The 42,445-nt window shown below is 68.5% G+C and carries 31 protein-coding genes; 13 read left to right on the top strand and 18 right to left on the bottom strand.

What is annotated here, in order from left to right; all coding sequences use genetic code 11:
* Window positions 1-72: 72 nt before the first annotated feature.
* Window positions 73-3,486 (bottom strand): bifunctional lysylphosphatidylglycerol synthetase/lysine--tRNA ligase LysX, encoded by a 3,414-nt coding sequence (gene lysX, locus OK17_RS12930; protein ID WP_461417679.1) that lies wholly within the window; start codon window positions 3,484-3,486, stop codon window positions 73-75.
* Window positions 3,487-3,613: 127 nt separating this feature from the next.
* Here lysX and OK17_RS12935 point away from each other — a divergent pair, with 127 nt between their 5' ends.
* Both OK17_RS12935 and OK17_RS12940 read left to right on the top strand, forming a co-directional pair.
* Window positions 3,614-3,844 carry an RNA-binding S4 domain-containing protein gene (locus tag OK17_RS12935; RefSeq protein ID WP_232718347.1) on the top strand — a complete coding sequence of 77 codons (231 nt, stop codon included), beginning with the start codon at window positions 3,614-3,616 and terminating at the stop codon, window positions 3,842-3,844.
* Window positions 3,845-4,468: 624 nt separating this feature from the next.
* Complete coding sequence (locus OK17_RS12940; protein ID WP_461417680.1) at window positions 4,469-5,080, top strand: DUF937 domain-containing protein; 612 nt, start codon at window positions 4,469-4,471, stop codon at window positions 5,078-5,080.
* Between the two features lies 1 nt (window position 5,081).
* On the opposite strand, the gene OK17_RS12945 is transcribed toward OK17_RS12940, so the two are convergent.
* The 3 genes from OK17_RS12945 to gltB all read right to left on the bottom strand — a co-directional run bounded on the left by OK17_RS12945 (window position 5,082) and on the right by gltB (window position 12,133).
* Window positions 5,082-5,969 carry a cutinase family protein gene (locus OK17_RS12945; RefSeq protein ID WP_461417681.1) on the bottom strand — a complete coding sequence of 296 codons (888 nt, stop codon included), beginning with the start codon at window positions 5,967-5,969 and terminating at the stop codon, window positions 5,082-5,084.
* 133 nt (window positions 5,970-6,102) lie between these two features.
* Window positions 6,103-7,557, bottom strand: coding sequence for a glutamate synthase subunit beta (locus OK17_RS12950; protein ID WP_232718344.1), 1,455 nt, complete (start codon window positions 7,555-7,557; stop codon window positions 6,103-6,105).
* Entirely contained in the window at window positions 7,550-12,133 is a 4,584-nt protein-coding gene (gltB, locus tag OK17_RS12955) for a glutamate synthase large subunit (protein ID WP_232718343.1), read from the bottom strand. Before gltB ends, OK17_RS12950 begins: the two co-directional genes overlap by 8 nt.
* A gap of 563 nt (window positions 12,134-12,696) precedes the next feature.
* On the opposite strand from gltB, the gene OK17_RS12960 reads away from it, so the two are divergent.
* Window positions 12,697-13,758 (top strand): alpha/beta hydrolase, encoded by a 1,062-nt coding sequence (locus OK17_RS12960; protein WP_232718342.1) that lies wholly within the window; start codon window positions 12,697-12,699, stop codon window positions 13,756-13,758.
* Between the two features lie 231 nt (window positions 13,759-13,989).
* Here the strand turns inward: OK17_RS12960 and OK17_RS12965 are convergent, their stop codons facing one another.
* Genes OK17_RS12965 through OK17_RS12985 form a run of 5 tightly spaced genes read right to left on the bottom strand, consistent with a single transcriptional unit; the run spans window position 13,990 to window position 19,228 of the window.
* Window positions 13,990-14,652: an isochorismatase family protein gene (locus tag OK17_RS12965; protein ID WP_232718341.1), complete on the bottom strand. Its 663-nt coding sequence runs from the start codon at window positions 14,650-14,652 to the stop codon at window positions 13,990-13,992.
* On the bottom strand, window positions 14,649-16,223 hold the full coding sequence (locus OK17_RS12970) for a sugar ABC transporter ATP-binding protein (RefSeq protein ID WP_232718340.1): 1,575 nt from the start codon (window positions 16,221-16,223) through the stop codon (window positions 14,649-14,651). Before OK17_RS12970 ends, OK17_RS12965 begins: the two co-directional genes overlap by 4 nt.
* Complete coding sequence (locus tag OK17_RS12975) at window positions 16,223-17,260, bottom strand: ABC transporter permease (protein ID WP_006868010.1); 1,038 nt, start codon at window positions 17,258-17,260, stop codon at window positions 16,223-16,225. The genes OK17_RS12970 and OK17_RS12975 overlap by 1 nt, the downstream gene beginning before the upstream one ends.
* Before the next feature lie 46 nt (window positions 17,261-17,306).
* Window positions 17,307-18,434, bottom strand: a complete 1,128-nt coding sequence (locus OK17_RS12980; RefSeq protein WP_269785140.1) for a substrate-binding domain-containing protein — start codon at window positions 18,432-18,434, stop codon at window positions 17,307-17,309.
* 50 nt (window positions 18,435-18,484) lie between these two features.
* Window positions 18,485-19,228, bottom strand: a complete 744-nt coding sequence (locus tag OK17_RS12985; protein ID WP_006868008.1) for a maleate cis-trans isomerase family protein — start codon at window positions 19,226-19,228, stop codon at window positions 18,485-18,487.
* Window positions 19,229-19,581: 353 nt separating this feature from the next.
* Here OK17_RS12985 and OK17_RS12990 point away from each other — a divergent pair, with 353 nt between their 5' ends.
* Window positions 19,582-19,998: a GlcG/HbpS family heme-binding protein gene (locus OK17_RS12990; RefSeq protein ID WP_232718339.1), complete on the top strand. Its 417-nt coding sequence runs from the start codon at window positions 19,582-19,584 to the stop codon at window positions 19,996-19,998.
* A gap of 52 nt (window positions 19,999-20,050) precedes the next feature.
* On the top strand, window positions 20,051-20,887 hold the full coding sequence (locus OK17_RS12995) for a mycofactocin-coupled SDR family oxidoreductase (protein ID WP_232718338.1): 837 nt from the start codon (window positions 20,051-20,053) through the stop codon (window positions 20,885-20,887).
* A 216-nt stretch (window positions 20,888-21,103) separates the two neighbouring features.
* Here OK17_RS12995 and OK17_RS13000 read toward each other — a convergent pair whose 3' ends face one another.
* From OK17_RS13000 to OK17_RS13015, 4 genes are all read right to left on the bottom strand, one after another.
* Complete coding sequence (locus OK17_RS13000; RefSeq protein ID WP_005200781.1) at window positions 21,104-21,541, bottom strand: cupin domain-containing protein; 438 nt, start codon at window positions 21,539-21,541, stop codon at window positions 21,104-21,106.
* A 62-nt stretch (window positions 21,542-21,603) separates the two neighbouring features.
* A complete protein-coding gene (locus OK17_RS13005; RefSeq protein ID WP_232718337.1) occupies window positions 21,604-22,386 on the bottom strand; it encodes a 2OG-Fe(II)-dependent halogenase WelO5 family protein in 783 nt (260 codons plus the stop codon).
* A gap of 130 nt (window positions 22,387-22,516) precedes the next feature.
* Entirely contained in the window at window positions 22,517-23,749 is a 1,233-nt protein-coding gene (locus tag OK17_RS13010) for a CaiB/BaiF CoA transferase family protein (RefSeq protein ID WP_461417682.1), read from the bottom strand.
* 224 nt (window positions 23,750-23,973) lie between these two features.
* A complete protein-coding gene (locus tag OK17_RS13015) occupies window positions 23,974-24,669 on the bottom strand; it encodes a GntR family transcriptional regulator (RefSeq protein WP_006868002.1) in 696 nt (231 codons plus the stop codon).
* 183 nt (window positions 24,670-24,852) lie between these two features.
* On the opposite strand from OK17_RS13015, the gene OK17_RS13020 reads away from it, so the two are divergent.
* The 5 genes from OK17_RS13020 (at window position 24,853) to OK17_RS13040 (ending at window position 28,904) form a co-directional block, all read left to right on the top strand.
* Entirely contained in the window at window positions 24,853-25,803 is a 951-nt protein-coding gene (locus tag OK17_RS13020) for a hydroxymethylglutaryl-CoA lyase (RefSeq protein ID WP_461417693.1), read from the top strand.
* A 31-nt stretch (window positions 25,804-25,834) separates the two neighbouring features.
* Entirely contained in the window at window positions 25,835-26,155 is a 321-nt protein-coding gene (locus tag OK17_RS13025) for a DUF4286 family protein (RefSeq protein ID WP_461417683.1), read from the top strand.
* Window positions 26,156-26,212: 57 nt separating this feature from the next.
* On the top strand, window positions 26,213-26,851 hold the full coding sequence (locus OK17_RS13030; protein ID WP_461417684.1) for a response regulator: 639 nt from the start codon (window positions 26,213-26,215) through the stop codon (window positions 26,849-26,851).
* Between the two features lie 10 nt (window positions 26,852-26,861).
* Entirely contained in the window at window positions 26,862-28,151 is a 1,290-nt protein-coding gene (locus OK17_RS13035; RefSeq protein WP_461417694.1) for a sensor histidine kinase, read from the top strand.
* A 288-nt stretch (window positions 28,152-28,439) separates the two neighbouring features.
* Window positions 28,440-28,904, top strand: a complete 465-nt coding sequence (locus OK17_RS13040; RefSeq protein WP_461417685.1) for a hypothetical protein — start codon at window positions 28,440-28,442, stop codon at window positions 28,902-28,904.
* Window positions 28,905-29,143: 239 nt separating this feature from the next.
* Here OK17_RS13040 and OK17_RS13045 read toward each other — a convergent pair whose 3' ends face one another.
* The 3 genes from OK17_RS13045 to OK17_RS13055 form a co-directional block, all read right to left on the bottom strand.
* Window positions 29,144-29,839: a hypothetical protein gene (locus tag OK17_RS13045; protein ID WP_461417686.1), complete on the bottom strand. Its 696-nt coding sequence runs from the start codon at window positions 29,837-29,839 to the stop codon at window positions 29,144-29,146.
* A 247-nt stretch (window positions 29,840-30,086) separates the two neighbouring features.
* A complete protein-coding gene (locus OK17_RS13050) occupies window positions 30,087-32,516 on the bottom strand; it encodes a LuxR C-terminal-related transcriptional regulator (RefSeq protein ID WP_461417687.1) in 2,430 nt (809 codons plus the stop codon).
* Between the two features lie 55 nt (window positions 32,517-32,571).
* Complete coding sequence (locus tag OK17_RS13055) at window positions 32,572-34,296, bottom strand: Hsp70 family protein (RefSeq protein WP_461417688.1); 1,725 nt, start codon at window positions 34,294-34,296, stop codon at window positions 32,572-32,574.
* A 343-nt stretch (window positions 34,297-34,639) separates the two neighbouring features.
* Between OK17_RS13055 and OK17_RS13060 the strand changes: the two genes are divergently transcribed.
* The 3 genes from OK17_RS13060 (at window position 34,640) to OK17_RS13070 (ending at window position 41,352) form a co-directional block, all read left to right on the top strand.
* Window positions 34,640-37,729 carry an IniB N-terminal domain-containing protein gene (locus OK17_RS13060; protein WP_461417689.1) on the top strand — a complete coding sequence of 1,030 codons (3,090 nt, stop codon included), beginning with the start codon at window positions 34,640-34,642 and terminating at the stop codon, window positions 37,727-37,729.
* Window positions 37,730-37,882: 153 nt separating this feature from the next.
* On the top strand, window positions 37,883-39,820 hold the full coding sequence (locus OK17_RS13065) for a dynamin family protein (protein ID WP_461417690.1): 1,938 nt from the start codon (window positions 37,883-37,885) through the stop codon (window positions 39,818-39,820).
* Entirely contained in the window at window positions 39,820-41,352 is a 1,533-nt protein-coding gene (locus OK17_RS13070) for a dynamin family protein (RefSeq protein ID WP_461417691.1), read from the top strand. Before OK17_RS13065 ends, OK17_RS13070 begins: the two co-directional genes overlap by 1 nt.
* On the opposite strand, the gene OK17_RS13075 is transcribed toward OK17_RS13070, so the two are convergent.
* Both OK17_RS13075 and OK17_RS13080 read right to left on the bottom strand, forming a co-directional pair.
* Window positions 41,321-41,863 (bottom strand): hypothetical protein, encoded by a 543-nt coding sequence (locus OK17_RS13075; RefSeq protein ID WP_461417692.1) that lies wholly within the window; start codon window positions 41,861-41,863, stop codon window positions 41,321-41,323. The genes OK17_RS13070 and OK17_RS13075 overlap by 32 nt on opposite strands.
* A 102-nt stretch (window positions 41,864-41,965) precedes the next feature.
* Window positions 41,966-42,391 carry a DUF779 domain-containing protein gene (locus OK17_RS13080; RefSeq protein WP_232718479.1) on the bottom strand — a complete coding sequence of 142 codons (426 nt, stop codon included), beginning with the start codon at window positions 42,389-42,391 and terminating at the stop codon, window positions 41,966-41,968.
* Between the last annotated feature and the right edge of the window lie 54 nt (window positions 42,392-42,445).

A 42,445-nucleotide genomic window follows, 5' to 3' on the forward strand; every position in this document is an offset into this window, starting at 1 on the left:
CGCCGATTCGTGACCGACGGTGACGAAGTCGCCCGGCGCTGCGGGTCCGTCGCCGTCGGTGGGAGCCATGCGTCAGGCGTCCTGCGGTTTGGCCAGCGGGAACGCCAGCGATTCGCGGATCGACTGACCGGTGATGAGCATGACCACTCGGTCGACGCCCACACCCAGACCACCCGTGGGTGGCATCGCGTACTCGAGTGCCTGCAGGAAGTCCTCGTCGAGCTCCATCGCCTCCGGGTCGCCGCCGGCGGCCAGGATCGACTGCTCGGTCAGACGCTTGCGCTGCTCCACCGGGTCGGTGAGCTCGGTGTAGGCGGTACCGAGCTCCACACCCCACGCCACGAGGTCCCAGCGCTCGGCGACGCCGGGCTTGCTGCGATGCGCGCGGGTCAGCGGCGACGTCGACGTCGGGAAGTCGGTGTAGAACGTCGGGAAGGTCGTGCGGTCCTCGCCGAGGTGTTCGTAGAGTTCCAGCACGATCTGGCCGGCATCCCAGTCCGGGCGGTGGTTGATCTCGAGACGATCGCAGACCGCGCGGAGCTGCTCGACGGAGGTCTCGGGGGTGATCTCCTCCCCCGCACCCTCGGACACCACCTCGTGGACGGTCTTGACCGGCCACTCGCCCGAGATGTCCACGCGCACTTCGTTTCCGTCGGCGTCGGTCCGGATGATCACCGGTTCGCCGTAGGCCGCTGTCGCCGCGTGCTGGATCATCTCGCGGGTGAGGTCCAGCATCTTGAGGTAATCGCTGTGCGCCTCATAGGCTTCCAGGCTCGTGAACTCCGGGTTGTGACTGAAGTCGACACCCTCGTTGCGGAAGTTGCGGCCGATCTCGAAGACCTTCTCCACGCCGCCGACGCACAGGCGCTTCAGGTAGAGCTCCGGCGCGATCCGCAGGTAGAGGTCGAGGTTGTAGGCGTTGATGTGCGTCTGGAACGGTGTCGCGTTGGCGCCGCCGTGGATCTGCTGCAGGATCGGAGTCTCGACCTCCAGGAAGCCGCGCGCGGCGAGGAAGTCGCGCAACGACTTCACCACCAGGCTGCGGATCGCGAGGTTCTTCCGGCTCTCCTCGTTGATCGCGAGGTCGACGTAGCGCTGGCGCACCCGGGCCTCGGGATCGGTGAGGCCCGCCCACTTGTCCGGCAGGGGGCGCAGGCACTTGCCGTTGATCCGCCAGGCGTCGATCAGGATCGACAGTTCACCCTTGCGGCTGGTGCCGACGACACCGCGCGCCTGGATGAGGTCGCCGAGGTCGACGTCGGTACCGAAGTCGGGAGTGCCCGGGATGACCCGCGAGTCCTCGACGAGGATCTGCACCTCACCCGACCAGTCGTGCATGTCGGCGAACACCACCTTGCCGAAGTCACGCAGACGCGTGACGCGGCCGGCGACGGTGACGACGGTGCCCTCCGGTTCGGACCGTGCCTGCGCGATGGTGTGGGTCGGCTGGTCGGCGGGCGGATACGGATCGAAGCCACGCTCGACGAGCCGGTCCATCTTGTCCAGACGGACTCGCACCTGCTCGGGACGGTGCACGACGGCCACCTCGGGAGTCGCTGCCTCCGCTTCGAGTTCGGCGATCAGCGCCGGCGCGTCGACGCCGGCCGGGATCGACGGCTGGCCCTCGGAGTAGTGCCTGGCCCGCCCGAACGTGGGCAGGGTGATGAACCCTTCGGTGACGATCGCGGCAAGGCCGACGCGCGGCAGGATGCGGTTGTCCTCGAAGCACAGGTAGCGCGACTGCCAGTCCGGCAGGTACTTCGCGTTCGACTTGTACAGCGACTCCATCTGGAAGAACCGCGAGCCGAACATCAGGACGGAGTAGCCGGCGCGCATGACCGGGCCGGCACCGATCTGCGGCCCCTGCTCGAAGAAGGCGCGGAAGGCGGCGAAGTTGAGGGAGACCTCGGTGATGCCGAACTGTTCGGAGTTGCGGCACAATTCGGCGACCATCGTCTCGACGACGCCGTTCGGTCCCTGGCGATCGCGTCGCATCAGGTCCAGGGAGGCGCCGCGACGGCCCCACGGGACGAAGGAGAGCATGCCGACGACCTTCTCGTCGGGGCTGCCCTCGCCGACGACGGCCTCGACCAGCAGGCAGTCGTCGTCGGCGCGATCGCCGATGCGCGACAACGCCATCGCGAAACCGCGTTCCTCGTCGGTGTCGCGCCAGTCGTCGGCGCGCGCGACGACCTTGGCCATCTCGGCGTCACCGATCTCCCGATGACGCCGGATACGCACTGTCACACCGGCTCGTCGGGTGCGGGTGACGGCCTGGCGCACGGCCTTCATCGCCGGGCCGCTGAGGCTGAACTCACGGGTGTGCAGGATGGCCTCGTCGCCGATGTTCAGCGAGATGAAACCGGCGGCGTCGTAGGCCGCGGCGCCGCGTGCGCTCGACCCGATCGAGGCCGGGTGCCAGCCGTACTTCTCACAGAGCGTGAGGAATTCGGCGATCGCGTCGGGCCAGGATTCCGGATCGCCGATGGGGTCACCGCCGGCCATGCCGACGCCGACCTCGACCCGGTAGGTGATGGCGGCGCGGCCGTCCGGCGAGAACACGACCGCCTTGTCCCGGCGGGTGGAGAAGTAGGCGAGCGAATCGTCGTCGTTGAAGCGGGTGATGAGCGCGCGGATCAGCGACTCGTCCTCCGCGGTGATCAGCCAGCGCAGGCGCTGCGACCGGAACAGCACGACCGCCGCGGCGATCAGCGCCAGCGCGCCGAACAGACCGAGCAGACCGTTGACGAAGACGTGCGTGTGGCGGCCGTCGAAGGAGGCGTCCTGGTCGATCGCGCCGAAGGCGACCACGCGGTTGAACGCGTACGGCAACCGATCTGCGCGGGTCAGCGTGTGGGGGAAGGCCCAGACGAGCGCCCAGCCGAGCAGCGTCGCGATGCCGAGACCGACGACGAGAGTGGCGAACGACGCGGGGATCGCCCCGCGCCGGACCCGGGTGTGGAACTGCCGATAGGTGGCCAGCAGGAAGATCAGCGCGGCGAGGTCGATGACCAGGCCGATGTAGATGTTGGTGCGGTCCCAGGCCGTGACGTCGAGGTCGTCCTCGAGCGACGGGATCAGGTACAGCACGTTGCCGACCATGAACAGCACGAGGTAGATCACGCTGATCCACCAGGCGATCCGCTTGCGTGCCGACAGCGCGACGGCGATCAGCGCCAGGACGAACGCCCACGCGAAGCTCGTGTCGGGCAGGGTGATGATGTAGTCGTCGACGTAGCGCCGCGGGTCGTGGATCAGCCGCCGGAATGCCGGGATGAGGCTGGACAGCAACGCGATCGTCGCCAGGACGCCGACGACGGTGCCCGCGACGTGCGGGGCGTTGCGACCGAATCCGGTAGGGCGCCTGATCTTGTCGAGGAGGACGAGCGAGCGTCGATCAGCCGCGGTGGGAGTCCGCCGGAGTGCCTCGGGATGTTCGTCGGGGCTGGACGGGTCGACCGGCGCAAGGGGTGTGTCGGTGGCCATGCGTCGACGGTAGTCGTCCGCGGAGGCGCGCTCCGGCACTCCACGCTGATTCGAGCATGCGGCGGCACATATCTGCGTCGATACCGGTGCGCTCGTGCCGGTGTGGCCGACTCCGCGGACACGGGGCATGATCGGGACCGTGTACGACGTGACGATCCGCGACGACTCCATCCGCCTCGGCCAGTTCTTGAAACTGGCCAACCTCATCGAATCCGGCGCCGAGGCCAAAGAGGTCATCGCCGACGGTCTGGTGACAGTCAACGGTGAGGTCGAGACCAGGCGGGGTCGTCAGCTCACGCTCGGCGATGTGGTCGAGGTGGGCGGAATGAGTGTGCGGGTCGCCCGCGAAGAGGCGTGAGCCCCCCGGACACCCGAAACCCCCGGTGTTGATCCCCCGTGTTTGATCCCCCCGGATCAGGAACGGACGCCGAGTCGCCTGAGTTCGGCGGGCGTGATGAGGCGTTCTGCTTCCGCGGGGAACGGCGATGAACTGATTCGACGGACGCCGAGTCGCCCCCCGGTGAGCGAATTCAGCAATGAGCCCCGGCGGGGCGAGTGAAATGTGTCAGCCAACTTCATGACCAATCACTTCCTGGTGCATTCACATTCGTTACAACGGACTCTGACTTTGACCTACTGTAGCGACACTACTCATCGCTGTCTCCAGGAATTCTCGTGGTTTGCACCACTCACCCCGAGCCCCGTCGACATGTGAGATCCACGTCCCCCGGTGTCCCGGAATCGTGGCTGTCGCATCTGCCGACTAGATCGATCATGGCATGCAGAGCGTTACGGTCCGGGTAGCGACGCGGCATCTACCAGCACCAATGCTACGCAGCGAACCCGGCGGCGTATGCCATCCATCCGGACGAATTCGCCCATCGCGTCGGGACCCGCCGGGACATCGGGCTCTGGTGGGTGGAAGCCGGATCCAGTAGGTTCACGTGGACCTTCACTGTTCTTGACCGAAAGTAGCGCCGACATGTCCGATATCGACGACCTCCTGTCCTGCCTCCCCTACGACTCACTGGCCCAACAGCTCGGCGTCGACGAGGACTCCGCTCGCGCTGCTGCCGGACAGGCGATCCCTGCTCTGCTCGCCGGTCTGCAGGCGCAGACCGCGAACGAGGCGTCGGCACAAAAACTCGTCGGCGCGCTCGCACAACACGACAACGACCTCGCGGCCGGGGAGATCCGCGTCGACGACGTCGACACCGCCGACGGCTCGAAGATCGTCGCCCACATCTTCGGCGACAAGACCCCGGAAGTCGCGGGCGCCGTCAGCAACCAGGTACCGGCCGCCGCCGTCGACCAGGGCCTGGTCCAGAAACTGCTCCCGATCCTCGCCCCGATCGTGTTGAGCTACATCACCAAGAAGGTGCTGGGCGGAGGTGGCGGTGCCCAGGCCGGCACCGGTGGCCTGGGCGATCTGATCGGCAGTGTGCTCGGTGGCGGCAACAGCGGCGGTGCTGCCGGAGGACTCGGCGACCTGCTCGGCGGGATGCTCGGTGGCGCAGCCGGCGGCAGTGCCAAGCAGGGCGGCGGCGATCTCCTCGGCGGCATCCTCGGATCGATCCTGGGCGGCCGGAAGTAGATCAGGCCAGGCCGGCGAGGAACCGGTTGGCCCAGGTGACGGCGCTGACGCCGGGCTTGACCTGGAAGTCGCCGTAGGTGCCGTGCGATCCCGACTGCAGGAACCGGTTGAACGAGATGATCTGCTCGCGCGCCCGCTTGTTGCCGAGTTCCTGAACGATCGCGCCGGGGCCACCGAGCGTCAACAGCTCGCGCACGATCACCGCCGCCTCCGCCTGGTACTGGAGGATCTGGCTCGGCGTCGGGTCGCTGGTCTCGGCCAGGTAGCCGGCGATGCGGGTGATGTAGAAGTCGCGCGGCGTGTTGCAGTACATGTCCGACGGCTCGCAGAGAGTGAACGCGCGGGGCAGGACCCAGCCCATGCCGTCGAGGCGGGGCCCGCCGCTGCCCTCACCGCGCAGGGCCGGGCCCACGACGTTGTCCTTGCGGGAACGTCGGGGATCGGAGATCAGCACGACGCCGGCGACCTGACCGGGGCGGATCATGGCGCGGCCGGTGCCGGTCTCCGACGCGAGGTCGCCCGCGGCGTCGGCGCCCTGGCTGTACCCGACCAGAGCGATCCGGGTGCCCGGGCATCGCGCCAGCATCTGCAGGGCGAGGCCGCGGGTGTTGGCGACGGCCTGCGCCTTCGACTTCCCGTAGATCGCCTTCTCCCACGGGAACGCGGTCGCGTCGTAGCCGACGTACTGGACCTTGGTCTCCGGCCCCAGACCGGAGGTGACCGCACCCAGGACGCCCGGGCTGACGCCGTTGGACCAGGTTCCCGGAACGGCGAGGACGTAGATCTTCGGGCAACCGGCCGGCGCCGCGTCCGCACGCGGCGTGCTCAACCCGAACCCTCCCAAGACCGCACACAGCAGAGTGCACATGATGGCGAGGATTCGACGCATGGGCTGCCCCTTCGATGGATGGATTGCGATAGCCCGAGTGTATGGCCGCGCCCCCCGGGCGTGTAGCCGAGAGAACGAAACTCCCGCCCACCTTTTCGGTGAGCGGGAGTTCTCGTTCGTGGTGGCCGTCAGGTCAGCGCTGGGCGACCTGGGTCGGCACGATCGGGGCCGGCAGATCCGACGCACCGGTGAGGTACGCGTCGGCGGCCGCGGCGGCCGAACGACCCTCGGCGATCGCCCAGACGATCAGCGACTGGCCACGACCGGCGTCACCGGCGACGAACACGCCCGGCTGGCCGACTGCGGCGAAGTTGTTGTCGCGCTTGACGTTGCCGCGGGCGTCGTAGTCGACACCCATCTTGTCGAGGAGATCCTCGCGCTCCGGGCCGACGAAGCCCATCGCCAGCAGGACCAGATCGGCCTCGAGCTCGAAGTCCGAGCCCTCGACCTTCTCGAAGCGTCCGTCACGCATGACGACCTCGTGGGCCTTCAGGCCGGTGACCTTGCCGTTCTCACCGAGGAACTGCTCGGTGTTGACCGAGAAGACGCGCTCGCCGCCCTCTTCGTGCGCCGACGACACGCGGTACATCAGCGGGTAGGTCGGCCACGGGGTCGACTCGGCCCGCTCGATCGGCGGCTTCGGCATGATCTCGAACTGGTGGACGATCTCGGCGCCCTGACGCAGCGAGGTGCCCAGGCAGTCGGCGCCGGTGTCGCCACCGCCGATGATGATGACCTTCTTGCCCTTGGCCGTGATCTGGCCCTCGACGGTGTCGCCGAGCTGAACCCGGTTGGCCTGGGGCAGGAACTCCATCGCCTGGTGGATGCCGTCGAGCTCGCGGCCCGGGATCGGCAGGTCGCGACCGATGGTCGAACCGTTGGCGAGGATGACCGCGTCGAAGTCGGCACGCAGCTGCTCGACGGTGATGTCGACGCCCACGTTGACGCCGGTGCGGAAGACGGTGCCCTCGGCCTCCATCTGCGCCAGACGGCGGTCGATGTGGCGCTTCTCCATCTTGAACTCGGGGATGCCGTAGCGCAGCAGACCGCCGATGCGGTCGGCCCGCTCGAACAGCGTCACGTCGTGTCCGGCACGCGTGAGCTGCTGTGCGGCAGCGAGTCCGGCCGGGCCCGAGCCGACGACGGCCACCGACTTGCCGGTCTTCTCCGACGGCAGGACCGGGGTGACCCAGCCGTTGTCGAAGGCGTTGTCGATGATCTCGACCTCGACCTGCTTGATGGTCACCGGCGGCTGGTTGATGCCGAGCACGCACGACGCCTCACAGGGTGCCGGGCACAGGCGACCGGTGAACTCCGGGAAGTTGTTGGTCGCGTGCAGACGCTCGATGCCGTCGCGCCACTGGTCCTTGTAGACCAGGTCGTTCCACTCGGGGATCAGGTTCCCCAGCGGGCAACCGTTGTGGCAGAACGGGATACCGCAGTCCATGCAGCGGCTCGCCTGCGTCTTCAGGTGATCCTTGTCGAAGTCGGTGTAGACCTCTTTCCAGTCGAGCAGTCGCAGCTCGACCGGACGACGGTCGGGCAGCTCCCGCTCGGGGTGCTTGAGGAATCCTCTGGGGTCAGCCACGTGCGGCCTCCATGATCGCTTCGTTCACGTCTCGCCCGGTCTTCTCCGCTTCGGAGATGGCCAGCAGCACGCGCTTGTAGTCCCGCGGCATGACCTTGGCGAACTTGGTCTGGGCAGTGTCCCAATCGGCGAGCAGCGCTGCGGCGACCGGGGATTCGGTCTCGGCGCGGTGTTCGTCGATGATGGCGGCGAGGAACTCGATGTCCTCGGCCTCGAGCGGCTCGAGGTCGACGAGCTCGGTGTTGAGGTTGTCGGCCAGCTTGGCGTCCGGGTCGTAGACGAACGCCATACCGCCCGACATACCCGCCGCGAAGTTGCGGCCGGTCTCGCCGAGCACCACGACGCGTCCACCGGTCATGTACTCACAGCCGTGGTCGCCCACACCCTCGACGACCGCTGTCGCACCCGAGTTACGGACGCAGAAGCGCTCGCCGACGATGCCGCGCAGGAAGATCTTGCCCGCGGTGGCACCGAAGCCGATCACGTTGCCGGCGATGATGTTGTCCTCGGCGACGAAGTCGGCCGGCGCGTTGCGCGCCGGACGGACCACCAGGCGGCCGCCCGAGAGGCCCTTGCCGACGAAGTCGTTGGCGTCGCCCTCGAGGCGCAGCGTGATGCCCTTGGGGACGAAGGCACCGAAGCTGTTGCCCGCGGAACCGGTGAAGTCGACGATGATCGTGCCGTCCGGCAGACCCTGTGCACCATAGGTCTTGGTGACCTCGTGGCCCAGCATGGTGCCGACGGTGCGGTTCACGTTGGTGATCTTCGACGTGAACGACACGCGGGTGCCGTGGTCGATCGCGTCGCGGCTCTGCGCGATGAGCTGCTGGTCGAGCGCCTTCTCCAGCGAATGATCCTGGACGCCTGAGCAGTACAGGTCCTGGTTCATGAACGGCGATTCCGGCATGGTCAGGATCGACGTCAGGTCGAGCTTGCCCGCCTTCTCCGACTTCCAGTGCGCCAGCGCCTTGGTGGTGTCGAGGGCCTCGACGTGACCCACGGCCTCCTGGAGGGTACGGAAGCCGAGGCGTGCCAGCAGCTCCCGGACCTCTTCGGCGATGAACAGGAAGAAGTTCTCGACGAACTCCGGCTTGCCGGCGAAACGCTCACGCAGAAGTGGGTTCTGGGTGGCGATGCCGACCGGGCAGGTGTCGAGGTGGCAGACGCGCATCATGACGCAGCCCGAGACGACGAGCGGTGCGGTCGCGAAACCGAACTCCTCGCCACCGAGCAGCGCGGCGATCACGACGTCGCGGCCGGTCTTCATCTGACCGTCGACCTGGACCACGATGCGGTCGCGAAGACCGTTGAGCAGCAGGGTCTGCTGGGTCTCGGCGAGACCGATCTCCCACGGCGCACCGGCGTGCTTGAGCGACGTCAGCGGCGACGCACCGGTACCACCGTCGTGACCCGAGATGAGCACGACGTCCGCGTGTGCCTTCGACACACCGGCGGCGACGGTGCCCACGCCGACCTCGCTGACGAGCTTCACGTGGATGCGCGCCTTGGGGTTGGCGTTCTTCAGGTCGTGGATCAGCTGGGCGAGATCCTCGATCGAGTAGATGTCGTGGTGCGGCGGCGGCGAGATGAGGCCGACGCCGGGCGTCGAACCACGGACCTCGGCGACCCACGGGTACACCTTGTGCGGCGGGAGCTGGCCGCCCTCACCGGGCTTGGCGCCCTGCGCCATCTTGATCTGGATGTCGGTGCAGTTCGACAGGTAGTGCGAGGTGACGCCGAAACGTCCCGACGCGACCTGCTTGATCGCACTGCGGCGCCAGTCGCCGTTCTCGTCGTGATGGAAACGACGCGGATCCTCGCCGCCCTCACCGGAGTTCGAGCGACCGCCGAGACGGTTCATGGCGATGGCCAGGGTCTCGTGGGCCTCGGCCGAGATCGAGCCGAAGCTCATCGCGCCGGTCGAGAACCGCTTGACGATCTCGCTGGCCGGCTCGACCTTCTCGATCGGGATCGGATCGCGGTCACCGAAGTTGAAGTCGAAGAGGCCGCGCAGCGTGCCCAGACGGGTCGACTGGTCGTCGACCATCTTCGTGTACTCCTTGAACACCCCGTACTGGCCGGTGCGCGTGGAGTGCTGCAGCTTGAACACCGTGTCCGGGTTGAACAGGTGGTACTCGCCCTCACGGCGCCACTGGTACTCACCGCCGACCTCGAGCTCGCGGTGCGCGCGCTCCGAGGGCCGGTCGCTGAACGCCAGTGCGTGGCGGGCGGCGACGTCGGCGGCGATCTCGTCGAGACCGATGCCGTCGAGCTGGCTGATGAGTCCGGTGAAGAACTCGTCGACCGTCGCCTGCGACAGGCCGATGACCTGGAAGAGCTGTGCGCCGGTGTACGAGGCGATGGTCGAGATGCCCATCTTGCTCATCACCTTGAGCACGCCCTTGCTCGCGGCCTTGATGTAGTTCTTCTTCGCGGTGGCGAAGTCGACGTCGCCGAGCACGCCGCGCTCGACCATGTCCTCGATGGACTCGAAGGCCATGTACGGGTTGACCGCTGCCGCACCGAAGCCGATGAGCGTGGCCACGTGGTGGACCTCGCGGCAGTCACCGGACTCGACGATGAGGCCGGCGCGGGTGCGCTTGCGCTCGCGCACCAGGTGGTGGTGCACCGCGGCGGTCAGCAGCAGCGACGGGATCGGCGCGAGGTTCTCGTCGGACTCGCGGTCGGACAGCACGATCAGGTTGGCGCCGTCCTCGATGGCGGCGCTGGCCTTCGCGCGGATCTCGTCGAGTGCCTTGCGGAGCCCGGCACCACCCTCGGCCACCGGGTAGAGGCCGTGGATGTGGACGCTGCGGAAGTCCGGCAGCGACTCGTTGTCGTTGATCTGCACCAGCTTCGCCAGTGTGTCGTTGTCGATGACCGGCTGCGGCAGCTCGATCTGGCGGCACGACACGGGGCTCGGGTTGAGCAGGTCGGCCTCGGAGCCGATGGTCGAACCGACGCTGGTGACGACCTCCTCGCGGATGGCGTCGAGCGGCGGGTTGGTGACCTGCGCGAACATCTGCTGGAAGTAGTCGAACAGCATGCGCGGGCGCTTGGACAGCACGGCGATGGGCGTGTCGGTGCCCATCGAACCGAGTGCCTCGGCGCCGGTCTTGGCCATCGGCGCGACGAGGAGGTTCAGCTCCTCGCTGGTGTAACCGAAGACCTGCTGGCGCAAGGTGACCCGGTCGTGCGGCATGTGCACGTGCGGCTGCGCCTCGATGTCGTCGACGGCGACCATGCCCTTGTCGAGCCACTCCGCGTACGGGTGCTCGGCGGCCAGCTCGTCCTTGATCTCCTCGTCGTCGACGATGCGACCGGCGGCGGTGTCGACGAGGAACATACGGCCGGGCTGCAGACGCATCTTCTGCACGACGTCGGCGTGGTCGATGTCGAGGACGCCGACCTCGGAGGCCATCACGACGAGGCCGTCCTTGGTGACCCAGATGCGGCTGGGGCGCAGACCGTTTCGGTCGAGCACGGCGCCGACGACGGTGCCGTCGGTGAAGCACACCGACGCCGGGCCGTCCCACGGCTCCATGAGCGCCGAGTGGTAGCGGTAGAACGCGCGGTGCTCGGGCTTCATCGACTCGTGACGCTCCCAGGCCTCCGGGATCATCATCAGGACCGCGTGCGGCAGGCTGCGGCCGCCGAGGTGAAGCAGCTCGAGCACCTCGTCGAAACGAGCGGTGTCGGAGGCACCCGGGGTGCAGATCGGGAAGATCTTCGACGCGGCGTCGGCACCGAAGGCCTCGGTGTCGATGAGCGACTCGCGGGCCCGCATCCAGTTCTCGTTGCCGGTGACGGTGTTGATCTCACCGTTGTGGGCGACGCGGCGGAACGGGTGTGCGAGCGGCCACGACGGGAAGGTGTTGGTGGAGAAGCGCGAGTGGACGAGGCCCAGCGAGCTCTCGACGCGCGAATCCTGCAGGTCGACGTAGAACTCCCGCAACTGCGGGGTCGTCAGCATGCCCTTGTAGACGAAGGTGCGGCCGGACAGGGACGGGAAGTAGACGGTCTCGCGGCCGGGGCCGTCGGCGCCGGCACCCTTGTTGCCGAGCTCGTACTGCACGCGCTTGCGCACGACGTACGCGCGGCGCTCGAGCTCCATGCCCTCGGCGCCGCCGATGAAGACCTGACGGAACGTGGGCATCGCGTCGCGGGCGAGCGCACCGAGCGAGTTCTCGTTGGTGGGCACCTCGCGCCAGCCGAGCAGGGTCAGCCCCTCGGACTCGATGACCTTCTCGACGCCCTCGCAGGCGAGGCGAGCGTCTTCGGAGCCCTGTGGGAGGAAGGCGATACCGGTCGCGTAGCTGCCCTCGGCGGGAAGCTCGAAGTCAACCGTCTCCCGCAGGAAGCGGTCGGGAACCTGGATCATGATCCCGGCACCGTCACCGGTGTTCGGTTCGGCACCCGCGGCACCGCGGTGCTCGAGGTTGACCAGGGCCATGATCGCCTTGTCGACGATGTCGCGACTGCGTCGTCCGTGCATGTCTACGACGAACGCCACGCCGCACGAATCGTGCTCGTTGCGTGGGTCGTAGAGACCGACCGGTCCCGGAGCCTGCTTCATATTCGCCTCACTTTGCGTGCGAAGGGGTGCACGCACTAACCGTCGTCAATGTTTGGGGGCCACCCCCGCCTGTCTCACCGGCTCCGTTGCCGGCCTGATCGCCTAGCGGACCTCGCTGTCCCCCACAGCTTCGTCTTCTGCCGCCCCTGGGGGCTGACCCGGGGCAGAGCGGACAATCACATGGCGGTGGGCCCCGTCAGCGCCGTTGCTGACGGATTCCTCCGGGCCGCATCGTCGGGGCCCGAACACCCTGCTCATCTCGGCTTTGCGCGCAGCACTTCAGAGGGCGCCCGCGGGCTGCCGCATGAGCATTGTGTGTCATTTTTCCACGTGGGGTGCCCACTATCGAAATCCGGCTACCACAACGACCGCCCTACTGCACGTCAGAGGAGAAATCGGCGTGTACCGACATCACCGCGAGGCACCTGCCGTGTGAGCCGCCTGCCCCGTACGTAACGACACGGAACCATCGTGGCAGCCACTCGGTCGCGGCCGGGTCGCGGTCCGGTGACACCCCCCGCGATTGCCGCGCTTCGGACACCCGGCGCCGATACCGTCGGGTGATGAGCGTCACCTCAGTGCCGGGCGGTGCCCCGTCCCCGTCCACGTACGACGAGAACCCCTTCGGCCACCTCGGTGTGGACCCGCACGGTTCCCGTCGGTCACGTGCCGTCAACGCCTACCTCGCCCGCGTGACCTGGCCGATGATGCTCGCCGCGCGGCGCAGCCATCCGCGGGTGACGGCGCAGATGATCCAGCGGGCCCGCCCCGGGCTCAACCTGACCATCGAACGGCTCAGCCCGCCGCCGTCGGGAACGAGGGTCGGGCCTGTTCGCGAGACGTTCCGCGGAGGCCAGATCCGCGGTGAATGGGTGACGGGGCGTCGTGCCGCGGAGCCGCGGCCGGGCACCCGGGTCATCTACTACCTCCACGGCAGCGGGTATGTGGTGTGTTCTCCACGGACACACCGCGGGCTCGTTGCGCGGCTGGGCAACCTGACGGAACTGTCGGCGTTCAGCCTCGACTACCGGCTCGGTCCCGAACATCCGTGGCCCTGTGCGGGAAACGATGCGATCCGGGGTTACCGATGGCTTCTCGCGCAGGGTTATCGGGCCGAGGACATCGTGATCGCCGGCGACTCCGCGGGCGGACACCTCGCGCTCGACATCCTCGCCGTCAACCACGCGACCCGCACGCCGCAGCCCGGTTCGATGGTGCTCTTCTCCCCGCTCTACGACCCGACTTTCGATCTGGCGGTGGACAATCAGCGCAGCGGAGTCCACGACCCGATCATCAACGCGGTCACCGCGCGCAAGATCCTCCGTCTCTACACGCGGACCGCCGATCCCGACCACCCGCGCATGCGCATCCGGCTGACCCCGGAGATGACGCTCCCCAAGACCCTCATCCAATACGGGGCGCTCGAGGTCATGGGTGCCGATGCCCGGGCCACCCACGCCGAGATCGTCGGTGCCGGTGGCGTTTCGGTGATCCAGGCGTGGCCCGACCAGGGCCACGTCTTCCAGTTGATGCCGCGGTTGTCCTCCGAGGCCCGCCAGGCCGTGGAGACCGCCGCCCGGTTCATCACGGTGACGGCACCCACCCGCACCGACACCGCGAGCTGAGGCGCCGAGCCCGGAAACGACACAACGGCCGGTGACGACATTGGGAGATCGTCACCGGCCGTGCCGTGTCCATCCGGACGAGGACCCACGAGGATCGCCTCCACCACCGGGGATGGTGGACACGGTATGGAGTGATCCTCGACCCGTCGGCGTGATGGACACGCCCGGCGGCGCCGTCGCGCTACGTGGGGGGCATCGCGCGCGGCGGCGCCGTCCGGGGCGCCTGGAAGGTCAGTCCGTGAACGCCATTCGCGCGCAAGCCGTGTCGAGGTCGATGACGTCGGCGTACTTGGCGTCGAGGTCGAACAGATTGGCGTCGTGCACCGCGGGGTTGCGATCGCCACAGGCATCGGCGACGACCTTCGGGATGAACCCGTGCTGCATGGCATCGGTGGCACTCGCACGCACACACCCCGAGGTCGAGACGCCGGCGACGAACACCGAGTCGACTCCGTTGGCGACCAGTGTTGACGCGACCGATGTGCCGAAGAACGCCGAAGCGTACTGCTTGACCACGACGACCTCACCCGCTTGCGGACGCAGCGGCTCGACGAACTCACCCAGACCGTCCGGATGACCGGCCTCGAGGACACCCAGCGCGGGTACCTTGCGGACGAAGACACCGCCGTCGGCCAGACCGGGCGTGTACTCCACCCGGGTGTGGACGATCAGGATGCCGGCGCGGCGAGCGGCCTCCAGGAGCGTGGCGCACCGGTCGACGACCTTTGGATCGGGAAGGCAGAACGGCGATCCCGGCCGGAAGTACGCCTCGATCATGTCGATCATCAGCAACGCGGGCCGGGAACCCCAGCCCAGTGCGCCGCCGAATCCCGCCTTCGCGTAGTCGGCGGCGATGCCGTCCGAGTCGGTGACCGTGTTCCCGGGATCGCTCACGCGACCACCTCCACCTTCTGTTCGCACGCCTCCAGCAGGGCCTGCTCGCTCAGTTCGGTCCGCGGCAGTTCCGCCACGACCTCTCCATGGTGCAGGACGAGGACGCGGTGGCAGATCGCCGCGAGTTGCTCGTGATCACCGGAGAACACCAGGACCGACGCACCGTCGGCGGCGAGGTCGGCGACCCGGTCCAGCAGCTGACGTGACGCGCCGGCGTCGACGCCCTGGGTGGGCTCGTCGAGCAGGAGCACGGTCGGATCGAGGTGCAGCCACTTGGACAACACGATCTTCTGCTGGTTGCCACCGCTGAACTGGCGGATCGGCCAATGTGGTTGCGCCGGAACGGCACCGGACTCCTCGACGAGATCGACCGCGGTGGACCGCTCCTTGCGCCAGTTGGTCGCGACACCGAACTTGGTGAACGAGCCCAGGCTCGGCAGCGTGACGTTCTCGGCGGCCGAGGCGTCGAGCCAGACCCCGTCGCGATGACGGTTGCCCGGAACCAACGCCAGGCCGGCGGCGATGGCGGCCCGGGGTCGGTTCGGTTCGACGGTGGTGCCGTCGACGGTGACCGTGCCACCGGTGCGCGGCAGCTTGCCGGCCAGGACCAGCGGCAGTTCTTCGTGACCCATTCCGGCCAGGCCGGTGAACCCGACGATCTCGCCTTTCTCGACGGTGACCGAGAGATCCTTGACCACACCGCCACTCACGTTCTCCAACACGAGTTGCGCAGGTGTGGCGCCGGTGCGCTCCGGCGGATCCGGGTAGTAGTCCGTCAGCCGCCGACCGAGGATGTCGGCGACCAGGTCCGAGCGGGTGAGTCCCGCGGTGGACCGCGTGAGAACCCGCTTGCCGTCCCGCAACACGGTGACCGAGTCGCAGTCGTCGAGCACCTCGCTGAGCCGGTGGCTGACGAAGATCACGCTCGATCCCAGTTCGGCGACGCTGCGCATCATGGAGGTGACCTGGGCCGCCTCGCTGTGCGACAGCGACGCCGTCGGCTCGTCGAGGATGAACAGGTGACCTTCGTGCCCGTCACCGAGCGCGCGGACCGCTCGGACCAGACCGACGAGCGCACGCTGCGCCGGGCTGAGGTCGGCGACCAAGGTGTTCAGCGGCAGCTCGATGCCGAGACGTTCGGCGATCTCGCGGCAGGCCTTGGCCTCCTGGCGATCACGCACCCAGCCGAAGCCACGGGTGCCGTAACCGGTTGCGACGCCGATGTTCTCGAGCACCGTCATCTCCGGGGCGAGACCCAGGTCCTGATGGATGACGGCGATACCGTGCTCGGCCGGGTTGCGCACCGGCAGGTCGAGCTCGCGACCGAACAGACGCACCCGACCGCTGTCCGGCCGGTAATAGCCGGCCAGGCACTTGATCATCGTCGACTTGCCACTGCCGTTCTGTCCGCACAGGGCGTGTACCTCGCCGCGCTTCACCTCCCAGTCGAGCGGGTGCAGCGCGTAGTTGCCGTCGAACTGCTTCGAGAGACCCTCGATCTGCAGTGCGGGACCCGCGGTACCGCCCCCTCCCCGACCCGGGAGGGTGGCGGCCGCCGACTCCGGCGTCATCACGCGGCTCCGCGACGCTTGCCGACGAGCTTGGCGAGGGCGACGGCGATCATCAGTGCCAGACCGTTGAACAGCGGGCTGACCCACGATGCCGCACCGGCCAACTGGAGGCCGGTGATGCCGACGACCAGGAGGTAGACCGCGACGAGGGTGCCGATCGCGTTGAAGCGGCCGACGGTGATCGCGGTGGCACCGAGGAACGTCGCGGCGAACGGGGCCAGGAGGTACTGGCTGCCGATGCCGGGATCGATCGCGCCGAGGTTGCCGACCAGGATGATCCCGATGAGGGCGCCGGCCACACCCGAGACCACGTAGGTGATCGTGCGGATACGTGCCACCGAGATACCCGCCAGCAGAGCGGCATCGCGGTTGCCGCCGATGAACAGCATGTAGCGGCCCATCGGGGTGCGCTGGTACACGAACCACAGCACGGCGACGAGCAGCCAGCCGTACCAGGTGGTCATCGGCAGGCCCAGCAGCTTCGCCCGCGAGAGCTCCACGTAGAAGTCCGGGACGCCGGTGACGATCTTGGAACCGGTGATGGCATACCCGATGCCCGAGAGGGCGGTGAACATACCGAGGGTCGTGATGAACGAGTCCACCCCGACCTTCACGACCAGAAGGGCGTTGATCAGGCCGACGATGAGCCCGACCGCCAGAGCAGCCGGGATCACCGCGGCCGGCGAGTACCCGTTGGTCGACATGACCGCGACCACACACGCACTGGTGACCATGACGCCCGGGATGGCGAGGTCGAAGTCACCGGTCCGCAGCGCCAGGGTCGCGGCCAGCGCGAGGAGCAGGATGATCGCCTGCGAGTTGACCATCGCCGAGACGATGCCCGTCGACCGGAACTCGGGCAGGAAGACGGCGCACAGCGCGAACGCGAGCACCAGGAGTCCAACCAGCGCATAGCGTTCCACGAACGAGGTGCTCTGGCGGGCTTTCGTGGAGCCGGCCACCGACTCGGTCGGTGACTTCTGGATCGCCGGTGGGCGTGAGGGGGGCGCCGCAACGGTGCCGAGGTCATTGCTCATGATGTCTCCGTGTATGTGCCGCGGGCATGCTCAGCCCGCGCGCCGATCAGTTCTTGGACCAGGCCTCTTTGAAAGACTTCTGGAAATCCTTGTAGTTGGGGTTGACCTCGGCGTTCGACCCGCCGATGTTGGTCTCGTCCACCAGACGGGTGGGGATGACGATGCCCGAGGGCTGGGCGCCGGTGACCGAGCGCACCGCGTTGTCGACCATCACCCAGCCGAGCCACGCCTCCGGCGGGGCCGCCATGGTGACGTCCTGGCCCTTACCCGAACGGATCGAGTCGAGGCTGGTGGCGATGCCGTCGCGGCCGAGGATCTTGGCGTCGGGGTTGGTCATGGCGACGGTCGGCTCGACGAAGGTGACGCCCGAGTCCCAGTTGGTCATCACGTAGGTGGTGTCCGGGTTGCGCTTCATCGCCGTCTCGACCTTCTGCGGCAGGTCGGTCGCGGCGTTGGCCAGGTCGATCTCCTGGATGTCCAGCGAGCAGTCGTCAGGGCAGTTCTCGCGGTAGACCTTCTCGGCTCCGTTGGCCATGTTCTGGTAGATCTCGATGGCGGTCGGCTGCGCGAAGAACGTCGACGCCGAGCAGTTGGAGTCGACCAGCGTCCATGCGGCGAGGGAGGCGCCGTCGGCGGTGTAGTCGGCGCTCACGTTCGCGAAGACGCCGTTGGCCAGCGGGGCCGACGCGTCACCCGACAGGGCGTTGATGACCGGGATGCCCGCGCGCGCAGCGTCGTTGAGCGAACCGGACAGCATGGCCGGCTCGATGCCCAGCAGGACGATCGCGTCGGCCTTCTGTGCGATGGCCTGCGCCATGCCCTCGTTGAACTTGTTCGTCTGGCCCTGGCCGTCGTACACGGTGGCCTTGACGCCGGCGGCGGCCGCGGCCTCGTTGAAGCCCTCGGCGGCAGCGGAGGTGAACTGGTTGGTGACAACCATGATCATCCAGATGTTCTTGCCCTTGGCGGCGGCGAGATCGAGCGGAGCCTCGGGCACGATCAGCGGGGTGGCCTCGCGGGCCTTGTCGACGATGGCGCCGGCGGCCTGGGTGCAGGCGTTGCTGACCTTCTCACCGGAGGCGCTCGAGCCGTTGTCGGCGGTTGCGCTGGTACAGCCCGCGAGCAGGGCGCCTGCGGCGACCGTCGTGAGCATCCAGGATGCTGTCTTCTTCATCGGTTCTCCTCGAAAAATGTTGTGCAGAGTGCGGTTCGGGGCTGCCGGGATCAGTGCTCGCGCAGCAGGGTGCCGAACCCGTGGATCTGGTCGGTGACGCCGTTGGAACGCAGTGCGTGCCACCAGGTGGCCGCGTTGATGGCGATGACCGGCTTGCCCAGCCAGCGCTCGGCCTCGTCGGCGAGGCCGACCATGGACAGGTTGGTGCCGACCTGGACGATGGCGTCGACGTCGGGGCCGTTGACCTCCAGGATCGCCTGCCGCAGTTCGTCTTCACTGACCCGGGCGATGTCCACCGCGGAGGGGCAGCGCAGTCCCTTGAGGTTGACCACGTCGTAACCGGCCTCGGAGAGGAAGAGACGCACGTTCTCGTCGGCGATCGGCTGGTACGGGGTGACCACGCCGAGGCGCTTGGCACCGAAGAGGTCGAGCCCGCGGCGCACGGCGTCGGCACCGGTGGCGACCTTCAGGCCGGAGAAGCTCTCGAGCTGTTCGGTGAACTGCCGGTTGCCTTCGACACCGCCCCAGAAGGTCTCGGCGGACATTCCCATCACGAGGTAGTCGGGGTCGCAGGTCAGCACGCGCTCGCATGCGGCATTGATCTCGGCGCGAATCTGCTCGAGCAGACCCTCGAAGTCCTCGTTGCTGGTCAGGGTTTGGTCGCGGATGTGGATGCGGCCGACGTGAGGCGTCACGCCGGGCACCGTCATCCGGTAGTAGTCCGGCTCGACGACCGTGTTCGTAGAGGGGGCGAGCACGCCAAAGACGTTGCGGTAGCCAAGAACGTCAACCATGGATCTCCTTCGGGGGAAACTGCACACAATCCGGGGTTCTCGGGGTCATTTGTGTACATGGGGGTCGTGGCAGATCACTGCTTCGCGTCAAACCATATGGCAGGACCACGGGCAAAGAGTAGCCCAGATCGCGTCGATTAACAGGGTATTTACCAACGAGTTGGGCCCAGATTCGGCGTCGGAGAGCCCTAAAACGCTGTTTAGCAGCGTTAAGAGAACTTGGACGGTTGTATACATGTCCATTGCGAACACGGCCGTCGGCGGTCATACTGAGCAGGCAGCCCAACCAGGAAGATCACGCTGCGCCCCGAGCCGGGAAACAACCGGTGGGGCAAGCACACAGAGGAGTAGCCATGGCCAGTCAACGAACCGTCCTCACGCTGGACGACGCCGAGACCGTGATCGCGGCGGCGCGTGCGAAGGCAGCCGAGATCTCGGTGCCGATGGCGCTCGTCGTCGTCGATCACGCCGGACAGCAGATCGCCTCGCAGCGGATGGACGACAGCCCGCTGATGGGGCTGAGCATGGCCGGCGGAAAGGCCTACACCGCAGTCGGTATGGGCCAGCCGACCTCCATGTGGGAAGAGGCCGGCTCCGCCAACGCCTCGTTCGCCGGATCGATCACCAGCGTCCCGGGATTCACCCCCTTCGGCGGCGGCGTCCCGCTGCACATCGACGGTGTGCTGGTCGGCGCCCTCGGCGTCAGCGGCGGATCGACGGAGCAGGACGTCACGGTGGCCGACGCAGGCGCCACCGCCCTCGGTCGCTGACGCGGCCCCCAGAACTTCAGTGTCAAACATCAACGGAAAGAGGAAATCCGACATGGGTACTTTCGACGGGCAGATCGCCTTCATCACCGGCGGCGCACGCGGCCAGGGCCGCTCGCACGCCGTCCACCTCGCCAGCCTGGGCGCCGACATCGTCATCGTCGACTCCGTCAAGGACAACGTGACGACCCCCTACGGGATGGCCACTCAGGCCGACCTGGACGAGACCGTCCGCCTCATCGAGGCAGAGGGCCGCAAGGCGTACGCACGCGTCGTCGACGTCCGTGACCTGGACGGTCTCATCGCCTTCGCCGACGAGGTCGTCGAGCGCTTCGGCAAGATCGACATCCTCCTGGCCAACGCCGGCATCATGACCGCCGTCCCGATCGCCGAGATGAGCGGCGAGGTGTGGGCCGAGACCGTCGACATCAACCTGACCGGCGTCTTCAACTCGTTCCGCGCCGTTCTGCCCCACATGGTCAAGGCCGGCTACGGACGCGTCGTCGCCACCTCGTCGGGCGGCGGCCACATCGGCTTCAACAACCTGGCCCACTACTGCGCCGCCAAGTGGGGCGTCATCGGTCTGGTCAAGTCGGCAGCCCTCGAGGTCGCCCAGAGCGGCGTCACCGTCAACGCCGTCACCCCGACCAACGTCAACACCGACATGATCCGCAACGACGCGTGCGAGGCACTCTTCCTGCCGGGCATCGAGAACCCGACCCAGGAGCAGATCGAAGAGGCCTACGTCATCAACCCGATGGGTGTCCCGTGGATCGAGCCCATCGACGTCTCGCGCACCATCGCCTTCCTCGTCTCCCCCGAGTCGAAGTTCATCACCGGTGAGACCATCGGCCCCCTGGCCGGGTCGGGTGCCACCAACGGCGCTGCCTGACATCTCCTTTCACGCACAGAGCCCCTCGAGCGATCCGCTCGAGGGGCTCTGTCGTATACGGACCGGACGTGTTGTGACGCAACCGGAGCGCCCACCGGATACGTTGCGCGCCTGCTGGATCTGACTTCTCGCCCCGCAGACACGACGACGCCCCGGCGGGTGGCCGGGGCGTCGTCGTTCGGATACCGCTGTCGCCGGGAGGGGTGGCGACAGTGGTCAGTTCGCGGGCTGACGCTTCGCGCGCTCGGCGAGCTCGGCGTCGGTGTACCAGGTCTTGCGCGGCGGGGACTTGATCTCGAGCTGGATCGAGTCCTCGAGGGCCTCGCTCATGTGCGGCACGCCGCGCGGGTGCAGCCAGACGTCGCCGGCCTCGGCGATGAACTCCTCGTCGCCGATGACGACGCGCATCTTGCCGCGCAGGAGGTAGCCGATCGACTCGTGATCGTCGTGCTGATGGGTGGGATCGATCATTCCCTTGCCCTTGAACGCCTCGACAAAGATCATCTCCTCGCCGACCATCAGCGCACGGACGGTCAGCTCGCCGTCCTCCACGGTGTCCTCGATCAGGCTCACCGGATCGGCCGGGATGTCCGAGTTCTTGGTGAACAGGCGCCCGCTGGGCTTGATCATCCGGTCTTCTGGGTCAATCGCCATGTCTATCTCCTTGAGTCAGTTGGTTCAGTGGTCAGTGGTTCAGGGAAGTCGGGTCCGGATGGTCAGGACCACATCCACAAGTCGGCGCCCTTGGTTCCGAGGAAGGAGCCGATGGACACGCGTCCCTCGCCTTCCGTGGCGCCGGCAGCGATCTTGTGGGGGTTGCGGGGGTTGAACAGCACCACTTCACCGACCTTGGGTGCGAAGGTGAAGCTCTCGATCGACTCGTCGGTCTCCACCGAGCCGTCGGGGAGGCCGCGTGCGGGGTCCTCACCTTCGGCGGGCACCCACGGCTTGTTGTAGACGGTGGTCTCGCCGCCCACGGACGGGCACTGCGTGTAGAGGTTCCAGGTGATCTGGTCCTCGATGCCCCCGATGGCCCAGTCCGGGGAGTTGTACGGTGCGTAGTCGGCGTGCAGGTGGACGCCGTTGGACGCGATGCGGACGACCACCGGGCAGTAGTCCCCGTAGTCGGGCTCGGAGGGGACGAGGACGTCACCCGGGTGGTGCGCGCCGATCAGGTCGCGGAAGCGCTGGGGAACGTCGAACGACTGCTTGTACAGCTTCTCCTGCGCTGCAACGGCTTCGGGGACCGCGTCGAAGAACTCCTGCTTGCGCCCACCGTCCTGGCGGTACTCGTACATGACCAGGCCGAGGTAGTGGGTCGGGGTGGCGACGCTGTACGACTTCAGGTCGGGTGAGTCGTACACCGCCTTGGTGAACGCGGCGCACTCCTCGGCATCGGCGAAGTTCTCGATGCGGATGGCGGGGATCTCGTTGCGGATCAGGGCCGCGAGCGACTCGGGGCTCAGCTCGGCGGCAGTGCTCTGCTTCCATGCAGACATTGGACGTTCCTTTCTAGCGCTCTATTGCATACTTTCGTCCGCAGACAGGTCCGGGAACGGCGCAGATTCTTAGCATTGCATACAACTGCCGGTCCGTGGTTGCTTCTGCGTTACGTCTTGTCCCGGATTGTCAGATGACGCCCGACGTCCGGAGTTCGTCGATGTCGGAGGGGGTCCGGGAGAGGACGTCGCCGAGGACCTCGGCGGTGTGCTCACCGAGCTCCGGTCCCAGCCAGCGGATCGTGCCCGGCGTCGACGACAGCTTCGGGGCCACGTTCTGGACCGGGAAGTCGCCGAAGACCTTGTGCTGCAGCGTGACGATGGCCTCACGTGCGGCGAAGTGCGGATCTGAGAGCATGTCCTTGGCCTGGTAGATCCGGCCGGCCGGCACGCCCTTGTCCTCCAGCAGGGCCAGGAGATCGTCGGACTGCTGGCGGCGGGTCCACTCGGCGATGTAGTCGTCGAGTTCGACCTGGTTCGCACCGCGTTCAGCATGGTTGACGTACCGCGGGTCGTCGGCGAGTTCCGGCTCGCCCATCGCCTCCGCGAGGCGGCGGAACACGGTGTCCTGGTTCGCCGCGATCAAGATGCTCGAGTCGTCGGCGGTGGGATAGACGTTGCTGGGTGCGACATTCGGCAGGATCGAGCCGGTGCGCTCCCGCTGGTAACCGGTCAGCTGGTACTCCGGCACGGTCGATTCCATCAGGGACAGCACTGCCTCGTAGATGGCCGAGTCGACGATCTGGCCACGACCGGTCCGGCGCACCCCGTGGAGTGCGGTCAGTGCACCGATGGTCGCGAAGACGGCTGCGAGCGAGTCGCCGATGGAGATGCCGGTCCGGCTCGGGAGGCTGTCGGGATCACCGGTGATGTAACGCAATCCGCCCATCGCCTCGCCGATCGAACCGTAGCCGGCCCGCGGTGCATACGGCCCCGTCTGGCCGTAACCGGTGACCCGCACCATGATCAGCTTCGGGTTGAGGGCACTGAGCTCCTCGTAGCTCAGACCCCACCGCTCCAGCGTGCCCGGACGGAAGTTCTCGATGAGGATGTCGGCGGTCGCGATCAGGTCGCGGGCGATCTGCTGGCCTTCCGGGGTCCGGAGGTTGCAGGTCACCGACTTCTTGTTGCGGCCGACGACCGGCCACCAGAGTGACTGTCCCTGAGCGCTTTTGCGGCCCCACTGACGCATCGGGTCACCGCGGCCCGGATCCTCCAGCTTGATGACCTCGGCGCCGAAATCGGCGAGCAGCTGGCCGCAGAACGGTCCGGCCAGGAGCTGGCCCATCTCGACGACGCGCAGATCGGACAGCGGTCCGACCTGGTCGTGCTCGGGGGCGGTGGGGATCGTGTCGTTGCTCATCTCGTACTTCCTGTTCGTTGGGAGCCCTATGCGGCCGGGCCGGATGGATGCATCCGTCATCGCCGCCTCGCACAGGGATGTGCGCGGGCGCTCTGGATGAAGAAGGGGGTACCGGGCCGTCGGCGGGCCCGTTGTTCACAAGCGGTATGTGTTCTGTCGGAGTCGGTCTCGGCTGTTGTTCGTTCGGTCTGTTATGTCGGTGGGTGTGTTACGTCGGTGGGGCGTCAGGCGAGGATGGCGCCGATGCCGTCACGGGTGTTGTCTGCACCGATGGTCGGGTTGCTCATCGCCCCCAGCATCGCGGTGCGGGCGTTGTGCAGGTGGCAGCGCATGACCGCCTCCACCCAGTCGGAGTTGCCGGCCCGAACCGCCGCGACGATCTCAAAATGGTGAGAAAGGCTGCGGGACAGGCTGTCTTCGGTGAAGTGCTGGTAGTTGCGGGTCGCCAGCGAGATGTGCCGGACCGACGTCAGCGTCGCCTCGAGCTGCAGGCTCTCGGCCTTCTCGATCAACGTCGCATGGAACTTGCGGTTCAGTCGGGCGATCTCGCTGAAGTCACGATCTCCACCGGGGCGACCGTGCTCGTGCATACGAACGGCGAGTTCTTCGAGTTCGTCGATCTCGTCGTCGTTCAGCCGGCCCACCGCTTTACCGGTGGCCACCGGCTCGAGAAGCAGACGGAGATCGAAGATCTCGTTCAACCGGGCCTCCGACCAGGTCGCCACGCGGGCGCCCTTGTTCGGGGACATCTCGACCAGACCTTCGACGGCCAACCGCGACAGCGCTTCTCGCACCGGCGTACGACTGACCTCGAGGATCTCGGCCAGTTCGACCTCGGCGAGCCGATCTCCCGGTTTCCATCGACCTTCGAGGATCTTCGCGCGGAGGAGATCCGTGGCGCGCTGTGATGCCTGAGACACTCTTACCTCCTAGATTGCATACATGTTAGCCCGGCAACAGTCGGCCTACAACCGAAAACTCGTTAATTACTGGAACTTCTTACGTAATGGACACATGACGTCCGTCCACTTGCATACATTCTGCGGCTGGGGGAACATCCGGGCATGGCAAACAACACGGCGTCCGAGCAGCCGGACACAGTCATGCCCCACACCCCGTCCTCCGTAACCCCCTCGTCGGTCACCCCCGAATCGGTCACCATCGTCGAGGTATCGCCCCGCGACGGCCTGCAGAACGAGGCGACGCTCCTGCCGACCGAGACCAAACTCGAACTCATCGATCATCTGGTGGCAGCGGGCCTCCGTCGAATCGAGGCGACGAGTTTCGTCCATCCCAAGCGGGTCCCGCAGATGGCCGATGCCGAAGCGGTCTCCGCCGCCCTGCCGCGCGGCGAGGTCTCCTGGATCGGATTGGTCCTGAACGAGCGCGGACTCGATCGCGCCATCGCGGCCGGTCTCGACGAGGTCAACATCGTGGTCGTCGCGTCGGACACCTTCAGCCGACGCAACCAGGGAACCAGCACCGACGAGGGCGTCGACCTGTGGAATCGTCTCGCCAAGCGGGCGTCGGATGCCGGCCTGAAGACGACGGTGACCATCGCCGCCGCCTTCGGTTGCCCGTTCGAGGGCGAGGTCCCCGTCGAGCGGGTGGCCGACCTTCTCCGGCGATGCAGCGATGCGCAGCCCGATGAGATCGCCCTGGCCGACACGATCGGTGTCGGAGTTCCCGCACAGGTCGTCGCACTCGCCGACGCAGCCCGCCGGGAAGCCCCCGGGATGCCGCTGCGCTGGCACTTCCACAACACACGGAACACCGGCTACGCCAACGCCCTCACCGCGCTGCAGCTCGGGGCATCGGCCCTCGATGCGAGCCTCGGCGGTATCGGCGGTTGCCCGTTCGCCCCGGCCGCGACGGGCAACATCGCCACCGAGGATCTCTGGTACCTCCTCGACCGCAGCGGGTGCGACACCGGCGTCGACCCGTCCGTACTCCTCGACGGCGCACGCCGACTCGGCGAGATGCTCGGGACGACGGTGCCAGGTCAGCTGTCCCGCGCGGGCCTGTTTCCCCCGGCCGAACTCCCGTCCGCCTGATCCGATCCCGGTCCGAGAAAGAGGAGCAACAATGGCACGAGGCCTCTACATCGCCTTCACTCATCCACGCGACGATGCCGTCGAGGACGAGTTCAACGAGTGGTACACCACGCATCACCTCCCGGAGATCCTTGCGACGGAGGGCGTCACGAGCGCGGTGCGATACAAGTCGGCCGATCCCGAGGCCACCCACCGGTACATGGCGGCCTACACGCTCGACGGTGATCTCCCCGAGATCGTCGCCCGGATCCACGCCGACGCAGGCAACCGGACGCCGACCACGACCTCGCGCACCGACCCGGGGTCGGAGTTCCGTCTGTTCGAGTTCATCGAGGAGCAGCACGCCGAGTAGGGCCCCGAAACCCGTGTAACCGGGTGAAACGCGTTGTATGCACCGTATTCTGGGGCGATGGAAACCCTCGTGACCGCGGTCGTCGTCGACGATCACCCGTTCTTCCGAGACGGGGTGTCGCGGGGTCTCACGCAGAGCGGCCGGGTACGGGTGGTCGGCGAGGCCGCTGACGGGGCCGCCGGCCTCGAACTCATCCGGCGCGAGAACCCCGACGTCGCCGTCGTCGACCATCAGATGCCGGGGATGACCGGCGTGGAACTGGCCCACGCGGTCACCCGCGACAGGTTGCCCACGCGCGTCCTCCTGCTGTCCGCGATCACCGAGGGACCCATCGTGTTCCGGGCACTGCAGGAGGGCGCCGCCGGCTACCTGTCGAAGGATGCCGACCGCGACGAGATCGTCGGTGCGGTGACCAGGGTCGCCAAAGGCGAGACCGTGGTACCCCCGGCGCTCGCGGCCGGCCTCGCCGGGGAGATCCGGGCCCAGACCCAGCGGGACGCACCGGCTCTCAGTGAACGCGAGCGGCAGGTCCTCGCCGGTTTCGCACGCGGGCAGTCGATTCCGCAGGTCGCCGCCGAGTTGTACATCGGGGCCGCGACCGTGAAGACCCACACCCAGCGTCTCTACGAGAAGCTCGGGGTCTCCGACCGTGCCGCCGCAGTGGCCGAGGCGATGCGTCGTGGCCTTCTCGAGTAACCGGCGCGTGATGCGCAACTCCGACGTCGAGATCGCCGGTCTGACGGTCTATCTCGGCTTCGGCGAGTTCGCCGACGAGCCGCGCATCCACCGAATCCTCGTCGACCACGCGATCCGCGGAATCCGGATCCAGGTTCTCCTGCGACTCTTCCTGGCACTCTTCGTGCTCCTGACGGTCTGTCTGGATCCTCCCGACCATGCGGCCGTGTTCAGCGTCGTCACCGCCGTTCTCTATGCGGCGTGGTGTGTCGCCGGAGCCGTCGTGGCCCGGAGCCACCAGTTCTGGATGGTCCGCTACTCGTGGATCGCGTTGCCGATCGACCTTCTGCTGCTGACGATCCTGGCCGTCGTCGCCGGTATGTCCAACGAGGTCAGTTGGACCACCGACGCGCTGATCGCCGGCTTCGCCCTGGTCCCGATGATCGCGGCCATCTCGCTGCAGCCGCGCCTGTGCGCGATGGTCGTGGCGTCGACCGTGGTGGTCTATGCGGTCGCCAACATCCTCGCCCGGGACTCGAACGGCGAACCGTGGTCGATCATCGTGCTACGCATCCTCGTGGTCGCGGCTCTCGCGGTCGGAGCGGTCCTGTTGTCCCGACTCCAACGATCCCGGGTGACGACCATCGGATCGCTTGCCGCCGAACGCGCCCGGCTCCTCGACGCGACGATGGAGATCGAGGAGCGCGAACGGCGCGACCTCGCCGACAACCTCCACGACGGCGCACTCCAATATGTGCTCGCCGCACGGCAAGAGCTCGCGACACTGCGGGGTTCGGCCGATGCCGTGACCCTGGACCGGGTCGACGGCGCCCTGCGCGACTCGGCTCGGTTGCTCCGCTCGACGCTGAGCGAATTACACCCCGCGGTCCTCGAGCAGGCCGGACTCGCCGTCGCGCTGACCGACCTCGCGTCGTCGTACGGCAGCCGAGCCGGTGCACCGTCGATCTCGGTGGACACCGCCGCCTGGCCGACCGAGCTCCGCACCACCGCCGACTCGCTGCTGTTCGCCGCGGCACGCGAACTCCTCATCAACGTGGTCAAGCACGCCGACGCCGACACCGCGGAGGTCACGGTCGAGTTCGACGACGGGGTCGCGCGGCTGGTCGTCGTCGACGACGGTGTCGGACTCCCCGACGAGATCGAGGTCGAGGAACTGATGCGGCGCCGCCAGGCCGCCGGCCACATCGGCCTGGCCTCGCGGCGAGTACGCGTCGAGGGGGTCGGCGGTGCGTTCTCCCTGCAGAACCGCCCCAGCGGCGGGACCGCCGTCGTGGTCGAGGTGCCCGCGCGCGAGGTCTGACCCCGCCCCGCTGAAAAGCGCCCCCAGAATCCGCCCTGTGCAGCGGCTCCGCTGACGTGGTGTCGTCGGCCGGGCTGTAGAGGGTGCCTTTCGGGGGCGGATCCCAGGGGCGGTTTTCGACGCAGGTCCCCGCCAGTGTCCACCGATCGGTGGATGCAGCAATCCACCGGTGGATCACCCGGTCGGCGGAATCCGGGCGGGGTGTTCTCGGAGGAAAGTCATTGGTGTCACCGGGACAGCCCGGAACAACCACACACAGCAAACCCCACCAGAGACTCGGAGAACCCCATGAAGATCGCGTCCCGCATCGCAGCCGGAACCCTCGGACTCGCCGCAGCCGCCGGCATCGCACTCGGTGCCTCCGGAGCAGCCCACGCCGGCACCATGCCGATCACCCGCCCGGGAGAGCCGACGGTCGCGATGACGATCACCAACCACACCGACAAGCCCGAGTACCTGATCGGCAGCAATGCCGACGGCGGCCAGTGGGTGAACGCACCGAAGCAGGTCCTCTACCCCGGTGCCACCGAAACCATCACGGCCGTCGCACCAATCAACAATCATCTCGACGTCAACGCGATGTACCGCATCGGCCTCTTCGGCCCCACCGCCAACTACCAGCTCACCAACCACAAGTTCAACGTGAACACCGACATGAGCGGTATCTGGGGCCCCCGGTCGCAGCAGTACTGGATGAACAACCACATCGACACCGGCTTCCCACAAGCCAATGTCGGATTCGACCAGTGGTGAGTGGAGGACGCCTGCTGATCACTGGAAACACCACAGGCCCCGCGACCGAAATGGTCGCGGGGCCTGCGGTGGTTTCGACGAGCTCAACCAGCGAGCGGGATAGCGCTCAACCCGCGAGCGGAATGACGCTCAACCAGCGAACGGGATAACGCTCAACCAGCGAGTGGGAGAATGCTCGGCCGGCGGGAGAAAACGCTCAGCAAGCGAAGAACCGCTGGGGATGAGCTCGGCTCAACGCATCACGGGAAGAGATTCTCCAGCGAACCGAAGCCACCGGCGTCATCCGTGGCCTTGAAGTTCGTGGTGCAGCCGTTGAACGAGACGTTGTCGACATTCACGGTCCCGGTGTTGCCCGCGGGCTGGCTCGAGATGCCGTAGTGGTTGACGACGGCCTTTTGACCAGCGGCTTCGATGATCTTGTCCAGGGTCGCGTTCGAGAACTTGGGGATACCGGGGAGGTCCCTGGTCGCATACCACTGGTTCGAGCCGGCCGGGTCAGCCTGCACCTTGCCCTCCGGGGCGGTCCACACCAGCGTCGCGAAACCGTCCTCGGACCCGGTCTCCGCACCGGTCACGCGGATCTGCCAGTTCGCCTGGCCCTCGGACTTGTGGAATGTCAGCGGCTGTTTCGCCACGTCAGCGAGGGGCAACTGACCGGCGGAGTGGTAGGACGCCTGACGAGGCGTAGTCGCGGTGGTCTCAAACCGCAGTGAACCGTCCTCGTCGTTGACGTTGACGTTGACGTCGGAATACTTGCCGGCCTGGCCCTGCTCATCCGAGAAGGTATTTCCCCAACCGGCGGGGTTGCCCGGCGTCGAGACCTTTGCGCAATTGTTCTCGTCCACCGGTGCGGCATTTGCCCCGGCAGGTGCGATGAGTCCCGCGATTCCGAGAGCCGCACCGACAGTGGTTGCACGAATGAGATTACGTTTCATGTGTTTTCCCGACCTCCATTTATTTCGATTTATGGACATCGGCGAACGTAACAAAAGAAAACAGGGGCTACCACCCCCTTTGAGGAACACATCACACAATTGAAATTGGTGAATCGGCGATCGAACAACATCGATACGCGACAACCCGGACAGAGCGCCCGACCCTCACTTTGTTCTTATGTGGGTATGAATTGAGCCCTTACGTGGGTATGAATTGAATTCTTTCGTGGGGATGAATTCGGCGGAATCAACTGTATCCGGCGGCGCGCAATGCCGCCATCAATTCCGAGCGAGAACCGGCATCCATTCGGCGTCGAATACGGGATACATGGTGCTCCACCGTCTTCGCCGAGATGAACAGGCGGGCCCCGATCTCCCGGTAGGTGAAACCCTGCAGTAGTTCTCGTGCGACCTCGGCCTCGCGCTCGGTCAGCAGGCCGTCGATCGGACGGGGCCGTCGACGATCTGCCTCGACCGAGCGGGCCGTCTCCAGCAGGTCCGCCGACGAGCCCGGGTCGTCGGTGCGTAGTGCCGCGAGCCCCGCCAAGCGGCTTGCCTCCCAGGTCAGTCCGCGCAACCGAAGGGCGGCCACCGCGGCGGCCACCTGCGCGTCGTCGACGCTGCCGGCCGGCTCGAAGGTGAGCGCCATCCACGTGCGGGCGGCCGCCACGAGGCCCGAGGCGTGTGCGTTGCGCCCGGCAACTCCCTGGAGCAGTCGTCGACGCTCGGTTGCGAGCTCGGCATCCCGCGCGATGACCGCGGCCTGGACTCCGGCGAAATGCCACGGCGCCGCCCAGGTCACCGGGTTGCCCAGCGATTCGAGCAGGCGATCGGCCGCGGCGACGTGCCGGTCGATCGACGCCGTCTGATCCAGTCGTGCGGCGGCTTGCCAGAACTCGGCGAGGGGTCGCAGGAGATAGAGGTCCATCTCGGTCGCGGCGAGCAGAGCCGGCGCCCCCGTCCACAACGCAGCGAGCGCCGAGGAGTCGCCGTTGCGACGAGCGAGGCCGAGGTGGACGGCGTGCGTCCGCAGCCGGTCGACCGCGCCGGCGGGCTCGTCGTCCGGCAGCAGACGAGTGGCCATATCGAGGTCTCCGCCGGTCAGCGCGATCTCGACATCGAGCTGGGCTCCCGCGGCGCAGTCACCCACAGCTTTCCGGAGCGCGCGGGCCGCGTCGAGGTCACCGCTGTTCAGCGCCAGTGCGGTCGCGGCATGGAGGGTCCTCCCGATCGCGGGATCGCGCCCGCTCGGAACGGCCGACGTGAGCCCGCGGACCACGAGACCGACCGCGTCGTCACCGTCCTCGTGGTCGGCGCACACCGACGCGAGCAGACCGCGGACCGCCCGTGACCGTAGCGCTCGAGCACCCACCGGCGGGTGTGCACTTTCCACGGCCGCGACCGCCGCCGCACCTTCCCGGTCGCCGACCCCCACCAGTGCCGTGACCGCCGAGAGGGATTCGGCCGCCAGGTTGTCCGGGCCGAGCCAACGGTAGAGATCGGCTGCGAGGGAACCGAGGCCGCGGTGGGCCGCGACGAGAGCCGCGATTCCCACCCAGTGTTCGATCCCCTTCTCCGTGGGGTGCGCCGACTCGAGCCGAAGGTCCGCGACCTCACCGGCTCCGTCGACATCACCGGAGGCCAAGGCGCGCTGGGCCATCAGGAGGCGGACGTCGTCACGCCCCGGTTCCAGACGGTCGGCGGCACGGAGCAGGACCACCGCGCGCGCCGCGGTGGCATCTGCCGCGCCGGCGAGCAGGGTGTCGACCAGACGTGGGTCCTCGATCCCCGATTCCGCCGCGTGCAACGCGTCGTCGACGGTCAGTTCACTCGCCCGCAGACGCACCGCTATCGACGTCCGGCGGAGCTGAGCGAGACGCCGGTTCCCGACGACTGCGCGCAGCGGATCGGCTGCGGCCGAGACGAATACGTCGGCTCCGTGTAGTAGCCCGCTCCCCCGCGCCCGGTCGAGTGCCTCGACCGCTGTCTCGTACGGGACGTCGAGCGTCTCGGCGAGACTCTCCGGGTCCAGCGGCGCCCGCAATGATGCGAGGGCCAGGACGGACAGTGTCGTCGGGTCGAGGCCCCGGAGCAGACGATGGTGACGGTCGCGCGCCACGCGTTCGACGATCACCAGCTCGTCGACGGTCTCCCCGGGCGCCGCAGCCGCAGCTTCCTCACGGATCGCGCGCAACGCAGCGGTGACGACGTTGCGCGCACCACCACAGCGTCGTCGGATCAGCGACGCCGTCGCCGGCGTGAGCGTGAGACCGGCTCGAGCGGCTTGAACGAGTACGTCCGCCGTGCTCATCGTGCCGAGTTCGAGGACCGCGCCCGACCGGCGGGCGAGGTCGAGCACCAGTCGAATTGCCGAATCGGTTTCCCGTGGTTCGGTCGTCGCGATCAGTCCGAGGGTTCCGGCGTCGATCATCGTCGCCATCCGCGCGATGAGGTCGCCCGGCCAGGTGTGGAGGTCGTCGGCCAGTACCAGCGTCGGACCGTCCAGGTCGCCTCCGGTCGGCATGCCGACGCTGACCGCGACGTCGAGTTCGCGCAACCGCTCGTGCACGACGTTCAACAGGCCGGTGCGTCCGCTGCCCGGGATGCCGACGACGACCGCGCTGAGCGGGAGCCTCGTGCGCGCTCGCTCGACGACGGCGTCGACCCACGTCGACACCGGGTCCCGGCGATCCCCGACTGTCGGGGTCGGCGAGGCAGTCACCCGCCCCGCGTCAGCAGACGACACGGGTGACGCCACACAGGACCTGACCGGTGCCGTCGAGAATCCGGCCGGGCACCTGGAGGACACCGCCAGGGCGGCCCCCGCCACCGCCCCCGGTGCTCGGCTGGTCGGACACATCCGGGCTGGGTTGCGGATCGGGGACGGGCGCGGGAGCGGTATCCACCGGTGCCGGCGCGGCAGGAGGGGCCGCCGGTGCGGGCGCCTGTCCGCCGGTCGAGGGTGTCTGTCCGCCGCGGGGCGCGCTGGTGGTCCCCGGCGCCGAGGTGTTTGCCGGGACGGCGGCGGTCGACCGTCGCGGGGCGGGGGTTCCCGTGCCGGTGCCCGCGGCCCGCGTACCCGTGCCGGTGGCGGTGGCGGCCTCGGCGGCCCGGGTTCCGGTCGCGGCGCCGGCCACGGTCGGCGAAGACTGGCCTGGCTTTCCTGGGGTCGCCTCGATCGTCGTCACTGCACCGGCTGGAGGCGGCGTCGCCTCGCCGGTGGACCCGACCAGGCCCGTCCCCACCGACAGCCCGGTGGCCGAGACCAGCACCAGCGCCGCGGCGCCCGCCGTGATCAGGACTCCTCTCCGGCGCCGGGACAGACGAGGGGCCGGCGTCGTGACCGGGGTGCTGGGCGCCGGCTCGATCTCGCGCAGCGGGCGTTCCCCCGGCAACGGGGCCAACGCCTGGCCCGGGATCTCGGTGGTCGGCTCGACCGCCGCGGAGGCACGCGCGCCGAGCGCGGCCAGGCCGAGCAGTGCACCGCCGGCCGCGGACGCCGATCCGGGTTGGGGGTCGAGGAGAACCGGAACGCGCAGAGTTGCCGACAGCATCTCGGTGACAAGGGGGATCGACGCTCCCCCGCCGCCGAGCACGATCGCCGTCACCGGGCTCGCGAGTCCTCCCGGCTGGTCGGCCCCCGCACTCGCGAGAGCCTCACGGATCAGGGCCACCGACTCCGCGAGCGGTCCCCGGACCAGCTCCTCGACGTCGTCGCGGACGAGCCGGGCGACGGTGTTCGTTCCCCCCACGCGAACGTCGACGACCGCGTCGGTGTCGACCGAAAGCGCTTCCTTTGCTGCGCGGCACTCGGTGCGGAGCCGGGTGAGGTCGTCGAGGACCGCCGAGGCGCGACCGGGATCGGCGAGTTCGGCGTCCACACCGGTGACCCGCAGCGTATGTGCCAACAGCAGCCGGTCGAACTCGTTCCCGCTGACCGAGTCGAGGCGCAGCGGCCGACTCACGAGGTGGGGTTCGTCGCCGGCGGCGAGCACGGTGACGGTGAGCGCGGATGCGCCGAGGTCGTAACCGACCACCAGGCCCGCTCCGAGGGCACCTTCGCTGTGCGTGACGGCTGCCAGCGTCGCCCGCGACTCCGGCACCCAGCTGATCTCGCCCGTCGGCAGGTCGTCCCGATCGAGGAGGGCAGCGTGGGCGTCATCGACCGCCTGCGACGTCCACGTGTCCGGATGCACGACGGCCAGGTGGTCGACGGGGTCTGCGGGGTCGAGTCGGGTGAGGAGCTCGGCGATCGCCTCGGCGTGGATCTGTGCGGCGGGTCGGCTGTGTCCGCGGTCGTCGAGCACCGGCACCGGATCGCCGACCCGGTCCAGGAAGTCGCCGGAACCCACCAGGCCGGCGGTCTCGACGGAGAGCGAGTTCTCCCACGAGTGTTCGGAGGCGACGACCGCGACACTGTTCGCGCTTCCGACCTTCACACCGATCGTGATGCCCATGTCGGTCAGCTCCTGTTCCCACCCGCGGGGTGGTCGATGGCGATCACCGTCCGGCCACTCGCGCGGCGTGGGTGTTCGTCTGATGGCGCGTGCCGCGGCCGATGCGGGCGCTGCACGTCACAGAGTGTGTCGCGGGCCATGACCCGGCCGTTAGCGTTTCGGCCGCGATTAGGGGAAAACTCCCCTGCCCCTACCGTTGCCCCCGACATCCGGGGTCTGCCCCTGTTCAGCGGGTCCGCCACAGGACTAGGGATTTGCCCCGATGTCCCGGAGCGCACCGCTGCCTAGCGTCGAACTCGACACGGGATCGAACTGCGATCTCTCCGACGCAAGGAACGACGCCATGCCGACCAATGCGGTACTCGACTTCATCCTCGGTCTGCTCCGCGACGAGGACGCGTTCAACACCTACTGCGGTGATCCCCAGGCCGCGATCGACCGCGCCGGGCTCACCGGGATCACGCCCGCCCACATCTCGGCCGCGGCTCCGCTCGTCGCCGACTCCGGCCTCGCTGCCGGCGGCGCCGCCGGTGGTGGCCTGGGCGGTGCCATCGGTGCCGGCGGTGCCATCGGTGCCGGCGGTGCCGGCGGTGCCGGCGGCGGAGCGATCGGCGGGGCCGTCGGCGGTGGCGCCGGGGGCGGTGTCGGGTTCGGCCTCGGTGGGCTGGGCCTCGGTGACATCAACCTCGGAGGTATCGACGTCGGGGGCGGTGCCCTCGGCCTCGGTGGCGTGAACCTCGGCGGAATCGGGTTGGGCGACTTCGACTTCGGCGGTCTCCTCGGTGGTATCGGGTTCGGGGGCGTCGACCTGTCCGGCCTCTCCCTCGCCGACCTGGACCTCGGCGGTATCGCCTTCGGTGACCTGGACCTGGCCGGTCAGCTGGCCGTCGCCCTCGGTGCGGCCCTGTCCGCCGGGCTGGGCGCCGGGGGCGCGGTGGCGGCACAGTTCGGCGCCACGCTGGGCGCCGCCCTCGACACCGTGGTCGCGGGCGGCCTCGAGCTCGGTGCGGGTGCCGGCCCGCTGATCGCCGGTGCGCTCGCCGGCGCGATCGACGCCGACGGTGTGCTGGTCGGTCAGCTCGGCGCGTCGCTCGACGCCCTCCTCGCCGCCGGCGCCGGCATCGGACTCGGTGGCGGCCTCGCCGCCCAGTTGTCGACGGCACTCGGTGCGGGCGGTGAACTCGCCGGCGAGTTCGGCGCGACGCTCGGCGGACTGCTCGGCGCCACCCTCGGTTCCGGCGGTGCGCTCGGCGCCGACCTCTCGACCGCGCTCGCCGCCGGACTCGGCGCGGGCGGCGCCATCTCCGCGGTCCTCTCCGGAGCGCTCGGCCTCGATGCCGACCTGTCGGCCGACCTCACCGCAGCCCTCTCCTCGACGCTCGACGTCGCCGGTGACCTGTCCGCGACGTTGTCCGGGCTTCTCGACGCACAGGCCGTCGCCGACCTGTCCGGCGAACTCGGTGCGACGCTGACCGGCGCCCTCGGCTCGACCCTGGCGGCGGGCGGTTCGGCTGCCGCATCCGTCGGGACCGCGCTGGGCGTCGCCCTGACCTCCACCGCTGCCGCGGCCGGTGGACTGGCGCTGACCGGCGCGGCCGGTGCGAACGCGGTGCTCGCCGGTGCGCTGACCGCCGCTCTCGGGGTGGGTGGAGGTGCCCAGGCCGGCCTCGCCGCGACCCTGGAATCGGTGCTGGCGGCCGGCGGTCTCGTCGACCTCGACGCGGCCCTCGCCGCGGGTGGCGATCTGGGGGCCTCGATCTCGGGCGCACTCGCCGCAGGTCTCGAGGCCGGTGGCGACGCTGCGGGTGCCCTGGGCGCCGCGCTCGGCGGCACCCTGGCCGCAGCACTGGACGGTGGCCTCGCCGCCGATCTGACCGCCGGACTCGGCGGAGGACTCGAGACCGGCCTGGGACTGGGCGCGGGACTCGGCAGCGTCTTCGAGGGCTCCGTCGGGGGCGCCCTCGAAGGCGGACTGAACGTGATCGGCGGCCTGGGCGGCGAGTTGGGTGGCGCGCTCGGCGGACTGCTGTCGGCCGGCGTCGGACTCGACTCCGCGCTGAGCACCGTGCTCAGCGGTGTTCTCGGAGCAGCGGCCGGCGCCGATCTCGGGGCCGCGCTGGGCGGGGCGCTCGGCCTCGGCGGCGTGCTCGGCACCGACCTGGCCGGTCTCCTCGACGCAGGCCTCACCACCGACCTGGCCGCCCAGTTGGGGGCCGCACTCGGTGGTGGCGGCGACCTCGCTGCCCAACTCGGTGCCGCGCTCGGCGGTGTACTCGGTGCGACCGCGGGTGTCGACGGCATCCTCGACGCCGCGGCGGGTGCCGGTCTCGGTGTCGGCGAACTGCTGGCCGGCGATCTCGGTGGGGCCCTCGGCGTCGACGGCGCCCTCATCACCCAACTCGGCGGAGCGCTGGACGCCGCACTGGGCGCGGGCGCCGATCTGGGCCTGGTCACCGAGACGGCCGGCGACCTCACCGCCACGCTGGGGACGGTCCTGGGAGCCGGCGGCGACGTGGGAGCCGATCTCGGCGCATCGCTCGGTGCCGTTCTCGGTACCGCGCTGACCGGCGACCTCGGCGGTGACCTCGCCGGACGGCTGGCCGGCGGAGCAGACCTGGGCGGTGCCCTCACCAGCACGCTGAGCAATGCGCTCGACGTCGATCTCGGGGCCACGAATGGGCTCGTCACGACCCTGGAGTCCACACTGCAGGGCGGTCTCAACGGGGCGCTGACCGGTGAGCTCGGTGCGGTGCTCAACCCGAGTCTCGTGATCTCGCCGGAGGACGGCATCAACGTGGGCGGCCCGATCCTGACCGGCGGCCTCACCGGCGGTGTCGTCGGTGACCTCACCGGTGGCCTCGAGACGGGACTCGGCGGCGGACTCGCCGGACTCGGGACGACGCTGGAGTCGGGGCTCGGTTCGACCCTCGGCGGCGATCTCGGTCTCGGCGGTGGACTGGGTCTCGGCGGTGGACTGGGCCTCGACAGCTCACTCCCCGCGGAGGTCACCGACGACCTGACGACCGCCGTCTCCGGTGCGGCCGACGGCGGCGCGACCGTCGGCGGGGACGCGACCGCCACGGCCGGTTCGACGCTGGGCGGCACCCTCGGCGCGACGACCGATGCGATCGGCAACCTGGGCGCCGACCTCCCGGGCGACCTCTCGGGCAGCCTGACCGGCGGACTCACCGGCGGCGGCGAGGCCGATGGCGGCGTCGACCTCGGCGGCAGCGCGGACACCGACGCCGGACTCGGTGGCGCCCTGGACTCGACGGTCGGCGGAGTGGTCGACACGACGAGCGGCCTCACCGGGGATCTCACCGGCGGGCTGACGGGTGGCCTGACCGGAGGTCTCACCGGCGGGCTGGGTGCCGACCCGGAAGCCGGTACCACCGCATCCGGAGACGTCGACGCCGGACCCGACGCCGGCTGACCCCGGACCCGACGGCCTCGCCCCGGCATCGCCCGACGCCAGTACCCACTGGACGCGGACGGTGCCGGGGCCGACCTCGTCTCCGCGGCACGCGCCGGAACACCTCCCCAATGCCGACCGCGTGCGCCGACTCAGAACTACCGTGAGGACACCATGACAAGCTCACCCGCCGAGTTCCCGGCCAGCGGTCGGACGGTCGACGTCGCGCAGGCTCCCGCGACCGCCACCCCGACCGGACCGTCGACCATCGGCGATCTGCTGAGCACGATGTCGGAGGTGGCCCGTGAGGCCGGGCGAACCGATCTCGTCACCCGCCTCGACGGCGCGCGGACCCGCATTTCCGACCCCCGGTTGCGAATCGTCGTGGTGGGTCAGCTCAAACAGGGCAAGAGCCACTTCGTCAACGCCCTGCTGGACCTCGACGTGTGCTCGGTGGGAGACGACGAGACGACCGCGGTGCCGACCGTGATCTCGCACGCGCCCCAACCGACCGCCCACCTCGTCGTCGACGGTCCGTCCGCCGACAGTCGCATCCCGGTCCCGATGGACGCCATCGGTACCGTCACCCCCGACTCGCCCCTCGCCGGCGGCCGTGAGGTGCTGCGACTGGAGATCGGTGCACCCGGTCCGCTGCTGGCGGACGGACTCGTCCTCGTCGACACCCCCGGTGTCGGCGGTCACGGACACCCTTATGCCGCAGCCACGCTGGGCATGGTCGCCGCCGCCGACGCGGTGCTGGTGCTGTCCGACGTCAGCCAGGAGTTCACCGCGCCGGAGATGTCCTTCCTCCAGCAGGTGATCGGCCTCTGCCCGACGGTCGCCTGCCTGCTGACGAAGACCGACCTGTACCCGCATTGGCGGGCCGTCGCCGACGCCGACCGCTCGCATCTCCGGACCGCCGGCATCGACATCCCCTTGTTGCCGGTGTCGTCGGTGCTGCGTTCTCACGCGCTGCGGCTGGGCGACGAACAGCTGAACGCCGAAGCCGGTTTCCTCGATCTCTACCGCTACCTCCGCGATCACGTGGTGGCGACCGCCCGACAGGCAACCCGAGGAGCGGTGGCCACCGATCTCCGGGTGGTCAGCGAGCATCTCGCCCTCACCCTCGGCAGCGAACTCGCCGCGCTGCGCGATCCGGACACCGCGAACAAGGCCGTCCGTGCGCTGCACGAGGCCAAGGCCGATGCGGAGGCGATGCGCCGGCAATCCGCGCAGTGGCAGCAGACCCTGGCCGACGGGGTCGCCGACCTCGCCGCCGACATCGACCACGACCTCCGCGACCGGCTCCGCGCGGTCACACGTGAGGCCGAGCGCGCCATCGACGAGGGAGATCCGGGCGTCGACTGGGAACAACTCGCCGAATGGCTGACCGAGCAGACGGCAACGGTGATCGGCGACAACTTCGTCTGGGCTCACGAGCGGTCGGTCTGGCTGGCCCAACGGGTTGCCGATCATTTCGCGGCGGCCGGCCAGAATTCGCTTCCCGACTTCGACATCGCCGATTTGAACGGTGTTCTCGACTCGGTGTCCGAACTCGCCGAACTCGACAGCGGCAGGGTCGGGGTCACACAGAAACTCCTGATCGGGATGCGGGGGTCGTACGGCGGCGTGCTGATGTTCGGACTCATCTCGACGATGGTCGGCATGGCCCTGATCAACCCGGTGTCGGTGGGCGCAGGACTCCTGTTGGGCACCAAGGCCTACCGCGACGACAAGCAGGCGAAGGTACTCGAACGCCGAGCCAAGGCGAAGGTGGCGGTACGGGCGTTCACCGACGACGTCAGCTTCCAGGTGGGCAAGGAGTCCCGGGATCGGTTGCGGGTGATCCAGCGCGTGCTGCGCGACCACTTCAGCTCGGTCGCCGAGCAGACCGCACGCTCCATCTCCGAATCCCTCAGTGCCGCACAGTCCGCGGCGACCTCTACCGACTCCGAACGATCCCGTCGCGCTGCCGAACTCGAGGCCCGGCTGTCGGCGGTCGCTGCACTACGCAAAGCCGCCGATCACTTCGACCCCGACCAGATCGCGCCCGCTCACCCGGAACCGGCCCAGCCGAAGGTCGGTCGCCACGCGGCCGGGAGGTCCCACTGATGGCCGGGATCGATCGTGCGCGTGCGCTTCTCGATGCCGCTCGTGGCGCTCTGGCCGACGAACCCCATGCCCACGCCGAACTCGATCTCTGTGAACACCGGATGTATCAACCGGTACGGGTCGCGCTGGCGGGATCGTTGAAGGCCGGGAAGTCGACCCTGCTCAACGCGCTTGTCGGACAGGACATCGCACCGACCGATGCCACCGAGTGCACCCGGGTCGTGACTTGGTACCGCAGCGGCCGGTCGCCGTCGGTGACCGCACACGTCGACGACGGTCGCGCGGTGCCGATCCCGGTGACCCGGGTCGACGGACGCCTCGGCTTCGACTTCGGACGCCTCACCGCCGATCGCGTGGATCATCTCGATGTCGAATGGCCCGCCCGCGCACTGCAATCCACCACGATAGTGGACACACCGGGTACCGCATCGCTGTCGACGGAGCTGTCCGACTCCACGATCCGCCTCCTCGCACCCCGGGCCGACGAGCACCGGGGCCAGTCGGGGGTCGACGCGGTCGTCTACCTACTGCGATCCCTCACCGCCACGGACACGGCCATGCTGCGACGCATCGGCACCGCGATCGGCGGTTCGTCGGGCCCGCTGGGGGTGATCGGTGTCGTATCCCGCGCCGACGAGCTGGGCGCCGGCCGGATGGACGCGATGATCTCCGCCCAACAGATCGCCGGGCGCTTCGCCGGTGAACTCGAACGGACCGGTCTCTGTCAGGCGGTGGTCCCCGTCGCGGGGCTGCTCGCCCTGGCGGCCCGGACGCTGCGCGAGGTCGAGTTCCGCGCGCTGGCACAATTGGCCTCGACGCCGGGACCCGAACTCGAGGCGGCGCTGCTGACGGTGGATCGATTCGCGCGGCCCGACATCCTGCCCGACATCCCCGCCGGTCTCCGGCAATCACTCGCCGAGCGGTTCGGCGTCTTCGGCATCCGGCTGGCGGTCACACTCATCCGTTTCGGCGCGACGTCGTCGACCGCGCTGGCCGCGGAACTCCTCGACCGCAGCGGCCTGCCCGAGTTGAGTGCCATCATCGACACCCAGTTCGCCCAGCGTGCCGACGAACTCAAATCCCATTCGGCACTGGTCACGCTCGATCACCTGCTGGCGACGTCCCTGTCGACGCAGGCGGCGCAGCTACGGGCGTCGGTCCGACGAGAGCTCGCCGACGTGCACGGTTTCCGCGAACTGCGACTCCTCACCACCATCCGCGGCGGCGGACTCGACCTGCCTGCGGATCAGATCGCCGACCTCACCCGCTTGATCGGCGGCTCCGGGATCGATCCGACGACACGTCTGGGTCTCCCCGCCGAAACCGATCCGCCGACTGTTCGTATGTCGGCGATCGAGGCCGTTCGCACGTGGCGGTCCATCGCCGGCCACCCGCTGATCGCACCGGACGTCGCGTCGGCCTGTCAGGTGGCCGTCCGCAGCGCCGAGGGTATCGTGGCGCGTCTCGACGAGTCTCGAACAAACGCCAGCGCAACGGCTTTCAGCGCAGGGATTCGCTCACCGCGCGGGTGAAGGCGACGCCGGTGGCGATCAGCGCGACCACTGCCGCGGCCACCGGCAACCACAACACCGGCTCGGGAAGGCCGGCGGCGGCCAGCCCGGAGGTCGACGGATCGACAGTGAGACGGAATCCCACCGCACCCGCGATCGCGACCAGGGCACCGACCGTCAGAAGAGTCCGCCCCGCACGGCGACCGGCCCACAGACGCACTGCTCCTGCCACGCCCAGCACCGTGACCAGCAGGGCAAGACCTCCACCGACGAGAAGCGAGATGTCGACGGCGCGGCCGGCGTCGGTACCGCTGTCCGGGTGTTCGCGGATCAGGTCGGCGGCCAGGACCGCCCGGACGTCGTCCAGCGACGCGACGACCAGAAGGACCGTCACCAGGGTCAGCGCAAGAGCCACGATCCACCCCAGGACGACCCAGCGGACAGCCCCGGCGCGTCCGGTGCTCCGCTGGGGCCGCATGGGGGTGACGGCCACGCGGGGTCGCGGTGGTGGGGCATCGCCGGGCATCGACATCCCCCGATCGTATGCGCTCGAGGCCGCCTGTCCGGGAAACCGAGAATGCGTCGTGAGTATCGATTTTCGGACACTCACGACGCATTCTGTGGAACCGACCGGTCAGTCGCCGACTGTCGCACCCGTCAACGGGGGCGAGGCGGCGAGGAGTTCGTTCTCCTCCTCGGTGAAGGCCCGCGCCCGTGACAGGAAACGCACGCCTTCGGGAGCTTCCAGACTGAACCCGGCGCCGCGTCCCTTCACGACGTCGAGGATGAGCTGGGTGTGCTTCCACAGCTCGAACTGGTCGCCGTTGATCCAGACCCGCACTGCCGGAATGGGTTCGGGGAGTTCGATCTCGCCGACGAGGACGTCGCGCTGGCCGACGCGGTACTCCCCCACCGGATAACACATCGGGGCCGAGCCGTCACAGCATCCACCGGACTGGTGGATCATGAGACCGCCGTGCAGCTCCGACAACTTGGTCAGGAGCTGCACGGCGGCGTCTGTGGCGACCACCCGATCAGGAGCAATCTGTTCGGTGGTCATTCTCAATCACCTTCTGTGGGTTGCCCTTCGATACGCCCTTCGCAAGCTCCGGGC

This window comes from Gordonia sp. GN26 (assembly GCF_054823965.1).

Excerpts from the sequence above, each read along its gene's own strand:
- lysX (WP_461417679.1), bottom strand. The coding sequence starts at position 3,486 with ATGGCCACCGACACACCCCTTGCGCCGGTCGACCCGTCCAGCCCCGAC.
- OK17_RS13055 (WP_461417688.1), bottom strand. The coding sequence starts at position 34,296 with ATGGGCATCACGATCGGTGTGAAGGTCGGAAGCGCGAACAGTGTCGCG.
- OK17_RS12940 (WP_461417680.1), top strand. The coding sequence starts at position 4,469 with ATGTCCGATATCGACGACCTCCTGTCCTGCCTCCCCTACGACTCACTG.
- OK17_RS12980 (WP_269785140.1), bottom strand. The coding sequence starts at position 18,434 with ATGAAGAAGACAGCATCCTGGATGCTCACGACGGTCGCCGCAGGCGCC.
- OK17_RS13045 (WP_461417686.1), bottom strand. The coding sequence starts at position 29,839 with ATGAAACGTAATCTCATTCGTGCAACCACTGTCGGTGCGGCTCTCGGA.
- OK17_RS13000 (WP_005200781.1), bottom strand. The coding sequence starts at position 21,541 with ATGGCGATTGACCCAGAAGACCGGATGATCAAGCCCAGCGGGCGCCTG.
- OK17_RS13005 (WP_232718337.1), bottom strand. The coding sequence starts at position 22,386 with ATGTCTGCATGGAAGCAGAGCACTGCCGCCGAGCTGAGCCCCGAGTCG.
- OK17_RS13080 (WP_232718479.1), bottom strand. The coding sequence starts at position 42,391 with ATGACCACCGAACAGATTGCTCCTGATCGGGTGGTCGCCACAGACGCC.
- OK17_RS12945 (WP_461417681.1), bottom strand. The coding sequence starts at position 5,969 with ATGCGTCGAATCCTCGCCATCATGTGCACTCTGCTGTGTGCGGTCTTG.
- OK17_RS13040 (WP_461417685.1), top strand. The coding sequence starts at position 28,440 with ATGAAGATCGCGTCCCGCATCGCAGCCGGAACCCTCGGACTCGCCGCA.
- OK17_RS13070 (WP_461417691.1), top strand. The coding sequence starts at position 39,820 with ATGGCCGGGATCGATCGTGCGCGTGCGCTTCTCGATGCCGCTCGTGGC.
- OK17_RS12935 (WP_232718347.1), top strand. The coding sequence starts at position 3,614 with ATGATCGGGACCGTGTACGACGTGACGATCCGCGACGACTCCATCCGC.
- OK17_RS13065 (WP_461417690.1), top strand. The coding sequence starts at position 37,883 with ATGACAAGCTCACCCGCCGAGTTCCCGGCCAGCGGTCGGACGGTCGAC.
- OK17_RS12995 (WP_232718338.1), top strand. The coding sequence starts at position 20,051 with ATGGGTACTTTCGACGGGCAGATCGCCTTCATCACCGGCGGCGCACGC.
- OK17_RS12985 (WP_006868008.1), bottom strand. The coding sequence starts at position 19,228 with ATGGTTGACGTTCTTGGCTACCGCAACGTCTTTGGCGTGCTCGCCCCC.
- OK17_RS12990 (WP_232718339.1), top strand. The coding sequence starts at position 19,582 with ATGGCCAGTCAACGAACCGTCCTCACGCTGGACGACGCCGAGACCGTG.
- OK17_RS13025 (WP_461417683.1), top strand. The coding sequence starts at position 25,835 with ATGGCACGAGGCCTCTACATCGCCTTCACTCATCCACGCGACGATGCC.
- OK17_RS13010 (WP_461417682.1), bottom strand. The coding sequence starts at position 23,749 with ATGAGCAACGACACGATCCCCACCGCCCCCGAGCACGACCAGGTCGGA.
- OK17_RS12970 (WP_232718340.1), bottom strand. The coding sequence starts at position 16,223 with ATGACGCCGGAGTCGGCGGCCGCCACCCTCCCGGGTCGGGGAGGGGGC.
- OK17_RS13030 (WP_461417684.1), top strand. The coding sequence starts at position 26,213 with ATGGAAACCCTCGTGACCGCGGTCGTCGTCGACGATCACCCGTTCTTC.
- gltB (WP_232718343.1), bottom strand. The coding sequence starts at position 12,133 with ATGAAGCAGGCTCCGGGACCGGTCGGTCTCTACGACCCACGCAACGAG.
- OK17_RS12975 (WP_006868010.1), bottom strand. The coding sequence starts at position 17,260 with ATGAGCAATGACCTCGGCACCGTTGCGGCGCCCCCCTCACGCCCACCG.
- OK17_RS13060 (WP_461417689.1), top strand. The coding sequence starts at position 34,640 with ATGCCGACCAATGCGGTACTCGACTTCATCCTCGGTCTGCTCCGCGAC.
- OK17_RS13075 (WP_461417692.1), bottom strand. The coding sequence starts at position 41,863 with ATGTCGATGCCCGGCGATGCCCCACCACCGCGACCCCGCGTGGCCGTC.
- OK17_RS13035 (WP_461417694.1), top strand. The coding sequence starts at position 26,862 with ATGCGCAACTCCGACGTCGAGATCGCCGGTCTGACGGTCTATCTCGGC.
- OK17_RS12960 (WP_232718342.1), top strand. The coding sequence starts at position 12,697 with ATGAGCGTCACCTCAGTGCCGGGCGGTGCCCCGTCCCCGTCCACGTAC.
- OK17_RS13020 (WP_461417693.1), top strand. The coding sequence starts at position 24,853 with ATGCCCCACACCCCGTCCTCCGTAACCCCCTCGTCGGTCACCCCCGAA.